This window comes from Vibrio sp. OPT24 (genome assembly GCF_015163545.1).
GTDB classification, from domain to species: Bacteria; Pseudomonadota; Gammaproteobacteria; order Enterobacterales; family Vibrionaceae; genus Vibrio; species Vibrio cyclitrophicus.
The window spans coordinates 1235200-1292870 of the sequence record NZ_JADDYI010000053.1 but is presented as its reverse complement, the minus strand read 5'-3'; the positions used below and the strand labels follow the sequence as shown (position 1 = coordinate 1292870).

Below are 57671 nucleotides of genomic sequence, written 5' to 3'. Positions count from 1 at the left end.
GTCCAACATGATGCTGGCTTCCGGTATTTGTAAGAACAACGATCTTGAAGCAGCAGGCGTAAAAGTCGGGTTGGGTGTTGATGGTTCCGCCTCAAACGACGGTTCAAATATGATTGCCGAAGTGCGCATGGCAATGTATCTACAACGCCTGCAATATGGTTCTGCCAATGTTTCACACCTCGATGCACTGCGCTGGGCAACGTCAGGCTCAGCACGCGCAATGGGCAGAACCGACATTGGTACGCTAGAGGTTGGCAAACAAGCCGACCTCGCAATGTTCAAACTCGATGATATTCGTTTCTCTGGTAGCCACGATCCACTCGCTGCATTACTACTTTGTGGTGCTCAACAAGCGGATAAAGTGATGGTGGCCGGAAAATGGCGAGTTAACGATGGTGCCGTTATTGGCGTAGACATGGAGCAACTGATGCACCGCCACCATTCTGCCGCAATGAAGCTAGGTAAACTGGCGATGAATAACAACTAACTAAGATACTTGCCCATCAAAGACTGTAGGCCAAAGCGAACGGCTTTGGTGGGTAAACTTATAAGCATTAGAAAACACCCGCAAGCATCCCAAAAAATCTGCAAACATGATTGCCTCTCAATCTGTATCAATCTATTTCTTTAAATAGTTCTACCTTTATTAAATCGGAAATACAAACAATAACTAATTAAATACAATCTAATTGAATATAATCTAATTTAATTACACCTAATATAAGATCACCTAATAAAACATTCGCTAATAAAAATTCCCGTCATTATAAAAACACCCGTACATTGTTTGGCACAGATCAAATTTAAAACGCTCGTTCTATTTATATATTCATTAAATTAATCAACAGATTTAGTAATAATAAGAATAATGGCGATAATTATATTTTTATCATTTAACACCTTTATGAATAGAATGAAAACCTCTCGAGGCCTTTCCATAACTAGCCTGACAAAAGAACCAAAACTAATGATTCAAATATCATTAAATTCAATAGATCAACAAACGACCAATATAAATCCAAATGTGTGACCTAAATAGAACTTTTCATTATAAATCTGCTATAGATTGACCAAATCTTATAAAAACAAAAAACACATTAAAGAGGTTAGTTTTAAAGAACAAAAAATAATCACAAAAATAACAATATTAAAATATTCAATAACCCTTCATAAATATTTAAAAAATGCCATCAAGTGGTAGGGGGATTATTGTCTTTGCAAAAAGCTAATAACAAATCTAACAGGGCTAAACGATGAAAAAAATCACAAAAACACTTGTATTATCTTCGATATCAATTGGGCTACTTTCCTCTTTTGCACTCACTTCTCAAGCCGCTCCAGTTCAAATCAACCAAGCGTCAGCTGAACAAAACATACCTCAAGTTACCTACGACACGATCATTGGTGAGAATGGCGTCTTTATCGATTTAGAAACTGACAACTTTATTCTTAAGCAACAAGAGTGGTATCAGATTCAAGCCTATGTAGAAGGTGCTTTGGCCCTACCCGTGACAGAAGCCAGTATGAAGTCGACTTTAAGTATTCCTAACGACATTCCTTTCTCTAATTTCCAAGCACTGGTTCAGCAATACTCAAATATTCACGATACCGCCTTTTATTGGAAAAAAGATCTTTATCCAAGCATCGTTGGTCTTTCATTAAGCTTGGCCAATTACGTCCAAATTAAAGACTACATGCTTAACCCACTTAGTGATGCTTTGAATGAAATGCTGGCCAAAGCATTCTCGCCGCTCCCAGAAGATATCGAAGCGGTAGAACGCAATAGAAAGGTGGCGATCGCTTACCTGAAAAGCCTGCAGAGTTTTTCCATGAGATACCAACAAGAAGTGTCTGACGTTGGCGGTAACCTATTGGAATTTTCAGCTACATTAGATACACAAAAATTGCAGTTAGATGTGTTGGAAGGCACTCACAACGGTTACCTAAGCGACGATGGCAGCGCGCTTCAGCAGCGAGTGAATGACATCAATGCGCGTATTACTCAACTCAACAAAGATTACACTCACTACGTTACGGTCGCCTCTACCGCGGTGACTTATGCATGGTTCCCTCTGGTTGCAGGTCCAATCATGGGCGTATATGGCGATAAAGCAGAAAAAGCACGCAAACTTCGTAACGAATTACAAAACGAAGTAAAAGAGCTTCAAGACCAGTTAACTTACACACAGAAAATATATAACTCTTATCATCGCTCTTCAGAGAGTATCGATATGATTTCTCAACAAATAGAAAATGCGATTCCACATATTAATAAGCTGAAACTAAATTGGCAGAAAATGAATGCCGACTTTACTTCACTGCTCGTTGCTTTAGAACAAGCCCAGAATAATGCCGACATCATGAAAGACGACGCAATGCTAGGCGCAATAGGCGCTCTTGCCAATACAACGGTTGCAGAAAGTAACTGGAGTAATATTAGTGAGAAAGCAAAAGCGTTCGCAAACAATGCATATATCCAAGAAATGGAATAGTCCATAGACCTCTCGATCATATAAAAACACAAAAATATAACGCAATAGCCAAAAATATATCCCTAACAGAAAGCCACACCTTATCAAAATTAAGGTGCTGGCTTCTGCTACCCAAAATTTGGCAAATACTAATTTCGACAGGACATCAATATGAGACTTCTACCTATTATTATTTCTCTTTCATTCTCTCCACAGGCTTTTTCTAGCGATTGGCTTGAACTGAACAATTTACCCAATTCAACCGAATACCCAACTTGGGTTCAATCGGCCTATTCCGATGTCGGCGTTCTATCTCGTTCCACATCCGATTTACACATCAACCTCAGTGATTGGATAGCAGAACAAAACCTTTACGTCACTCAACCCTCAAAAATCGTCGTTTTTGCAGATACCATTGAAATTCCAGAGAATTTCAACTTGCTTGTAAACAACCAAAACATCCTTATTTTTGCGCGGAAAATCGTTGGCCAAGGCACGCCGACGTTTGTGCTCGGACAGCAAGGCTCTGCAGCCTCAATTTCTGTGATTGCCGGCGAAATAGAAACACCGATTAATGTACTCGCTTTCCAAAGCGATGGCAGCATTACACGAGATGCCCTAACAGGAAATACAGGAGGTGGTGAATCCGTTGTCTTAGCAGGAGAGCACTACCGAAGAACGACCATTGACTCGAACATTACTGGGCAAATGAAACTGGCTACTGAACCTTTTACAGACATTGTTAATCGCTCGTTTGATATGGCAGCCAGCTTATACGATACCAACCCAAAGCTTAGCCTCGACCTCATCAACTGGATTGAACAGAGCTTGCGTTACTCAGGTTCAGTGGTGGAAGACGATCCGATTCTTTCCGACCTTTACCTACAAACGGTCGCGTTCAAGCAATTCATTAGCTTCAGCACCAAAGAGAGCAATTACGTTCCTTATCTCGACAAGGTGTTATATCAAGATAAATACGAAGCCTATTTGAACGCTATGATCGCGTATCAAACTCAATGGGACATTATTCAAGATAGAAACACGGTCATTGAAGACAAGATTGAAGCCGCCAAGTTAGCACTCGCTAACATCGAAGACGTTCTACGCGCTCAGAGTTCGATCATCACACAAACCCAATCCAACATAGACAAGATAGGCGATAGCCTGACCGAGGTCGATAGCCAATATAAAGCACAAGAACTAGTCACTCTCAGTTCAAAAACCACTTATTTAGTTGGTGTCGAGAATTGGAAAACCCAACAACAACTCAATGCGGCTCTCGCAATATTCAAAGCAATAGCCGAAATTGGAAGTGCCGTGAGTGGGGTATTCACAGGCAACCTTTCTGGTGTGAATGACCTAACCGAGCAATTGGCTAAAACACCTGAAGCATTAGAAAAAGCGAAAAACCTCGTCACCAATATCAAGTCCGTCACAGGCATTATTGATAGCGTGACCAAAACGATTTCTGGCATTTCTCAGTTAACCGCGGACATTAAATCAACCATCAAGCTCCAGAAGGTATCTGAAGCGATGGATGGCTTTAACTTCAACATCCCAACCATCAATGAAAGCAATCTGGCGTGGGATCTGATGATCACCGAGATCCGCAGCAACTTAAGATATGCCGATAGCTTAGGTATCAAAGGATCAAGACAATACCTACTCGAACTCGAAAAGCAGGTTCTGCTCGGTAAGGCAATTAACATCACGCAGCTTAACTTTGCTCACGAGCAAGCGAAGTTGGTAGACCTCTTACTCACCAATAATGTGACTATCAATCAACAACAAAGATTGAACGATGCGATCGAGGGTTATCAAGTAGACACTGACAGCTTCGATTCGATTGAACGTGAACTATCACGAGTGTTGATGCACTTTAAGCGTCCGATGTTCGTTGCTTTGTCTAACTATGTTCAGGCATACGAATATTGGGCATTGAAGCCAAGCGAAGTTACGCCTTCTCTGAATAAAAGCTACTTGGACTACCAGTTTAATTTGGCTACTGTCGAAAGTGAGTATGTAAATGCTCTGTCTTCTTTCCAACCAGCACCACAAGATTTCACCATCGACAACTACACCATTTCTAGCCCCGAGCAACTAGAGAGCTTTGCAACAACCGGACAACTAAACTTCACCATTCCACTAGAACAAGTCCAATTGTGTTCGTTTGACCGCGTTAGGCTTTCCACGGTACGAGTGTTCTTAGAGGGTGAAAACTTACCTTATGGCAAGCAACTCAACCTGCGAGTTTCCAGTTCGGGTAACTATTTAGACCGATATGAGAACAAGGACTATCAGTTCAGTTCTAACCCTGTTTCACGCGCGTTCTATTACCGCCTAGATGATCCAACCACCAACGATGTTAGCATCATCACCGATGGTGCCGTGGCGAATAAATTCGAATACGCCTACTTCCAACCCACTCCGTTTTCATCATGGAATGTCACGCTCAACAACTTTGATAAAACCGAGCAAACGAACAACCAGTACTTAAAAGATGTCGAACAGATTCGCGTCGAATTCTTAGGCAGCGGTATCCCGAATGGCAATAGCTGCTCTAATTAGCTAAGTGCTACTTTAGCTAACCGAAGCGTTGCGTTAATCCAAGAGACCGAGGTTAAGGGGATCAACCACCAACAAAAAGGCCGACGTGGTGTCGGCCTTGTTCATTCAGTTCGATTTTTAGAAACCGATTTACACCTTAATCCATCAAGCTCTTAGACTTAATCGCCTTCTTAGAAAGCTCTTTGGCAAAGGCTTTGATATCAGTTTCAAACTCATCGACGCTTTGACGAATGTCATCCAGTTGAACGGTCTGCATCACTCGATTTTCCATTACGATTTGGCCGTTAACAATAGTGGTGTCGATGTTGCTTGGGTTCGCTTGGTAAACCAAAGTCGCATATGGGTCGTAATTCGGCATCATGTTCGCCGATTGTGTCTCTACAATCACGATGTCTGCTTTCTTACCCGCTTCAAGAGAACCGATTTGGTCTTCCATGTGTAGGGCTTTCGCACCACCTAATGTCGCCATCTCAATCACTTGCTCAGGAATCATGATGGTGCGATCTGAATGCTTTAAGCGCTGCATATTAGCTGCGTAGCTTAGGGTGCGCATGATATCGACTTGGTTTGAACTCATTGGACCGTCTGTTCCTAAGCCAATGCGCATGTCGGCACGATACATCTCCCAAGCAGGCGCAATGCCTGTCGCCCCTTTGGCGTTCGCCATTGGGTTGTATGAGATACCCGCGTCAGCTTGCTTGAGTAGCTTTTGATCGTTCTCTGACAGGTGGATACCGTGAGCAATCACGACACGCTCATCAAGCACACCGATTTCATCCATGTATTCAACTGGCGATGTCGCTTTGGTTTCGTCTTTGATGCGCTTTTCTTCATTCGGGAATTCAGCAACGTGAATCAACACGGGTACATCGTATTGAGCCGACAGTTTATTGATTTCTTGCAGCTTATCTTTGCTCACGGTGTACACCGCGTGTGGTGCATAAGCAGGTGTGATTAACTCATCGTTTTTGTACTGCTCAATAAAGCCTTTGGCATACTCGATGCCGCCGTAAGGTTCTTTGGCATCAACCACTGGGAATTTAATCACGGTTTCACCCAGCACGGCGCGCAGGCCGACTTCTTTGGTCGCCTTAGCCATTTCGTCCATGTGGTAATACATGTCAGTGTAAGTCGTGACACCACTTTGCGCCAACTCGATAGAACCAAGTTTGGTTGCGTTGTAAATCAATTCACGGCTTAGCTTTTCTGCCTCTAGTGGGAAGAAGTAAGCAAACAGACGATTCGAGATGCCCTCTTCCCCCAAGCCACGAAACGCTATCATAGGCAAATGGTTGTGAGCATTGACCATGCCCGGCATAACGATTCCATCTTGAGCGTCAATCACCTTTTCAGCGCGGTATTGAGTAATCAAATCCTCGTTACCAACAGCGATGATCTGGTCATCTTTCACCACAACCACACCGTCTTCAATCACATCCATTTCTGAATTGATTGTTAGAACCTGTCCATTGGTGATGATCAGATCGGCGTTGTATGTTTGCGTCGCGACCGTCGAACCACAACCTGCCAGTAGAACTGTGCTGATGGTGCATGCCAAGCTTTTAAGCGTCATTGCTAAACCTTAATGTTGTGCGTGTAATAAATATAGAAGTCTAATATTAGCTTCTAGCTTTAATAAAAATGAGGTAATTGAATTTTTGCCGATACTATAACGCTAACTTTAAATAAAATGGCATACCTAATCGAGCCAAATTCAAGATAAATAAGTTATTGCACAACAGGTCACAAAAGTAGCTTTGCACATATGCTCACTCACATGCACAAACAAAAAAGGCCTGCAATCGCAGACCTAAATAAACGTTCAAACAACGTTAGCCTTTCACCCCACACCCTTTAATCACTAGCTGGGTGATGAATTCAGCGGCATCTTCATAGTCTTTATCATCGAGCTGCTCTTTCTGCATCACGCTACAAATCTGCCAGCCAAAATCGGCGTAGGTTTGGGTGGCTGCCCAGATGGTGAACATCAGGTGGTGTGCAGGAACGTCATCCATTAAGTCTTGTGCTGACCACGTTGAGAACTTATCGAGGATCATCTGGGATTGCTTATACAGTTCGTCACCAATCTCTTTCGGCAATACTTTAGCGCCAGACATCACTTCGTTTGCAAATACCTTAGAGGCGTGTGGATGGTCACGAGAGATGATCAACTTAGTTTGAATATATTGAGATAGGGCTTCAACAGGGTCGCTGAGCTCTTCAATCGGACGTGACGCTTCCAGTAAGGGCTGAGTGACGGTTTCTAGAACGGCATTGTAGAGCTTATCTTTGGAGCTGAAATAATAGAATACATTAGGTTTAGGGATGTCGGCCGCTTTCGCGATATCAGCCATTTTTGTTGCGGCATATCCATGAGTAGCGAATTGTTCACACGCGACTTCGATGATTAAATCTTGATTCTTTTGTCTGATCCTAGACATATTGCCCCCCTTACAGCTCATCAATAAAACCATAGTAATCAACGTGCTTTATTAGTCCAGAAGATAATTCCAGAACTCAAGGTCACCGCATCGATAACAATAAAATGGCCGCTCTATTTGTTAAGAAGCGACCATTCCATGCCGTGTTTTTGAACTGTTCAAGTTATAGAATCAATATTGCGCGGAAGTCATTCACATTGGTCAACGTCGGTCCCGTGGTAAGAAGCACATCGACTTGCTTGAAGAAATCGTAGCTGTTGTTGGCATCGAGATAGTCTTGCGCTTTAAGCGACAAGCTCGAACCTTGCTGCCATGTTTGTGGGGTAATCCACGCGCCCGCATTGTCCTCCACGCCATCAATCCCATCAGTATCAGCGGCCAAAGCGAAGATATTGTCTTGGCCCTTGAGCTCGTTATATAGACTCAACAAGAACTCACAATTACGCCCACCGCGACCATTTCCCTTAACTGTTACCGTGGTTTCGCCGCCGGAAAGTATCACGCAAGGCGTCGCAAATGGGTGCTTGTGATTGGCCACTTGCTTAGCCAATGCAGCGTGAACTTTCGCAACATCTCGCGCTTCTCCCTCTATACAATCACTCAACAGATAAGCCGGAATGCCTAAGCCTTCAGCTTCTGCTGCAGCGGATTCCAATGCCGACATCGGGGTGGCGATAATATGGTGCTCTGCATTTTTCCAACATACGTCATCTGGCTTTACGGTTTCTGACTCTGGATTATTTAACCATTCAAATGCCGAGCGTGGTGTTTCTATTTGATAACGTTCTAAAATTGCCATCGCATCAAAACGCGTGGTGGTGTCGGGTACGGTTGGGCCAGAGGCAATCACACTGATGTCATCACCCGGCACATCAGAAATCGCCAATGACACAACTCTTGCTGGATAAGCAGCTTTGGCTAAGCGACCGCCTTTTATCGAAGATAGATGTTTGCGAACACAGTTCATCTCATCAATGGCTGCGCCCGACTTGAGCAGCGCCTTATTGATTTGTTGCTTCTCAGCCAAGCTAATGTCGCCACCGGGCAGGCTTAGCAAAGCAGAACCGCCGCCAGACAGTAGACAAATAACGGTGTCGTCAGCACTCAGGCCACTCACTAATTCCAGCATACGTTGGCTCACTTCTAAGCCCATCGCATCCGGGACGGGGTGCGCCGCTTCGATCACCTCAATGTGTTCGCAAGGTGCGGTGTGTTCGTAGCGGGTCACGACGAGACCTTCAAGGTCACGCAGTGCGAGATCTTGCTGTTGCTTTGCTTGCCAAACCGCTTCAAGCTCAGCGGCCATCGACGCGGCTGCTTTTCCTGCGCCAATTACCACAGTTCGCCCAGCTTGGTTAGCTGAGCGGTAAAAAATATCTTGAGGAAGAAAAGGTTCGATGTGATTTTTAGGTAGCGCCTGATTAACAGCACTTGAGAAAAGGGTTTGTAGAAACTGCTTAGCATCAATGTCCATCAGCCACTCCTTAGTTGACGGAGAAAAAAAGAACCCCGATACAAGGCCAAAGGGTGCCTGCTAAGATCAAGTTGGAAAGGAACAACTTCAACCTCTGCCTCGTATCAGGAACGCGTATAAAAGGAGACGAAACTACGCGATTTATAAACAAACTGGTGGGCTACAAATCAATAGCAGCCCGAATTAATTAATGGATAATCGGTTGATTGACTAACCACTAAACGGACAAACCGTTAATTAGATTAACGAATCGAGTGGTCAGAACGTTTCTCAATCGCTTGGATAAGCGCAGAGTGGTCCCAACCTTCGCCGCCCATTGCGGCACACTCGCCAAATAGCTCTTGTGCGTTTGCCGTGTTCGGTAGTGCAACACCCAACTCTTGTGCACCCGTTAGCGCCAGATTCAAGTCTTTCTGGTGAAGTGAGATTCTAAATCCTGGATCAAAGGTACCTTCAACCATGCGCTCACCGTGTACTTCCAATATCTTAGAGTTAGCAAAGCCACCTAATAGAGCCTGACGCACGCGTGCTGGATCAGCACCAGCTTTCGAAGCAAATACGAGCGCCTCAGACACGGCTTCGATATTCAACGCCACGATGATTTGGTTTGCGACCTTACACGTTTGGCCTGCACCGTTATCACCCACCAGCGTAATATTCTTACCCATGATTTCAAATAGCGGACGTGCTTTGTCAAAGGCGTCTTGCTCACCACCCACCATGATAGTCAGCGCTGCATTAATAGCGCCTACTTCGCCGCCGGATACCGGAGCATCAAGGTATGACGCGCCGCCTTCGTTGATTCGAGCTGCGATTGCTTTGGTCGCGATTGGCGAGATCGAACTCATGTCGATAACCAGTTTTCCAGCTGCACCGCCCGCCGTTAGGCCTTTCTCTACGCCGTTGTCACCAAACAGAACATCTTCAACTTGAGGGGTATTCGGCACCATTAAGATAATGATATCCGCTGCTTCAGCCGCTTCTGCTGGTGAATGGCAGACCGTTGCACCCGCTGCCACAAGATCAGCAGGTGCTGCATTAAAGTGATCCGACAGAATCAAATCGTGACCTGCTTTTTGAAGGTTACTCGCCATAGGTTTACCCATGATGCCAGTTCCGATAAATGCAATTTTAGACATGTTGTTCTCCTTAACGTTTGAGGGTTACCAGACGCAATTAACGGTATTGGTGCAGCCAACCAAGGCCTTCTGTCGTTGTCGTTTTTGGTTTGTATTCGCAACCCACCCAGCCTTGATAGCCAAGCTCATCAAGATAATTGAGCACGAATGGGTAATTGATTTCGCCAGTACCCGGTTCGTGTCGGCCTGGGTTATCTGCCAGTTGCACGTGTGCGATTTGGCCAATGTTTTGTTGCATGGTCGGCGTAAGATCGCCTTCCATAATTTGCATGTGATAAATATCGTATTGGATAGAAAGGTTATCGCTCCCTACCTCTTTAATGACCGCTTTGGCTTGCTCTGTGGTGTTCAAGAAGAAGCCCGGAATATCACGGGTGTTGATCGCTTCTATCACTAGGCTGATGCCTTCTGCTGCTAGCGCGTTCGCCGCGTAATGCAGGTTGATCACAAACGCCGATTGCGCGTCTTGTTGGGTCACACCTTGCGGAACAATCCCGGCCAAGCAATTCACTTGTGTACAGCCAAGAGCCTTCGCGTAAGCAATCGCTTTAGGTACACCCGCTTGAAACTCTTCAACTCTTGCTGGGTCTACCGCGATACCGCGGTCGCCAGCGTCCCAATCACCCGCAGGCAAGTTAAATAGCACTTGCTCTAGGTTATTAGCGTCGAGCTTTTGTTTAATCTCATCCGCATCAAAGGCATATGGGAAAAGGTATTCGACACCTTGAAAGCCCGCTTCTGCGGCAGCTTCAAAGCGGTCCATAAAATCAACTTCCGTGAATAACATTGACAAGTTTGCTGCAAATTTTGCCATGACTCTGTCCTTATTCTTTATCTGGTAAAACTATGACGGTTTAGTGAAGCAACGGTTATTTGGTGGAGCTACGGTTGCTTAGCAAGCCTCGCTCTATTGGAGACTTTCCATAGAGCTAAACCTCAGCTCTACGGATACACATGACTTAATGATTACTTGTACGCTAGCGCTGTTGGGGCATCGCCACGGCTTTCGGCAAGCGGTTCAAATTCATTGATGGCGTTGATCTCCACGCCCATCGCAATGTTGGTCACTCGCTCAAGAATCAACTCAACAACAACCGGTACCTTATGCTTGTTCATCAGCTCTTTAGCTTGCTCAAACGCCGCCGCAATTTGGTCTGGCTCACTAACTCGAATCGCCTTACAGCCTAAACCTTCAACAACGGCTACATGGTCAACACCGTAGCCTTCAAGTTCTGGCGCATTCTGGTTATCGAACGCCAGTTGTACACAATAATCGATATCAAATTGACGCTGTGCTTGGCGAATCAAACCTAGATACGAGTTGTTCACCAACACATGAATGTATGGCAGGTTGAATTGAGCACCTACCGCCAGTTCTTCGATCATAAATTGGAAATCGTAATCACCAGAGATGGCAACGATATCGCGATTTGGATCAGCTGCTCTTACACCCAATGCGGCTGGTGTTGTCCAACCTAGTGGGCCAGCTTGACCACAGTTGATCCAGTTACGCGGCTTATAAACATGCAGGAACTGAGCGGCAGCGATTTGCGACAAACCAATCGTGCTCACATAACAAGTTTCACGACCAAATACCTTGTTCATCTCTTCATAAACACGCATCGGTTTCATTGGCGCTTCATCGAAATTGGTTTTACGCAGCATGGTCGATTTGCGTTCCTGACACTCACTTGCCCAAGCATTTCGGTTTGGCAGCTTGCCAGCATCACGCCACTCTTGCGCCACTTCAACCATTAGCTCTAGCGCTGCTTTCGCATCAGAGACAATGCCTAAATCTGGGCAGAACACGCGGCCTATTTGGGTTGGTTCAATGTCTACATGTACGAACTTTCGGCCTTCGGTATAAACATCCACAGAACCGGTATGACGGTTAGCCCAGCGGTTACCAACACCAAACACAAAATCAGAGTTCAGCATGGTTTCGTTACCGTAACGGTGAGAAGTTTGTAGCCCCACCATACCCGCCATTAACTCATGATCATCCGGGATCGATCCCCAACCCATTAAGGTTGGAATAACAGGAACACCAGTGATCTCGGCAAACTGTTGCAACAATTCAGACGCGCCAGCGTTAATCACGCCACCACCCGATACGATCAGCGGTTTTTCCGATTGAGACATCATGGTTAATGCTTTCTCAACCTGCGCGCGTGTCGCTTGTGGCTTATAAGGCTCTAACGGTTCATAGGTATCGATATCAAACTCAATCTCAGCCAGCTGAACATCAATCGGTAGATCAATCAGGATTGGACCCGGACGACCCGAACGCATTAAATGAAAGGCTTTTTGGAATGCGCGTGGCACTTGTGCAGGTTCCAGCACCGTGGTTGCCCATTTAGTGACTGGTTTAGCGATAGATTCAATATCAACCGCTTGGAAGTCTTCTTTATGAAGGCGAGCACGCGGAGCCTGACCTGTGATACATAGGATTGGGATTGAATCTGCAGACGCCGAATAAAGCCCCGTGATCATGTCCGTTCCCGCAGGGCCAGAGGTACCAATACACACACCGATATTGTCTTGATTGGTACGCGTGTACCCTTCGGCCATATGCGATGCACCTTCTACATGTCGAGCTAAGACGTGGTCGATTCCTCCGAGCTTTTTCATAGCCGCATACATAGGGTTTATTGCTGCGCCGGGAACACCAAATGCGATGTCTACACCTTCACGTTTAAGCACTTCTACCGCTGCTTCAATCGCTTTCATAATTGCCATTCGAACCTCCAGTTCAGATTGTATACAATTAAACTAACTTTTGTGTACTATGAATCATACTCAGCATTTATCAAGCCCAAAATGAAACATTTTCATTACATCAGCCCATCGCATTTAGTCCGCACTTACCCTGAAAAGCTTACAATTCATTGCTTTACATAAAATATCTTTACGTAAAAATAAATTACAAAAAGATTAAATGATAAATAAATGTTAAATACCGTTTGATTGTTTACAATTTCTACCATATAAATATCCTTAAAAAGAGAATTTTGTATACAAAATGACATCGTATTGTGTAAAGGAGACAGGCAATGATGAATGACGTGAAAGAGAGAGAAGATGTGCTGTGTATGCAGGTACTTGGGAAGATGGACAACTCCGAGTACAAAGAGATCTTGTCTAAAGATGCATTAAAGTTCTTAGAAGCCCTTGTTAATAAGTTTGGAGATCGCCGTCATACCCTGCTAAATGACCGCGACATAAAACAAGCTCAATATGACAACGGTGAGCTACCTAATTTCAGAAAGGACACCATTTCCATTCGTCAGAATAAAGAGTGGAAAGTGGCGACACCGCCGCCAGAGTTACTGGATCGTCGCGTAGAGATCACCGGACCTATCGAAAGAAAGATGGTGATCAACGCGCTAAATTCAGGCGCAAAAGTCTTCATGTGTTGCTTTGAAGACGCCTCTTCCCCGACTTGGGCCAACATGGTCGAAGGGCAAATTAACCTAAGAGACGCCAACCTTGGCACCATTAGTTACTTCGATGAGAAGAAGCAGAAGCGTTACCAATTAAACGACGATCCTGCATTGCTGATCGCACGCCCACGAGGGATCCACCTTCCTGAGCAATCCATCCAATTCAACAATCAGCCTATCGGCGGTTGCTTGATGGACTTCGCCTTGTACTTTTTCCATAACTATCAGTCACGAGCACAACAAGGCTTAGGCGTTTACTACTACATTCCCAAACTTGAGAGCATGGAAGAAGCACAGTGGTGGGACGATATTTTCAGCTTCACCGAAAACTATTTCCACGTACCCAAAGGCACCATTCGTGCGACGGTTTTGATTGAGACGCTTCCAGCCGTATTCCAAATGGAAGAGATCTTGTACGCAATGCGTGATCATATCGTAGCGATGAACTGTGGCCGTTGGGATTACATCTTCAGCTACATCAAAACGCTGAAAAACCATAAAGATCGTATCCTGCCAGACCGTCACGGAATCGGTATGGATCAAGAATTCCTAAATGCCTATAGCCAGCTGTTAGTGCGTACTTGTCATGCTCGCGGTGCACTGGCGATGGGTGGTATGTCGGCCTTTATTCCAGCAAAAGATCCGCAAGAGATGTCGCGTGTAACTGCCAAGGTTATCGAAGATAAGCAAAGAGAATCTCAGAACGGACACGATGGCACATGGGTCGCGCACCCTGCACTGGTTGATTTGGCAATGTCGATCTTTGATAAGCACTTAGATGGCAAAGTAAACCAAATGGATTTCCAAAGCCCAGAGCATGTGATCAATGCCGACTCGTTGCTAAAACCTTGTGAAGGCAGCCGCGACGAAGCAGGAGTACGTAAAAATATACGCATTGCGCTGTATTACATTGAGGCTTGGATCCAAGGCTACGGTTGTGTGCCTATCTACGGGCTAATGGAAGATGCCGCCACCGCAGAGATCTCAAGAGCCAACATCTGGCAATGGATCCACCACGGGGTAACACTCGATGATGGCCAAACCTTTACCAAATCACTATTCCACTCTTGGCTTTACCAGGAGTTAGACACAATAAAACATGAAGTCGGTGACTCGCGCTACGCAGCAGGTCGATTTGAAGAGACAGCTGATCTTTTCTATCAACTTTCTACAGCCGAAGAGTTCGCTGCCTTCCTAACTTTACCCAGCTATGGGCTATTACAAGAGTCCAGTTAGGACTCTTGTACCGAGCTGAACCAGTCAATGATATTCACAAACAAGAGTAATGATTGGTTGGCTGAGCTTGGTACGTATGCCCCTTGAAAAACTAGGAGATAACATGGGAAGTTTGACTCTACAACAAGCGTTAACCATCATCGATGGCACCTTAAAAGCAGGAAACAAGATCCACACAGAACCTTTGACGGTCGCCGTCTTAGACAGCGGTGGCAAGCTGATTTCTCTGCAACGTCAAGACGGCTCTAGCATGATGCGACCAGACATCGCGATCGCTAAAGCGTGGGGGGCACTCGCACTGGGTTGTTCCTCTAGAAAACTCGCCCAAGATGCTGACAACCGACCAGCATTCATCTCCGCCGTAAACGTGCTGGCACACGGAAACATGGTGCCAGTACCAGGGGGGCTACTGATTCGAGACAAGGATAAAACGGTATTGGGTGCTATCGGCGTGAGCGGTGACATTTCAGACATTGATGAAAGCTGCGCCATTAATGGTATTGGCTGCGCAGAACTGTTCAGTGATGAGATGCTGCAAGCTTAACTCGCTAACTCTCTGTACTTGAAATTCTTAGACAGGAACAAAAAAACCGAAGCGATTAGGCTTCGGTTTTTTGATTCATAAGTTGCGCCAACAACACTAACGAATAACGAATAACGTGTGATTAGACAAAGAGCACTAACGAACAAGAACCATTAAGCGCGTCCATTTGGTATCTTGCTTTAGCTTGTTAGACAGCCAGTAATCAACACTAAACGATCCCGCGCCAAGTACCGCTAACGCCAGATACCCACCAGCAACAGAGACATTTTTGTAGAAGTGAATCATTTGACCCGACGAACTTGGGTCGAAGTGAAACATAACACCAGAGACTAAAGAAAAAAATGCAATCGAGAACGCTGTAAAGCGAGTCATAAATCCAGCTAAAATTGCAAGCCCGCCACCGAGTTCAAGCAAGATAACCAAAGGCAACAAGTGAGCACTAACTCCTTGAGATGCCATATATCCCGCGGTTCCTTCATAGCTAAATAGCTTTCCCCAACCCGCTTGAATAAACAAGTAAGCCAATAAAATACGAGCGAAAAAAGTTAGTGTGTCGTTCAATCTAGTGTTCATAGTTCTAAGCCTTGATAAGTTTCATTGCCGATAGGTTATTCGACTTAGCATTAAGATGATAACGAGAAAAATAGAACAACTTGTTTGAAATTTTAGTAGACATGCTCACATGCAAATTACTGACTAAATCCGAAGATTGAACAACCTCAATGCGGTTACCATTGCCTTAAATTCATTAAAACACTTGCTTTAAAAAAGCTAGAGAAGTGCTGGAGAGCCTCGGCTCAACCTAAGCCATCTAAACGAGTCAGAGATGTAAACCCATTTAACAAACACAAAAAAACCGAAGCTCATCACTTCGGTTTTCAAATCAGATTAAGTTAGCTCAGTTCAATAAATTCAGCAAGCCGCTCCAGCCAGTCAATTACTCGTAAGCACTCAACCATGTTTTCAGCAGCTGGTTAGTATTTTTCTTCTGGCTCGCAGACAGAGATTTCACAAGCTTCTTCTGCGTTTCAACATGCTCAGTCATCATTTGGTCAATAAGAATAAGACCATCTTTTGTTAACTGAACACTCACGCTGCGTCTGTCTTCTTTACTGTGCTCACGACTGATCAGCCCTTTCGCTTCTAGCTTATCAAGGCGATTGGTCATCGCGCCTGATGTCAGCATCATCGAGCCGATCAATTCTGACGGAGTCAGTCGGTAAGGCTTTCCAGAACGTCGCAACGTCGCCAGCACATCAAACTCACCCAGCTTCATGTCGTATTTTTTATGAAGCTCGGCAACTTGCGTCTCCATATACTTGGCAATACGCATAATCCGGCCCATCATTGCCATAGGCTCAGTTTCTAATTCGGGCTTTTCCTTTGCCCATTGCTCTACAACGCGGTCGATAGCATCCATTTGCAATCTAGCTCCGTGATTAGTCTTGTTTACTTCAAACTAGTTTAACATAAAGATACTTTACAACCACTAGTTCTCAGTATACAGTTCACACAATAGTTATCTTAACGTAAAGATATTTTAAATGAACATATTATTAGCAATGATCCCCGCGTTCTTTTGGGGAACAACCTATGCAGTGACGCAATTTACGCTACAGGAGTGGCCACCATTATTATTAGGTGCTCTGCGTGCGTTACCTGCTGGTTTGTTATTGCTAGCAGTAAAGCCGACACTGCCTAAAAACGGCGAGTGGCAGATCATTTTCACATTGGGTCTTATCAATATTGCGACCTTCTTTGGCCTGATCTTCGTGATGGCACTAACGCTGCCTTCAGCGATTTCTGGCGTGGGTATGATCTCTGTGCCTGTGTTCGCGATGCTCTTCCATTGGGTAGTGAAAAAGCAGCGCCCGCATTTGATTCAAGCCCTGTCTGGTATTGGCTTGATCACCTTAGCGTGGATACTGTTTAACCCAAGCCAAATCGCTTTGAATCCAATCGGTTTAGGTGCCATGTTCGCCGCAATCATGTGTATTGTCATCGGCAGCAGTATTACCAAATCACTGGGTAATCGCATGCACTGGTGGAAGGTATTAACGTGGCAGCTGATTCTAGGCGGTGCGATTTTGTCTGTCGCGTCTGGCGTTCATGCGTTCATCGACCCGCAACCTTATGTTAATGCTGTCACTCATTTCGATTCTCGCAATGCAATGGGTCTATTGTGGGTAATTGGGCTAAATACTGCGCTTGGTTACGGCATGTATGTATGGTTACTACAACGTATGTCTGTGGTTGATTTCACCTTCGGTGGCATCGCTAACCCAGTGGCTGGCATCGTTACGGGGATGGTGTTGATGGGTGAATCCTTTACTCCAGTACAGTATTCACTGATGACAGGCATGATCGTGATGTCACTGCTACCGCAACTTATTCTGGCAGTAAGACAGTCCAAACAAGTTAAGCCTGTTACGCAGTAGACACTGTCTCTTAAACGTATTGATCAAGAACGCGCCTCATTGTGGGCGCGCTTTTTGCTGCTACGCTAAAAACAATAATCCAGCAGCCATACTCGCCGAGTTGATCATTCCTTGAAGTAAATTAACCCCTCAAAAAGAACAATAACTTTAACTCACCCTGCCTTTGTGAAAATAAATTATTAAAAAAGATTACATTAGAGATTTAATTTCTATATTTCATTTCAATTAGAGATAAAAAGACAAAAAATTTCTCCGACGACCTACTTATACTGTGCCACGTCATTAAGGCGCCACAAGCTTATGATTTAAAATAATTATTAATGAGTAGTCACCATGAATTCGAAGTCTCTAACTATCTTGCTTTTTGTCTCTGTTTGCTTAATTTGGGGAACCACTTGGTTCGCTATGGAAGTAGCATTGCATTCTATCCCACCTATTTTTGCTACTGCGTTACGCTTTTTACTTGCAGCACCTCTGCTTGCGGTATTAGCGAAAGTCTTCAACCAACCACTGCTGTTCCCTAAAGGTAAGCGCCAATGGCTGCTTATTGTTGCGCTGATGTATTTCGCGATTCCGTTTACGTTGATGATCTATGGCGAGCAATACATCTCTTCAGGTTTAGCGTCGATCATCTTCGCCAACATGCCTGTGGTTGTGATGCTGATGTCTGGCTTATTCTTAAGTCTACGACTGGCGAAGCACCAGATATTCGGTTTGATTACTGCTGTTGTGAGCCTATGTTTAATCCTTGGCAACGAAATGCAGATGGGTGGCGATGACTACCTAATTGGCACGGTTTGCTTAGGCCTTGCTGTTGCGATTCACGCAGTTATGTATGTGCTGGTTCAAAAGCACTGCAAAGGTATTGAAGTACTGACCTACAACGCCGTACCGAGCCTGATTGCTGCTTTATTCTTATTCGCTGTTTCAGCTGTAGGTGAAAACGTGAATGTTGAATCCTTCACTGGGGATTCAATCTCAGCCGTGGTTTACTTAGGCTTTTTCGCGAGTGTTGGCGGCATTGTGGCTTACTTCAAATTAGGACAGGTTTCGACCCCTTTCCAAGCGTCTATCTGCTTTTTGATTTTCCCGGTAGTAGCGCTGCTAATATCTTGTTACGTCAACGGTGAAGTTCTGTCTGAACAATCATTGTTTATGATGATCCCCCTGCTTTGCGGCATTTTACTCACCAAGGCACCAAAGGGAATTTTCAAGCTGCGTACCGAATTAAAAACCGTAAGAAACTGATCCGCGTGAAACCTATTTTGCGGATTAGATATACATATCCCACATAAACAAAAAGCTCCAATATCACTATTGGAGCTTTTTGCTTATTTCATAATATCGAGACCAACATTAGCGCCAGCTAAACATTCGCACTTCGTTGCCCTCTTCAGGTTTCTTCGGAATGTTTAAAGATAGCGCTAGAGAAACCACGGCCATCACTGCACCAATATAGAAAACCGTTGCAGGAGAAGACAACCAAATCACACCAAACACCACTGGAATAACGACCGCTGCAATATGATTGATGGTGAAAGAGACACCAGCGGTTGATGCCATGTCAGCCGGATCTGCAATTTTCTGAAAGTAAGTTTTGATCGCTAGTGCCAATGCAAAGAACAAATGATCGACCACGTAAAGTGCTGCCGCCCACTCTGCGTTTTGCACTAAGCCATAACCGACAAATACACCAATCAAACCGACATACTCGAAAATCAGCGCCTTACGCTCACCCACCACACCAATAAATCGACCAATACGTTTTGCGAACAAGAAGTTAAATAGGTAGTTGATTAAGAACAATAGCGTTATGTCAGCTGCCGAGTAACCGAATTTCTCTACCATCAGAAAGCCTGCAAACACGGTGAAGATTTGTCTTCTTGCACCACTCATAAACGTTAGTGCGTAGTAGAGCCAGTAACGCTTTCTCAATACCAGTTTCTTATTTTGTTGGGTCTTAGTCTGAAATTCAGGGAAACCAAAGGTCATCACCAAAACTAAAACAAAACCAATTCCGCCAGTGATGCCATACACCCAAGCAAAGTCGAGTTTGAGTTGCTCTAACATCACCCAAATAGAGCCATAAGTGATTAAAGATGCCAACGCGCCAACGGAGATCATCTTACCTAACATCTCTGGTGCTTCTTCTTTACTCAACCATTGTAGTGACAAAGACTGCTTCAGCGTTTCAAAATAGTGGAAGCCCGTCGACATCAAAATCGTAGTCAGCAACAGACCAGTGAGTGAAGGGAACAGACCCGTAATCGCGGTGCCTACAGTGAGCATCGCTAGCGATATCAACATAAAGCGTTGTTCACGTATGAAGGCCAGCACAAACACTACGGTAAACGCTAAGAAACCAGGTATTTCACGAACACTTTGCAATAAACCAATATCCGCACCATCAAAGTTCGCTTTTTCAATCACGAAGTTATTAAGCAGTGCCATCCAGCTCGAAAACGCGATAGGAACAACAATCGAAATCAGTAATAAAAAGTTTTGCGGCGTTTTCCAGCTCGCAGTTCTATCGAACATTGACGGACTCCTGTTCGTCTAATTGAGTAAGCACTCGTAAGGTCAACTGCTCAGTATACGGGTTAATCTTCCAATGCTCTGGGCTCCAGCCTTTTACGAAACGTTGGAAGTCGGCCCATGCGACATAGAACATTGGTCGCCAAGCGGATTCGACTTCATAGAACGAAAGCTGTGGCTGATAGTACGCCAATGCCTCTTTCAAGTGTCGGAAGTAAATATCCAGTACCTGTGACTCAAGTTCAGCGCAGTCTTGCGGCCTCACCGCACTACTCATGAACAAAGCGACATCTTTCATCGCACAACCGTGACCCACATATTGGAAATCGACGGCAGCTGCGTTTTGGATTTCTGAATCAAAACAGAAATTGGCAAGCTTGGCGTCTCCATGTACCAAGGTTGGATACGGACACTTTTTGAGTAAATGGTCGATGTGCTTGGCTTGGTTCTTCAAGGGTAAATCAGTCAAAGTGTTTAACTCATCAGGACGTGTGTCTAAATGCCAATATGTGCCGACTTGCCACAATGAGGCTGATTGTTCTTGATCTACATTGATGTGCTTTGCGTGAAAGTTAGCGAGCCATTTTAGGCAAGCATCGCGTTGTTTATGTTCTTCTAGTGTATAACCAGAAGCTCGTTCAGACTGAGTATCTTCGGTCTCCACAACATCAAAAGCAGCAAACACATCAAACTGAGAAGTTAACGGAAAGCCTATATCCGCTAAGTCTTGCATCACAATTAGCCACTCATTCTCTTCTAGTTCACAGTGCAACCCTGTAGGTATAGGGCAACGTTCGTCCCACTGTTGGGTGAACGATTGATACCATTTCGTCTCAACTTGGTAAGAGTGCACCTTTCGCTGATGAGATAATTTGGTGTTCCACCCCTTGGGGTGTTCGGCTTTGTCTGGCAATACGACATGCTTAACGATGACGCTGTTCATCGAAGCACTGTTATTTTTAACAAAGACCAAGCGAACTAACTCGCCGTAACCGCCCCACAAGCGTTGAATAACTTGTATATCAACGACTTCATTGCATCCGAGCGAGTTGGCAATTTTCTGATAAAGTACGGGAACCGATTGGCTCGAATCGGCTTCAGTTTGGCTAAGTTGTTTTGATGACTTTGGTTTTGGCACAATTGATTGAGACATAAGTACCATTTATGCCTCAGACGCTAAAAGATGCGACCATTGTTTCTGCCTATGCATGTAGTGAACAACATAACTGCACACTGGAACGATCTTAAAACCTGCCTGTTCTATTTCAGGTAAAATAGATTCCATCATCACCTTACCAAAGCCCTTGCCTTGCAGTTCATCAGGGATACGAGTCGAGGTGATATGAAGCACATCCCCTTGTTTGTGGTACTTAACGACTGCAAATTGGTTTGGTTCGAGTTCAACTGTGATCTGGTTCTCATCTTGAACCCATTTTATTGCCTTCATTCTCAACTCCTACAAATAATTGATACGACAAACAATTAAAGTTTGAAGTATGAGTTCCATGTAATAGACTAACGCAAGTGCATATAAATAAAACTAAGTACTTACAAACAAAGTAAATAATTTCAATTCTCTGGGTTAATATAAAATCCATCCAAAGAAAAGACACTCTATAAATCGATGTAAGTACACCTACTAAATCTAGCACGTAATTACCCCTTGTTAGCAAGTCATCAATATCTAACAGACGCATGTTGGCGCATGGAGAACATATAATGAACGCACCACTGAAGAAGCCTTTGGAGCATAATCAGGCACTTCAAGACCCTCGTAACCGCACCGTTTCTACGATAAACAGCACCGATGCACTGGCCATGATTGAGCACGGCAGTGAACTGACATTAAATGTCTCGACTCCGGTTGGCACTAAGTTTCTCGCCACCACCAAATTTATCGGAACGCACAGTGATAACTGTATTGTGGTTGAGGTTCCCGAGGTATCCAACGAAGACCTGAATTTTTTCTTTCAAGAAGGTTTTTGGATGACGGCTCGTGCTTACTCTTTGCGAGGTGAAGGCGCGCTTATCCACTTTAGAAGCCAAATCCACCATAAGGTTGGTGAACCCTTCCCTATTCTTGTACTCTCAACGCCAAGTACGATGCAAGTGACTCAACTGCGTAAAGAAACACGCTACGAAGTGAACTTAGCTTCAAGAATTATTTTCAACGACCAACGAGCAAATTGTGAGATAAGAGACTTATCAAAAAGTGGTTGTCGCTTTGTTACCTCACCAACCTCTCGTGCGATTCAAATTGCCGACCGAGTGTCTATCGAGATTACACCTGAAAACTACAATGGCCCACTGATTCCACCATTGAGGGGTGTCATCTGTAATCTGCAAAAATCGACGCACTACGCTCGATACGGTGTGGAATTTGATGATATTGGTCGAGCTAACGCTAAACACTTGTTGGCAAAATTGAAGTTCGATGGCACCAAGCTCTGCTTACGAAACGCGTAACCTAGTTTGATACCAAGACCATATCGTTATTTAAGACAGCAGGCCGAATAAATCCGATCACTAGCGTTCTAATTCGCACCAAACAAAAAGCCATCGACCCTAGAGTCGATGGCTTTTGCGTTTTGGCTGTTATTTTTTTGTTTGTCTGTTTATCTAGTCATAAACTAACTAAGTATTCAGCTATTTACGCAATGCGTTCAGTTTAGCTTGAGCGATACCAAAGATAGTATCAATTGGATAACTCCCCTCATCACTTGCCTCACCTGCGGCTTTGCCTGTAAACAACTCAATCGCTTCTGTTACATGATCAATCGCCCAGATATTAAACTCGCCCTTTTCAACTGCTTTTACGATGTCGCTACGCAGCATCAGGTTATGAACATTCGAGCGTGGGATGATCACCCCTTGTTCGTTTGAGCGCCCTTTGATTTCACACACATCAAAGAAGCCTTCTATCTTCTCGTTCACACCACCAATTGGCTGAGACTCACCAAACTGGTTCATAGAGCCCGTAATTGCGATATCTTGACGGTTTGGCTGCTTAGAAAACGCTGAAACCACCGCACAGAACTCAGCCATACTCGCACTGTCACCATCGACACCACCATATGATTGCTCGAAGGTGATATTAGTGGTGAGTGGGACTTTCGCTGTCTTACCAAATACAGAAGAAAGGTAGGCCGACAAGATCATCACGCCTTTCGAGTGAATGCTGCCGCCGAGATCTACATTTCTTTCAATATCAATCACCTCACCGTCACCATAGGCCGTCGTTGCCGTGATTCGGTTAGGGGCGCCAAACATATGATCGGTTGTGCTCAGTACAGAAAGTGCATTCACTTGCCCAACTGCTTGACCATCAACATGAATAAGTGTTGTACCGTTAGTGAAAGTTTCCATTACGCTGTCTTGCAATCGGCCAACACGCATCTGCTGGTTAGACAATGCTTGGTCAACGTGTGAAGCCCGAATCAGGTTCGATTTCGCACCTCTAGCAACGTAGTTCGACTCTCGAAGTAGGTTCGCAATATGCGCCGAATGCAACGATAACTTACCTTGATCGCCAGCCTGGCGGGAGCTGTGCTCAATGATGCGAGCAATTGCTTTGCGGTCACAATGAAGCATGTTGTTGTCGTGCACGATGCTCGAAATAAAGCGCGCGTAATGCATTTCAGAATCCGCAGTACGCTTCATCTCATCTTCAAAATCAGCCGTCACACGGAACAATTCACCGAACTCCGCATCGTAGTGCTGCAGCAGTTGGTAAGTACGATAATCACCAAACAGGATGATCTTAACGTCCAGCGGGATAGGTTCAGGATCTAGCGATACCGCTCCCGTTAACGTCACCTCTTTTTCTAACGAAGTGAAGCTCAATTGACGTGAGCGTAGCGCTCGCTTCAAACCTTCCCAAACGTACGGCTGCTCAAGTACCTTCACCGCATCCATTAGCAGTACGCCGCCATTCGCTCGGTGTAAGCTACCTGCGCGAATCAATGAAAAGTCAGTAAATACAGTACCCTTAAACGTCGCCGTTTCTACATAACCAAACAGAGAGTGATAGTTAGGATTTTCTTCAACAACAATCGGTAGAGATTGCTCTTTCTGGCTAACAATGACGTTAACCTTGTAGCGACGCGGCATTTTCTTATCCAACGAAGCCGTCGCAACCTCAGCTTGCTCCGTGCTCTCTTCTAAGAAAATGTCAGCGTTGTCGACGATGTCTTTACGCAGTGCTGTGAGGTATTTTTTGATATCAGGATATTGACTGTAATCCTTCTTCAACTGCTTGATGAAGTGAGTGATCACATCTCTTGCGGTATCATCATTGAGCTTTTGGATTTTCTCTGTATACGTCTCTTCAAGCTCCGTCAATTCACGAGAAATGGTTCTTAACCCAACCTCTAAAATATCGATGGTTTTATCAAATTCGTCTTGTTCTTCCGGTGAAAGTAGATCGAAGCTCTCCTCAGTATGAAGCTCATCACCATTCATTGCGACAAACTGATAATCACCCTGTGTTGTAATCGTCAGGTTGATCCCTTTGTCTTTTGCCTCTTGGCTAATGGCTTCTAATGCCGCTTGTTGTTTAGCAGCCAATTGATTTTTGAGCCTATCGGCGCGGCTAAAGTACATCTCATTATCGAATGCAAGAGGCATTGCTTTGAGCAGTTTACGCATCAACTTCTCAATATCTTGCTTTAAGCTGCTGCCCACGCCACTCGGTAACTTAAGTACCTTCGGTGTACGAATATCTTCAAAGTTAGCGATATAACACCAATCAAAAAGCTCCTGCACTTCTTGAGGATGTCGGTTTAGATAGCGCAAGATCATGGTACGTTTACCAAGACCATTTCGCCCTATCGCATAAATGTTGTAACCCTTTTCCTTGATTGACATCGCGAACTCAACGGCCTTTTGAGCGCGTTCTTGCCCGACGATCTCGTCAATTGGAGCCAGTTCTTTGGTCGACTTACATGGTAGTTTGTCTAGATCTGCTACCTGATACAGCTGTTCTGTATTGAGTCTTTGCATCGCCATCGCCGCCTCCTTAGTCCTTCATTACTTGGGTGTAGATAAAATCAGTGTAGATGTAATTTCCTCTAAATTTAGTGACTTACGCTGCATCGCTGTTCAACCGAACAAATAACACACAATTTGAGTCATTTTTACGAACCAGGGGTTATTTTATTCATCAACTTAACATGCAAATGATTTTAATTTGCAATTGATAATAAATATCATTAACATTTTAAAATACTATAAATTGAGGATGTGGATATGGAAATTGAACGATGCTGGATGCACTACCTAAAAGCTGAACAGTTAATGGAACAAGGTCACTGGCCAGAAGCACAGCGCCTGTATGGTGATGTTCTTATTTCTCTTCCTCATCACATCCAAGATGCTGCGTATCAAAGCGACATTAAACCTTGCCAGTTTGCTTGTTTACTTGCAGGGCTTAGAGACGCAAGTGTTGCTCAATCAGAGATTCTCAATCGTCTAGGTCAACAGCAGCAAGCCTTCGATACATTGAATCAGTCGTACGCACTGATGCAATTTATCTCGCTTGAAAGCACTGAGCTGATTCAACGTACCTTTGGATTATTAGAAAAACAGAGTGAAGATTTACTCAATCACCTGATCGCTTTTTGTAGTGCTCAGCGCAGTTCGCATTGGATGCTGGAACTAGAACAAATTCAACGTGCTCATCATCATTTTGGGCAACTTAAAACAACGTCAGAAGTTCAATCTTCACCTAATGTCTTAAATTGATAAGGATATATCATGTCGGACCGGGCCATTCTCAAAGTTAATAACCTTTCCGTTAGTTTCACAACCAATGATGGAATCATTGATGCGGTTAAAAAGGTTAACTTTACTCTTAATTCCAGTGAAACCTTGGCCATTGTAGGTGAATCAGGTTCTGGTAAATCTGTGTCTTCCAACGCGCTTATGCGCTTGCTTCCTGATAACGCGATTATTGACGCTCAATCTGCAATAGAATTTGAGGGCCAGTCGATACTTGAAAAGACCGAGCGTGAAATGCAGTCAATTCGCGGCGACAGAATTGGCATGATATTCCAAGAGCCAATGACATCACTGAATCCATACCTGCGAGTGGGAACGCAAGTGGCTGAAGCCATTATGTGTCATCGTAAGGTATCAAAGTCAGAGGCAAAACAACGAGTGCTCGAGCTGTTTGAGCTTGTTCACTTACCTATGCCAGAGCAGGCTTACAGCAAATACCCGCATGAATTTTCGGGCGGTCAGTTACAGCGCATCATGATCGCGATGGCACTGATTAATGAACCTGACATTCTGATTGCTGATGAACCAACCACAGCATTAGATGTAACAGTTCAGGCGGAAGTGCTCTCTTTAATCAAAGAGATTCAAAGCAAGATGGGCATGGCGATTTTGTTCATCACCCATGACCTTGGTGTAGTGAAACACTTTGCTGATCGCGTACTCGTGATGTGTAAAGGTGAACTCGTCGAAGAAGGGATCACTCAAGCCTTGTTCGAAAACCCTAAACACGATTACACACGTATGCTGATTAACTCGATTCCGAAAGGCGCTAAGATTCCTGTCCATGAATCAGCCCAAGAATTGTTAAACGCTGAAGACATACGGGTCCAATTCTTGGTTAAATCGCACTTTATCAAAAGTAAGAGTCAGTACTTCGAAGCTGTAAAAGGCATCTCATTGACCCTTAAACAAGGTGAAACGTTAGGCATTGTGGGTGAATCTGGCTCAGGCAAGTCAACACTGGGACGAGCGTTAATCGGTTTACTACCAAGTACCGGACGCATTGTTTATAAAGGCCAAGATGTCAGTTTATTAACCGACAGAGAACGTCATAAGCTCAAGAAAGATGTACAGATGGTGTTCCAAGACCCTTATGGTTCTTTGTCACCACGCATGACAGTTGGAGAAATTATCACCGAAGGCTTAACGGTGCATCAACCTCAACTCTCTAAGAAAGAACGATTGGAACGAGCACGCAAAGCGCTGATTGAAGTGCGTCTAGAACCCAATTCAATTAACCGTTATCCGCATGAGTTCTCTGGCGGACAAAGACAACGTATCGCGATTGCTCGTGCACTTATTCTTGAACCCTCTTTCATTTTACTTGATGAGCCGACTTCAGCACTCGATCGCTCGGTACAACTCACAGTAATCGACCTGTTGAAAGACATTCAAGCAAAGCACAACATCGGCTTCCTTTTCATCAGCCATGATCTCTCGATAGTGAAAGCACTGTCGGATCGTGTTTTGGTGATGCAGAAAGGGGAAGTGATGGAAGAAGGCTCTGCGGAAGATATTTTCAACAACCCGAAAAATAACTACACCAAAAAACTCATCGCTGCGTCATTCGATTTAGAAAATAAATCTAAAAAAAATGCAGCGTAAAGGGAACTAATCAACATTAACAGCGTCTTATAACTACATTCTGAAAAAGCATCTAATGGATTGCAATCTAGAATGGATATAGCAAAACTGGTTTGGCCGCCAAAAGAAAAATGTCGCATGGATGCGACATTTTTCGTTTCTGAAGGGAAATAATTCATCTCGAAGTGTCATTCCCTGGCATCAAATCACTTCATGGCATACTAACGATACAAAGACTTGGTCGACTCTCTCACAATCAAATCAATCGGTGGCAATCGAGCCTCATGCCTCTCACCAGATAATAGATTCAAAATCGACTGAGCACACACCTCTCCAATCTCTTCAATCGGCTGTCTCAAGGTGGTTAGCGCTGGTGTGAAATACTTGGAGGTTGGTAAGTCATCAAACCCAATCACTGATACATCTTCTGGCACTTTATAACCATGATCATGCAGCGCCTTAATCGCGCCATAAGCCGTTTGATCATTTGCTGCAAACAGAGCTGAAAAATGAATCTTAGACTCGATCAGTTCGACGGTTTTCTCATACCCAGACTCACTACTAAAATCACCCTGCTTAACCAATTTGGGCATCACTTTTATGCCAGCCTCTTGAAGTGCTTTTTTATAGCCTTCAAAGCGATTTCCAGAATCAGGCTGACTAGAAAGCCCTTTGATATGAGCGATATTTACATGCCCTTGCTGGAGAAGATGCAAAGTGGCCATATAACCTCCCAGCACATTATCAATGTTAATCGTACGAATATTATCATCAACAATGTCATACCCCACCGCCACGACCGGGATGTCTTGAGCGTATTTAGCAATATCTTCTTTAGTCACACTGCCGGTCACGATGATCATGCCATCAACATTACTTTTCGCCAGATACTCCAGCGCATGTAATTCCAGTTTTTTCTGCCAATGTCCTGTCGCAATCACCAAAGAGTAACCTTGAGCAATCAGAGTTTTCTCCATGTCATTGAGAATGCGACTGGTGTAGGGGCTATCAGGGTGTTGAACTAATACACCAATCGTCAGTGAGCGACGGTTGATGTTCTCTTGCATTTGAAAGTTAGGTTTATAACCCGTGTCTTTGATCGCTTGTTCTATGTTCTGACTCTTATCATCCGACACATAAGTCGTTCGATTAAGAAAACGAGAAACCGTACTGGGAGATACCCCTGCCAGTCTCGCTACATCGTATACGGTGGTTTTTTTTGTTTTTGTACGCATCTCGATACCCTAATCAGGTGACACATGGGAAGCCTATAGCTCCCCACCCGTTTCAACCTGCATACCACTGCTTTGGTTGAAAGTCGTGTCGTGAAGTTAATACAAGTAGGCGAATATCATCCCCGGTCTAAAGTAGCGACCTGCGGTGTATTTCAACCCCGTGCTCAATAACCATTTATGAAGAACGATAGCATGTTCAACCGAGATTTCTCCTTGCAGCATACTAACAAACTTATCAGTGTCTTTAGTCAGGCTCGGATTAACTCGACCGTCAGATAGGACACAGTTTTGAAATTTAAGTGCCACAAGCCAACTATTCGCATCATTTTGTGACAATTCAAATGATTCTGTCAGATCTTTCTCATCAATAGATACTGAACAATTGAACCCTTCTGGTGCAGCAAAAGGAATCTTTGAATAGTCATAAAGCGCGGTATACACGGTATCCATCAAGGTTTCCGCTTGCTGCGATTTACCCGCCAAATTCAACGCAGTCGCTACGCTAAACTGAACGCCAATCCACACATCTTGCGCCTGAAAAGCTTCATGTGGGGAACCATCGGCCAGCGTCATATTTGCTACACCCAGCTTAGGGCTGTTGATCTCAAAGTTGTGCTTATAAACATAGTCTAGTGCTCGTTGTATTCTGTCTTCTGGGAAAATGCCCTCTAAACCGATGAGCTTTAAGTAGCTGTCGGCTAATAGTGCATCACCAAAACTGTTGTCAGAATCTGGCACTAAATTTAAATACTCTTGTGTAAAGGCTTGAGGAGCTGTTTCGCTCAGTAAGCGTTTCTTAGAGACTCTTTGACATACCTTACTAACATCAATTGAAGTATCTGTTTGGTTAAGATAATCATTCAGAATGTTCTTATCGGCAATCGCATCGCCAGTCAGCGCAAGCCCCAAGGTTTCCAATACTTGGTAGCCTTGTCCCGTTAAATGCTTAGCTTGAACCGGAGTGACGAAGAAATGGTAGTAACCTTCTTTATCATCCCATAAGCTTTGCTCGACAGTGGCCAAGGCCTTCTTAGAACGAGCTAAGTAGTCAGCAGCCAATTCATTCTCATCCATCAATAGAGCAAGCTCATTCGCCGCTTGAAGTCCTGCTACCCAAAGGCTCGCGCAGTAAATAGAAATACCGTGAGATGCTAAGTTGTCAAAGGTGTCGTCTGTGCCACGAGTAAGCGGTAAGTCATCACCTTCAGCAACAAGATTCGATAAGAATTCGATGCTTTCAGTCACGGCTTGCCAGCACTCTTTAACCACAGACAGATCTTGAGTATTTTGATAATGACGATACACCATCAGAATGTATTTCGGCGCTAAGTCCTTCCACTCTTTCACATTATGCCAGCTGTAGGCGTCAGGCTGGATATCGAATGGGCTGCCCAAGTCGTGGATTACTGCGCCTCGAATGGCACGTACGCCTTGGTACTTTTCATCAATCAATTCAGCATTCGGTGTCGCTTCGTATTCCCAGTAGCGGCGCTGAGTGAAATCTTCGGCTAAAATAGCTTTCGAGAACTCTTTCATCACACAACCATCAAGCTCAGGCAATAAGTAAAGCAGCGAGAATGAGCCGTAGAAATACACGTCCAGAGAGTTAAAGAATGGGTAGTCGACACACTCTTTCACTAAGAACTTGTCCTCTTTATCCCATACTGTCGATTCCGCTAAGAAGGACAATGAATTCATCGCCATCGTGGCATAGCGCAGTGCAGAATCAGGCTGTGATATCTTGCTTTGAGCTTGCTCTAGGAAAGCCGTTTGTTGCTTCACGATCTGTTGCTCAATCGCTTCTAGCTCTGGCAATACATCCTCTAACATTAGCAAAGCTGGCTTAGCTTGCGGGTAGAATTGCGTATAAGCTTTTTCTGAATGCCAACCATTAAGCATAACTTTGCTGTGTGCCATTACTTGCGCAAAACGCAGGTCAACAAACTCTCCCGCTTCTAGCTCAACCTGCACCACAACCAAAGCGCTCAGTGCTTCACGCCCTGTGTAAATTCCTGTTTGGAACTCAGTGTTTGTACGGCCTGTTTTCAGTGCAAATTCGGTTTGTTTTGTCGTTTTAGATGTATAAAACGTCGGTTTCACAGACACCGATACCTTGCCAGATTCAGTCAGGCGATTATCAGCTTGAACACCGAATACCACTTCACCTTCAATATCACTTTGATAAGGTGACTGGCTAGACAACTGAACACCTGTAAAGCTGTGACTTTCACCCTTTAAGTTAACCGTTTGATGCTGCTGAGCAATTGGGTTTTGAGACAAGGTACAAGCAGAATCCTGAATGCCATCGCGACCTTTTTGGTAGGTTGAGCCAATTAAGTTTTGTAGAGGCTGAGCAAGCGTAATCACGCGTGTTTGCGATGAATTATTGGTTAATTCGAAGTGATTCCAGTGCATCGGTAAAGAACAAAGACGTTTGTTCTCTTTAACGATCGGAGAGACAACCTTACGCTTTATATTAATATCATCGAAGCTACTGTATTTATATTCAGCCAATGGATACAAAGCTTGATATTCTATATCTCTACCATTAACACTACCGGTTTCATTATTACCCCCTGCAGTAAGTGATAATGATTTAGCTGTATAGTTTATTAATAAACCATTAAAGAAATCTAACGCTACATATATCTGACAAACAATAGAAGTTGAATCTAATTCAATCAATAACTTCGTTTTATTCGATAGCTCAACATTCCACTTTATAAAATTATCTTTATTTTCTTGGTAAAAATTACCGTTTTTTAATGCTGCTTGAATGAAGGTAATCGCATTTGGTATATCTTTACTGTCAATTTTCTTTCCATCGAACAAAGCAGGATAAAAATTGAGATGAACGCTCAACTCTTTTTCGTTCAACACTTGAAGTGTATCAATGGTTGGCACATTCATCACAGAAGCATAAAAATCATTAAAATTAATATCTTGCTCTGAACAATCAACAAATATACCAGGAATAAAACTGAAATTTGGAGTGTTACCGTTAGGCGTCAGTGTAAATGTATTGCCAATACCACCCACAGCCATTCCGGTATTTTCTGGCGTGGTCGAAATCGGCGTGTACCAAGGTTGAATAAATTCTACAGCATCCCCTTTTTTACACAGGTGTTCTGAATTTCCTGAATATCTTGTATATGGAATTTTATTCTTCATGTTAAAACCACCATTGAATATTTTATTTTTCTTGTTAATATCTTTTAAAAAATGGAGACATCAACATGTTTAAAATTATAAATGAAAAGTTTGGAAATATTGACTCTGTCACATTAATAAATCACAAACATGGAATAGAACTTCAAATAATTAACGGATTTGGTGCTGTTATTAATAAATATATCGTAAATAACAGTCCATTCTCTTTTATTTGTGGCTATCAGAATTATGATGAACTGATCAACCAATATCCGTTCTTTTCCCGTAGTGCTAAATTATTCCCTTTTCCAAACCGTTTAAACTTAGGACGTTACAGTTTCGATAACCAAAACCATCAACTCCCGGCTAACTTTCCTTGGTCTGATCACGCCGTACATGGCCTGCTTTACAACCAACCTTTTTCAATCACAAACAGCGTAACCAACGAAGAATCAGCCAGTGTGACGTTGCAATATCAAACGTCGTCTTTGCACCCAGGATTCCCGTTTTCTTTCAAACTTGAAGTCACCTTCACTGTCGACATCAAGGGTAGACTCACGTCTTCAACAACTGTTTCTAACCTTGGTGATTCTACATTCCCGTTCGGTGATGCTTGGCACCCTTATTTCTCGCTCGGTACTGAGTTAGAACAGTGTGAACTCACTATGTCACCTTGTACTGAGGTCATACACGAGAACGACCTGCCAAATGGTGAAAAGCGTGCTTTTGACCGTTCATCTCTGAATAACGCCCTAACTAATCAAAGCCTGAACCACTGCTTTGAATTTGAAGCGGCTGCAACCAACCAACTTACTTTGACACTCTCAGATTCGTCTGCCGCTATTCGTTACCAACAAAATGCGAGCTACCCATTCGTTCAGTTGTACACGCCGACTAGCGAGCAAAGTATTGCAATAGAACCAATGACTTGCCCAGCTGATTCCTTCAATAACCTGATTGGCCTATTGACGCTTAGCCCGAATCAATCTCAAACCTTTACTTGGCAATGCCAAGCTAGCTATCAACCACAGTGATGCAACAAAAATAAAGCGACACTAAAGAGAAACCAAAAACCAATAAAGGGCGCATAAAGCGCCCTTCTCTTTGTTAGCCTAAAATCACCTCGATGGTGTGCTCACCAGATGTAAACACTGGCGCCTTGTTACCTGAAATCAGGTCACCATTGACCTTCATTTCAACCACACCCTTACACACGTTATTCGGGTTAGAGACATGAATATGGTATGTCGCGCCACGGAACTGACGACGCACTTTGAATTCAGGCCACTCAGACGGAATACAAGGGTCCACCAGCAAACCATCTACTTCAGGACGGACACCCAGAATCCATTGCGTACCAGCAACGTAGGTCCAAGATGAAGTACCAGAAAGCCAAGCATTACGGCCTAGACCGAACTGTTTATGTTCGTCACCCAAGATGTTTTGAGGATAGCAGTAAGGCTCAGATTCAAAGGTGTCAATGTCGTCGTTCTTAGAAGCTGGGTTGATTTGACGATAGTACTCATACGCACGTTCGCCGTTGCCCATTTTCGCTTCTGCGATCATTACCCAAGGGTTTGAATGTAAGAAAATACCACCATTCTCTTTAGCGCCGGGTGGATACGTTGATACGCCACCTAGCTGTGGATCAAAACCGTTGTAACCAGGAGTTGAAAGCTTGATACCATTGGCCGTGTTCAGCTTGCTGTAAACAGAATCTAGCGCTTGCGTTGCACGCTCTTGAGTCGCGAAACCAGAAATCACAGGCCAGCTTTGACCGTTGGTGTAAATCTGCCCTTGCTCATTTTTATGAGAGCCGATTGGCAAACCTTGCTCATCAAAGTAACGAACAAACCATTCACCATCCCAGCCGCACTCATTGACTGTACTCTGCATCTGTTGGTACTGATCTTTAAACTTAACTGTCAATTGTGCTTCACCACGCAACTCACACAAATCCAACATGTCGAGCAGTGCTTTGCCGTACATGTTCGCCACCATCATCGATTCAGCACCCGTTGGCAGGTTCACCGTGTCATTCCAGTCAGCAAAACCCAATAGCGGTAGACCGTGCTCGCCGGTATTGGTGTAGGTAAATTCAATCGCGCGGCACAGGTGGTTCCAAACCGTTCCCGTTTCAACTGGGTTGCCCGCTTTATCTTTTTGATAGAACGGGATCTCTTTATTCAAGAAGTCTGCATTACCCGTTTCTTTCACATATTGAGTGACCGCGTAGATGATCCACAGGTGATCATCGCCGTAGTAATCAGGACGGTCTTCCTCTTCACGAGAGTCACCCGCGTTCGCTTCCATCGTTGATGGGAAGAACTGATGCATCGCAGAACCGTTAGTATTCTGAACAGACAAGAGACGCTCAATGAACTCACGCGCCTCTTCTGGCATGTGAGTAATCACACCCAAAGTATCTTGAGAAGAGTCACGGAAACCGATACCACGAGCGCCATAGCCAAGCTGATACAGAGACAGGTAACGAGACCAGTTCTTGGTTGTGTGGCACTGACGTGGGTTATGTACGTTAAGCATTGAGTTCATTGCTGGGTCTGGCGTTTCAACCTGAACCGCTTGTAGGTAACCATCCCAATGTTCAGCCAGTTCAGCGAAAGCAGAATCGACCACTTGATGGTCACGATATTTAGCCAATAGAGGCAGTGCAGCTTCTAGGCTCTGTTCTTGCGCGATTTGTACAATCGTACGTTCTGTCTGCTCTGGTGATAACCAACCCAAGCGCAGATTTAGTGCGCCAATGTTATCGCCACGCAAGCACTCAGTATTACCCAGTTCATCATTGTTTAGCGCTTCTGGCGCTGCCCATGTACCGTATCCCAAATTGCCTAAAAACGACTGGCGATCACCGTCAAAAGAAGTCGCAGGGCGATCCGCTGTCATAAGGTTAACCGCGTAATCACGCTTCATGAAAGCGTATTGCTCAAGCACGGTATGACCCGACTCTTGCTGATGCGCTTTAAGCGTCATAGTTTGTGGAACCCAGTCTGCGTTTAATAGTTGCTTAAGTGCATCAAAGTGAGTGAACTCATACACGGGTACCACATCAACGTGCAGCGCTTTGTCTGAAATGTTGGTGACTTTGATGTCTTGCAACAGTACTTGGTCAGACTTTGGCACAAAGAAGGTCGCTTCACAGCGCACACCGAATGCTTCCGCAATAATGGTGGTGTAAGACAAACCCGTATGGTTTTCAAACTTATCCAATGGCTTCAGAGTTGGTGTGTAAAAAGGAGAAAACACTTCTACATTCCCTGCTTCATCACGCACCTTAAGGTATAAGGTCGAGCCTTTGAAATCTGAGTTTGGCAGTTGAGCAATGTACTTGGTGATGCGGTTGAGTGCCGGATCGCCTTTACACAACAACACGCCGCCGTTGCTATCTACAATGCCACCGAAATCTAATGTGCCCACATAGTTACACCATTTGATCGGTGTACACGGTGTGGTTGCTACGTATTCTTTGTTTTTATCGTCAAAATATCCGAATTTCATCATCACTATCCCCAGCCCCTCCCAAATCAGGAAGGGCCAAACAATTTGTCGTAAGTTGGTTGATATCAGCTCGATGGCTGACTGAACCATTTGAATCTGTTGTCTCGAACTCGCTTTATTTAACGAACTAGCTCGCTAGCGAGTTTTCGCTTAGCGCGTCAAACAGGTGGAATGCATCCAAGTCCAAGTAAAGTGTCAGTTCTTTCACGTCTACTTCAGCCGCTTGAGTTTCAACCATTAACGGTTGACCGCCGATTTCTGTTTTCAGAAGAATGCTTGCGCCCAGTAATTCCTTGTCTTTTATTTTCACAGGGAATGGCAGTACGCGATCGTGGTCCACTTGCTCAGCACGTAGGTGAATGTCTGTTGGACGAACACCAAAATGCAGCGCTAGGTTTTTCGACGCCAAAGATTTGAATCGCTCAGGCAGTGGAATTTTTACATCGCCAAGTTCTACGAAGTACTCACCTTCTGTTTCAGTCAATTTCGCTTCCAGCATATTCATTGATGGGTTACCAATGAATTGCGCGACAAACTTGTTAGCAGGGCGTTGGAACACCTCAGTTGGCGTACCGACTTGTGCCACATAACCATCTTTTAAAATCACAATGCGATCGGCCAGCGTCATTGCTTCGATCTGATCATGGGTTACGTAGATCGTTGTGGTTTTTAGTTCACGATGTAGGTGTTTGATCTCTTCACGCATCACGCCACGCAGTTTTGCATCAAGGTTAGATAACGGCTCATCAAACAAGAAAACCTTAGGCGTACGAACCATCGCACGGCCCATCGCAACACGCTGACGTTGACCACCAGAAAGCTCTTTCGGCTTACGGCTCAGTAACGGATCAAGTTCAAGCATTTTTGCTGCTTTCAGTACTTCTACGTCGATTTCTGCTTTCGGCATGCCTTTCAGTTTTAGTGCAAAGGCGATGTTCTCATAAACCGTCATGTGTGGGTAAAGCGCGTAGCTTTGGAATACCATCGCTAAGTCACGATCTTTCGCGTCGACTTTATTCATCAGCTTACCGCCAACGACGATGTCGCCAGAGCTGATGCTCTCTAGGCCAGCAAGCATACGTAGCGTAGTCGATTTACCACAGCCAGATGGGCCAAGGAAAACAACGAATTCACCGTCTTCAACCGTAAAGTCAAACTCTTTTACAACTTCAACGTCGCCAAATGATTTTTTGATGTTCTTAAATTCAACTTTAGCCATTACTTGTTCTCCTCAGCGCGCTCTAGAAGCATATTTTGGTATGCGATAGCACTCTGTTTTAATGTTCTTTTTTGGGTTTGGTAATCAACGTGGATAATGCCGAAACGTTGGCAGTAGCCGAACGCCCATTCAAAGTTGTCCATTAGGCTCCAGGCGAAGTAACCATCGACTCGCACGCCCGCTTCTACTGCGTTATGCACCGCTTCGATATGACCTTGGAAATAACGAACTCGTTGCTCATCCATCACTTGTCCGTTAACACATTCGTCGTTACCTGCTGCGCCGTTCTCTGTGATGTAGATAGGCGGCATATTTTCGTAACGATCATCCAGTCTTATCAATAAATCGGTTAAACCTTGCGGGTTGATTTCCCAACCAATATAGGTGTGCTCAGCATCGGTTTGTTTTACAGACTCAATATCACCGTTTTCATTGAAACGAGCGACGTTGCGTGTGTAGTAGTTGATACCGATGTAATCCACTGGTGCACTGATGATGTCGAGATCGCCTTCTAAAATCATCGGCATGTTCATCGCTTGGCGTTCAACCACTAACTGTGGGTATTCACCTTTCAATACTGGGTCAATAAACCAGTGAAAGTTTTCCGCTTCACAATAATCCGCAGCACCTTGGTCTTGCGGCATTAATGGGTAAGCTGGTGTCGCATTGAATACCACACCATGCTTAGCGTGAGGTGCATTCTTTCTAAGAATCGGCATTGCCAGACCATGTGCCAACATTAGATGGTGAGACGCTAAGTAGCCCTCTTTTTCACCCTTGATACCTGGCGCGTGTTCGCCCCAGCGGTAACCAAGGAATGCAGAGACAAACGGTTCGTTCAGCGTAGTGTAAACGTCAATTTTGTTACCAAAATAGTCACTTACGGCTTCTGCGTATTCTGCGAATTTGTAAGACGTTTCTCGGTTTAGCCAGCCACCCTTATCTTCAAGGTATTGCGGAAGATCCCAGTGATACAGCGTCACATACACCTTCATTCCACGAGCATGGCACTCATCAATAATTTGCTCGTAAAACTCTAGACCTTGCTGATTCACTACACCGTCTTGCGGCAGGATGCGCGGCCATGCAATAGAGAGACGGTAAGCATCAACGCCTAAGCCTTGTATCATCTCGATGTCTTGTTTCCACAAATGGTAGTGATCACACGCCACGTCACCATTGTCTCCGTTATCAACCTTACCCGGCTTTTTGCAGAACGTGTCCCAGATAGACGGTGTGCGACCGCCCTCTGCTACGCCGCCTTCAATTTGGTATGAAGATGTCGCGACACCGAATACAAATTCCTTACTGCGTAACTTTGAATCACTTGGAAGTTGAAATTTATTCATTGTTATAACCCTTAAACCTAACCTTTAACTGCGCCGGACGTTAACCCACTGATCATCTGTTTTGATGCGAACAAGTAAGTAATCACGAGCGGTAAAATAGAAATTGTGGTGCCTAGCATTACCGCGCCCCATGGCGTATTCGGAATACCTTGAACACTTCGAAGTGCTTGCGTAATAACATAGTTATCTGGGTTGTTGAGCACCACGAGAGGCTGCATAAACATGTTCCAGAAGAAAACGAACTGAACGATAGCCAATGTTGCGAGTGCAGGCTTCATCAACGGGAGCACCACACTCCAGTACGTTCTAAATTCACCAGCACCATCTAACTTCGCCGCTTCTAACAACTCTTTAGGAATCGATGCAATCACGTGCTGACGCATCAGAAAGATACCAAATGGTGTGGTAGTGAACGGTAGCCACACCGCCATGTGGTTATCTAGCAACCCTAGAAATTTCACGATCATGAAGTATGGAATCAAGCTAAGCACCGGCGGAATCGCCATCGAGCCAACCAACATGCCAAACAGCACGTTTTTTCCGCGGAACTTAAACACTGCAAACGCGTAACCACCCATGCTACAGAACAGCAGCGAGATAGTTGTGCCTAGGAAGGCCACGTAAATAGAGTTAAACATCGCCTTCCAGAACGGCATGATTTCCAGCAGTTTTGCGTAGTTAACCGCTAAGCTATCGCCAATGGCAAAACTGATGCCCGAGCCAAAAATTTCTGAACGGTCACGTGTTGAAAGCAAGGCTGACCACACGAACGGGAATACCGTAATAATCGCTGACACAACCAGTAATATGCCGAGCATAACCATCAAGATCTTAGTCATGATGTACATGCTGCGTTCGCTTGGCATTAGGCCACTTAGTGGTGAGGTATTTGTCTTAATTGATGTCGACATATTAATGTTCCCCTAAGCCTTTCTTACCGAAGAATATAAATTGAACCAAGGTACACGTTGCGATGAGAGCGAATAGCAGCCAAGAGATTGCTGACGCTGTACCCATTTCTAACCATTCCCAACCCACTTTGTAGAGGTACATCGAAATGGTTAAACCAGATTGACCTGTACCACCCGTACCACGTGTTAAAACGAACGGTTCTTCAAACATCTGCAAGTTGCCGATGATGGTCATTGTGATAGCGAAGAAGATAAACGGACGAATCATAGGCAGTGAGATATTCCAGAAGCGGCGGAAAGCATTAGCGCCATCCATACGAGCTGCTTCTAAAATGTCTTTCGGAATCGTCATCAAACCTGTGGTGTACAGAACAATGTTAAAACCTGTGTATTTCCAAAACACCATGATTGCGATTGACGGTTTCACCATAGTGGCATCGTCTAGCCAGCGGATTGGTTGGAAATCGTTAACCCAAGCGAATGCCCAGCCAAACAGTGTGCTATCGGCGAGAGCCATTAGCGTTTGGTTGATTATTCCTGAGTTAGGAGAGTACATGTTGAAGAAAATCAGTGACGCTGCGACCGTTGATGTAATGAACGGAAGAAAGTACGCCGATGTTAGCCAGTGACGCATACGGTCACCCATTGAAACCAGCATGTAAGCCACTGGAATTGCAACCAAGTGTTGAGCCACACCTGACGTAACCGCTAGCCACAATGTGTTCTTCAACGAACGCCATAACCATGGGTCAGTCAATGCAATGTGATAGTTCTCAAAACCAACGAACTCCATCGCATCCATGCCTCTTACCGGGTTCCACTCGTGGAACGACAGATAAACAGAGAACAACAGCGGGAAGATCCCAAATACAGAAAAAATGATCAGAAACGGCAGAAGAAATCCATACGGTGAAAGCGCTTTCAAATTTAGGCGAGAAAAAAAGCTTTGCTCCGAAGGTTCTATCGTTGTGCTCGCTGTATGATTCATAGTAACGACCTCTTAGAAAAGGAAGCGCGTTATCCACGCTTCCTCACTTACTTAAAAAAAGAACAAATTAAAGATTACGGGTACGACGTTTGATTAGACGCTCAGCCTCTTTAAGCGCTGTTTCGATGTCTTTACCTTCATCAAGTACTTCCATCAATGCGTTCTCTAAAATAATAGAACGTGCAACGTGATCGCCTTGCGCTGGAGATACTGGCTTAATATTCTGTGCGACTTCAGCAAAGATAAGACGAGCTTTTTGTCCGCCTAGGAACTCCACTTCTTCTTGGAACAATTCATCGTCATATGTCGTTACGTTCGCCGGGAAAGCAGCAATCGTTTCGAAGTGCTTAAGCTGAACTTCGCGCTCAGTCGTCATGTATTTAATAAGAGCCCACGCTTCATCAGGATTCTCTGATTGCGTTGGAATAGAAAGGAATGAACCACCCCAGCTGCCGTAGATGCCATCAGGTAGGTTTTCTACTGCCCACTTACCTTTAGTTTCAGGAGCAATCCAGTTATTTAGGTGACCAAGAAGCCAAGCGCCAGAAAGTTGAGTTGCAAACGTGCCGTTGCGGAAGCCTTCGTACCATTCGTTAGACCAAGCCAGAATACGACCGTCTAAGCCTTTGTCGCGAATCTCTTTCGCTACTTCAAAAGCGTGAACGAAACGTTCTGATGTCACAACTGGGTTGCCATCTTTATCGAAGTAAAGACCTTCACCTTCAGGAACGGTCGTGAAGATAATCGCTTGTGCTACATCAGCCGCTGAAGCAATCAGTTGTACATTTTGCTCTTTCAGCTTTTCACCAGCAGCAATGTATGAATCCCAATCTTTGATTGCTTCTTCTACATCAATACCCGCTTTTTCAAATACGTCAGTGCGGTAGTACATCACACCAGGGCCAAGGTCGACCGGAATGCCGTACATGTTGCCATCAGCGCCTTTGCCTTGTGCCCATGCGTAAGGTGCGAATCGTTCTTCGTACTTATCTGCACCGTAGTTTTCAGACAGGTTAACTAGGCCGCCAGAGCCAACGAATGGACCGATTTTTTCTACATCCACTACGATCACGTCACCCGCTCCAGAGCCGGTTGCTAAGTTTGTGGTTAACTTAGTGTGGTGGTCACCATGGTTATTCATTAGGTAATCGACTTTGATACCCGTTTCCTTTTCGAAATCAGGCAGCAATACCTTTAGGCTGCTATCAAAATCAGGGAAACCGTCAAAACGAATTTCTTTGTCAGCGGCATTCACAGCTGTTGTACCTAATCCTAAAGCAACCGCGCATGAAAGCGCTAAGGTCTTAAATTTCATGTTCTATCCTTAATGTTTTTATAGGGTAACTGGTAAATCCAATACCGAGTTTCTAGTGACCAACGTCGGCAGCAATTTAAAGTTCACGTCATGTTTTATTTTTTTTAGCTTTTGTAGAGTGAGCTGCACTGCTTCAATGCTCATCTCTTCAATGGGGAAGTTAATGGTGGTCAAACTAGGGGTCAGATAACGCGCGAAGATGGTGTTATCAAAGCCCACCAGTGAGACGTCCTTCGGAACAGACAATCCCTCCTGATGTAAGACTTCGAATGCGCCAAATGCCATGTGATCGTTTGAAGCAAATACGGCCGTGAACCGACACTTGCGGTTGATCAACTTCTTCATAGCGCTGATACCAGTCTCTTCGGTAAACCCCGCCTCTGAGACCAAAGCTTCATCGTATGGCACACCCGCTTCTTCCAAAGCCTTTCGATAACCTTGCAAACGCCCCCTAGCATCTGCTTTATCTAAAGGCCCGGTAATACACGCGATATCTGTATGTCCCTTTTGCAAAAGATATTGAGTAGCGAGTAGCCCCCCGACTTCGTTATCAATGTCTATGCAACTCATCGCCATTTCTGGGATGAAGCGGTTAATCAAAACCACAGGGGTCCCCTGTTCTTCCAATTCAATTAAATAGTCATCACTCAGCAGTTGAGTATGAAGAATCAAAGCATCAACTCGACGCCCCAATAAAAACTCTACAGACTCGCGCTGCCCTTGCTCAGTGTTAGAACCCGCCGTGACGACAGCGTGGTAACCAAAGCGGCGTAAGTTCTCTTCTATACAATGCAAAATGCCTGAATAGAACGAACCGCCAAGTTCTGGAACAACAACACCAACACTACCTGTACGACTTGAAGCCAAGGCTTGAGCGATGGAGTTCGGACGATACCCCAACTCTTTGATCGCTTTTTCAACCTTTAGCTTCTTGTCATGACTCACTCTACTGGTGCCATTGATAACCCTAGACACTGTCGCCTGAGACACACCTGCATGTTCTGATACGTGTTTAATTGTCGCCACTCGAACCTCGATACTTCATTAGCTTGTAACCGCTTACAAAACGATTATTAAGAAAATACGTTTTAGTTGAAGTGAGTGTCATCACACTAAACCCGGCGCTAAAAAGGCCAGTTATGGAAATCATGAAAGCGCTTACAGATTCCCTTCATACCATGAAACTGTTTCATGAGATTATGGCTAAAGCAATAAGAACGCTGTTCTATTATTAATGCGTAAACTCAAAAAATCCGTCTAGGTCCCCCTTTTTTTGAAAGCACTATTTGGTGCAGCCCCCACAGCAGACGGTAATATACGGAACAAAATTGACCTTATTGTTTCAAGGGCAATACGAAATTGTATGAGAACATTTCACTCCTTCTGTAATTCACGTACCCAGAGACAAAAAGCCCAGCATAAGGCTGGGCGCGAAATCTCCGATAAACTCGATGTTGTGACTAATCCTTGTGACTTGGATGCTCCGCTAACTTAAATTCCTGCGTTAACGAGAATTGCTCTTGAGACATCACTTCAAGCTGTTGGCCATGTGAGAAAAGTACCTGAGATCGCTCGGAGTTCTCTTCTGCCAACATATGTATCTGACTGATATTTTGCGTGACTTGAGAAGCCACAACCTGATGTTCTGTGGTCGCGGTAGCGATCTGATGGCTTCTTTGTTCGACTTCATTGAGAAGACCAAACACCTTAGAGATTGAGTGGTTGACCTCCCCAGTTTGTGCTACGCATTGAACCATACCCACCACACATTGATTGATTTGTTCAACGGCTAGCTTAGAACTGGTTTGCAGTTGTTCAATTTTATGGTGAATCTCTTGAGTCGATGCGTTGGTTTTCGCAGCCAATACTCGAACTTCATCGGCAACCACAGAAAAGCCTCTTCCTTGCTCTCCTGCTCGTGCCGCTTCAATGGCCGCGTTAAGTGCCAATAGATTCGTTTGCTCTGATATCCCCGATATCACATCGAGAATCGAACCAATGCTAGCACTCTCTTTTTCCAGCTGAGCAATAGTCACTGTCGATTCAGCCAGTTGACTTTCTAAACCACTCATCATCTCAACGCTTTTATCCATGGTCTTTTGACCATCACTTGAACTGGACACCGCTTCGGTCACTAGGGTTAAAGTTTGATTGGCCGCTTGGGTTATTTCCGTTACAGAACACTCAATTTGCTCCATCGCAGTTGCCACCATCACAGTTTGATTGGTCTGGTCTTGCATCGCTTCACGCAGTGAACGACTAGTGCTTTGGTTCTCCAAGGAAGCTTGCTGTAAATGCATCGACGAATTACGCATGTTCTCAATCATTTGAGCTAGATGGCTAATCACCAAATTAACTTTGTCACTGACTGAACCAAATTCATTGCTTGATCGATACTCAACCCTAGAGCTCAGATCCTTATTGGCGACTTGGTCTAAAGCACTTTGCACAAGTTTACTTGGCTTACGGATCCCTTTGGCAATGTTCAACCCGATCAACATAGCAACGAAAACCGATGATGCCGAGATGATGAATTGCATCAAAAGCGCCTGATTAGACGAATCTATCGACTCTTGATATAAACGTGTCGCGGTGTTTTCCGCGTACATAGAAAGCTCATCGAAATGAGCTAACTGAACGTCAATTAGCTGTTCTATATCCACTCTTTGTTGCGCGATAACCTCATGTCTTTTTACAGTCTCCATGTGGGTTGCAACTGAGCCTTGCTCAGAAAAGGCATGCAAAGCGAGTAACAACAAAGACTGTTTGCTACGTCGCATCAAAACTGGATTTAATGCCTCTAGGTCAGTGACCGCTTCTTCAAATCGTTCTTTACGACTGTGCAGACGGCGTTCGATACTACGAACCTCAGATGAGGTTTGCAGCGAAAAGGCCTCATTTGCTTCTGCGGCAATCAAACTCAATTGCACCAACAAGGCTTCGACTGCTTTTTGCGTGTTCTCCGAATCCGCACTCGCTAATTGATTCACTAAGCTGTTATTAAGCTGCCCCACGACAGACTGGAATTGCTCTTGTTTCATCGAGCCAAGGTCTTTGCCATCCAAATACGATACATAGAGATTCAAAACTTGTTCGATCTTCTCGAACGTAGACTCTCCCGTTTCATTAATTTTATTGAGCATGGATTCAATTGGTGAACCGGCTGCGTCCTTGCCTTCAAACCAATTTAATTGCTGCTGATACAGATTGATATTATTCAAAATGGTTTGCTTTAATGGCTCGAGTTCATCAATGTAATTGGCGGATAAATAGGGAATCGTGCTGCGATTAATGTCCAAGAATCCAATAGTAAGTGCCGACGATTGAAGCATTAGTGGAGTGGCTTGCTGTGTGATATTTTCAATTCGAGTTGTGATGTTCTTATTGCTACTGATACTTAGCCACGCAGAGGCTAACATAATTGCGATCAGTACAAAAAAACCCAGATAAACTCGAGACACAATGGAAGAAAGTCTCATAGTTATTCCTTGAGCTAGTGGCGAAAAAAAGGGCACAAAAATGTGCCCAAGAATGGAGTTAATTGAAACGTGCCCTAATCAATCTGCCTTTAGGGCTAAAATGGACAGTATTACTTACTCTTTAAAAGCATAGGTATTTCAACGTATGCTCTTAATAAGCATGGATATTTGAAAGCATCGCTCTTTGAAAATATGCCTAATTCAAAGAGCTGCTGTTTCTAGCTTGTGATTACCACCAAGCTTCAAACATTGCACCGAATGCAAGTGTATCTGCAGTAACCGTTTCAGTTGTGCCTTTAGTCTCCACATCACCCACTGTTGTGTAGAAACGTAGCATTGGACGACTCCAAGGTAGACCACCAAGTGATACGTTTTGAGATAGCGTGACTTTCCAACCGTTTTTCTCAGAACCATCATCACGATCTTCCATCGCGTAGCCCGCTTCTAACCATGTAGAATGCGTGTCATCCCATTGATACTGTGGACGAACTATACCAGCGTATTCGCTCTGCTCTGTTGCATCGTCACCAGAGATATCTTTGTACGATATAAGGTAATCAATAATGAATTGATCGCTCGTTGCGTAGTTACCTTCTAAACTTACATAGATAACTTGCTTATCGCCCGCTAACTCAAATACTGAGTTATCAGCACCGTCAGCGTATTTAGCAACTAACTTGTTGGAATCACCTAAGCCAAGAGTTGCACCGATTTGCCATGCATTTTCATCGCTTACTTTATTCCCGATAGTATCGGCTTCTTCAGACGCGAAACCATAGTTAGCATACAAATCTAGGTTGCCAATACCAGCATTGATGCCGTGAAGTTTCGACGTAATACCATAACGGCCTGAATCATTACCTAGAGCACCGTCTTCGCTATCAACCGCACCAACAAAACCCATGTCTAGCTTAATGCCACCAAGGTTTAAGTTGTTAAAGCCCGCACCTTGACCATCGTGAGACATCCAGAAGTAATCGTTCAAACCTTGTTGTGGACGCTGATGGAAATCACGACCAGCCCATGCGTATAGCTCAGGTTGGCTCTCAACGAAATTAGTGACACCAGCGTACATTTTCTTCAAGTTTACGCCGCCAGAAGAACCCCACTGATCGTTGTTCCAATCATCAAGCATGAGCACTACGTCCCACTTCGCACCGCTATCTGCTTGGAAAATTTTTCCTAATTGAAACTCACCGCCGTTGGCTTCGTTACCTAAACGACCAAGAGAGCGGCCTGAGCTACCAACTTCAACATAGCGATTGTCTCCATCCGAGTAATGTGCGCCGTAACGAGCGTAACCAGAGAATACAATCCCTTCTGGCACTTTCGTGTCTGGAGTCAAAACTGCTGGCTGTTGATCGTTCACATAATCAATTTCTACAACCTTAGATTCTAACTCTTGAATTCGTTTTTCTAATGCTTCGATATCAGTATCAGCAGCAAAAGAAGAGAGTGAAGCAAGCGATGCCGCCACTGCGACTGTTATTGGCAAAAGCTTAAATTTTTGCATTTTATTTCCCTATTATTTTTTTGAGTTTTCATCGAACAGGGAAATATTAAGCAATGAAAGCGTTGAAAAGTTAGTTGCTGTTCACACTGATAAATCAGCCCAAATGCCATGAAACTTTTAGAGTTATCACCAGATATAGTTATCTATTTACAATCAGGTAGATAGACGTAGAAATTCGCAATAATACAGCTTGAAATCGCTTTCATTTCATCAGTAATGGTGGCCACTATCACGAAAAAGGGTGTGGTAAAGAGACAAGAACAGGGTGCAATTTTGATTGATTTTCATATATATGAAAGCCCTCAAAATCTAAGGTAGATTTTGAGGGCTTTTGGTCTGAGTCAAATACCTAATTATCTAAGATCAAGTATTCGCTAAAGTGAATCTATGGACTCTATCCCCATATTGAACAGAGTAAATGCATAAATATCAGTAGTGAGATCGATCGCTTTACTCAACGGCATTCCGGCACCATGGCCTGCATTGACATCAATACGAATCATGACGGGCGCACTGCCTTTATGCTTATCTTGCAATTCAGCAATAAACTTATAAGAGTGCGCTGGTACTACGCGGTCGTCGTGATCTGCGGTCGTCACCAGAGTCGCTGGATAGTCTGTGCCATGTACTACATTGTGAACGGGTGAGTAACCAAGCAAGTATTCAAACATCTCTTTGTTTTGCGCTGATGTACCGTAGTCGTACGCCCAGCCTTCACCAGACGTGAAGGTGTGGTAACGCAGCATATCTAGCACCCCAACAGCAGGCAGAGCCACTTGGAAAAGCTCAGGCCTTTGTGTCATACAAGCACCCACCAGCAAACCACCGTTAGAACCGCCGCGAATCGCCAGCTTGTCGCGGCTGGTGTACTTTTCTGCGATTAAGAACTCGGCTGCGGCAATGAAGTCGTCAAACACATTCTGCTTTTGCTGCTGAGTGCCAGCTTTGTGCCACGCCTTGCCGTATTCGCCACCACCACGTAAGTTCGGCACTGCATACACACCTCCCAATTCCAACCAACTGCCCACCGTACCCGAGAAAGAAGGCGTTAGGCTCACGTTAAAGCCGCCATAGGCGTACAACATAGTTGGATTATTACCATCTAACACTAATCCCTTTTTATAAGAGATAAGCATAGGTACCTGAGTGCCATCCTTCGAGGTATAGAAGACTTGTTTAGACTCAAACTTGTCCGATTCAAACGGAGACTCAGAGCTTTGGTAGATTTCAGAGCTGCCTGATTCAACATCAAAAGAGAAAATCGTTGGCGGCGTTACATAGTTGGTAAAGGTGTAATAAAGCTGAGTTTGCTCTTTTTTTCCACCTAAGCCGCTGGTCGTTCCGAGACCTGGTAAGTGGATTTCACGAACGATGTTTCCTTGGTAATCCAACTGCTCAATCTTAGACACCACATCCACCATGTAATGTGCAAATAAGTAACCGCCACCTGCGCTGATATCTAATGGTTGTGGTTTTTCGGAAATGATATCAAGCCACTGTTTACTGCGATTATCAAAGCTCACCACCTTGCCGTTCGGCGCATCGAGATTGGTATACAGAATAAAGACTTCATCTCGATTATCTATGAGGTAAGTGTCGCTATCAACATGATCAATCAGCGTGTTCAGTGATTGTTCCTGTGAGTTTAAATCGATATAGAACAGGCGATTTCCCGACGTCGACTCTTGCCCTAGAATGATCAAATAGCGGTCGTCTTCGGTGGTGTAACCCGAAACATAGCGATGTTGCTCAGTACTATTTTCACCAAAAATCACTTTGTCGCTGGCTTGCTCGGTACCCAATTCATGAAAATACAGCTTATGTTGATCAGTACGAGCTGAAAGCTGACTACCGTCTGGTTTATCGTAGCTAGAGTAATAAAAGCCACGATTACCCAACCAAGAAATACCGGTAAATTTAGCGTCTGTGATTTCGGCTTCAAGCTGCTTTTTAGTCTCAGTATCAATCACAAAGATCTTACGCCAGTCACTACCACCCTCTGAAATGCTGTATGCCACTAGGCTGTAATCTTTAGAAAACGACACCGAACCCAGAGATGTAGTGCCATCTTCCGAGAAAGTGTTCGGATCTAGGAATACTTCCATCGGCTGACCTTCTTTCTGACGATAGAGAATACTGTGATTCTGCAAGCCATCGTTCTTATAGAAGTAGGTGTAATCTCCTCGTACAAACGGCTGCGAGCTCTTTTTATAGTCTTGCGCTTTCGCCAGCCTTTCTCGCAATTCAGCGCGATACGGAATTTGAGCAAGGTAATCGAACGTGATTTCATTTTGACTCTCCACCCATTGGGCGGTTTCATCACTTCTGTCGTCTTCTAACCAACGATACGGGTCTTCGATTATCTGGCTAAAATAGTCATCGCTGACGATCTGTTTGTTGGTGATTGGATATTGATACTCTTTTAAATAGCTCATCGTGATCCTTATTAAAAATAATGTGAAATCGTCAGGTAACGTGTTCTGATGTGTTCAATCAATAACTTAATCTTGTTCGGTGGCTGGCGCGTAAAGGGGTACACCGCATAGATACCGAGCTTCTTGCCAACTAAATCTGGAAAGATATCCACCAACTGCCCATTTCTAATATCGTGATACACCAGACAACGCGGCACGTACGCAACACCATGACCGCCCAACGCGGCTTTACGCAGTGCTGTCGCGTTATCGGTAGAAAAAGAGCCTGAAACACGCACTATGTATTTGTCGTTATCAGTAAAGCCATCTTTACTATGTAGAAATTGCCACTCACTAGCGCCCGTTGTTTGATAAGCGTATTGCAGGCAGTTGTGATCCACCAAATCTTTGGGCTGCATCGGCTTACCGTTTTTGGCGATATAAGATGGAGAAGCACACACCACCCATTGCGAATCAAGGATATGACGAGCAATTAAACTGGAATCTTCCAAATAACCGGTTCGAATGACCAAGTCGAGACCATCCTCAACCAAATCGACAAAGCGATTGTTTAGAGACATATCGACCGTTAAACCTGGGTGCATATTACAAAACTCGGCAACAGCGTCTGCAAGAATCAAATCCCCCGAGATAGTAGGCACTGACATTTTGATATGACCACTGACATTTTCACCAAAGCCTGAAACTGCGTCCATAGCCTCTTGAGCCGCCTGCTTCACATTTTTGGCGCTATGTAGCATTGCCTTACCTGCCTCGGTAAGCGTCAATTTACGCGTGGTTCGATACAATAATTGCACGCCAATCTCTTCTTCCAAACGTGCAATTCTTTTACTAACTACCGAATTTGTAAGGTTATTTTGCTCTGCAACCTTACTAAAACTGCCCAATTCTACGACCTGTGAAAACAGGATCAAATCGTCTGCTCGCATCTGATTATGCCAATTTTGGAATTAATTATTTTCATTATTTCCCTATATCAATAAAAAATAAAGGGGTAAATTCACGCCAAATTAACAAAACAATTACAAAAACAGCTTTTGCAATCACATCGATTACAAATAAAGCGACTCTAATTACAACAACTGAATCCTCGAGATTCAGATTACACCTACAAAACTAATAACGTGTTATTCACTTCAAACATGAACGTTTGAAAACAAGTACGAGGAAGTACCCATGAGTGAAACCCTACTAGCTCTATTGGCCTTTTCGCCAATAGTTGTTGCAGCTATTCTGCTGGTTGGCCTTAACTGGCCAGCAAAAAAAGCGATGCCAGTGGCATTTGCATTAACCGTTGCTATCGCCCTATTTGCTTGGGATATGTCTAGCACTCGCGTCTTAGCTTCAGTATTCCAAGGCTTCGGCATAACCGTGTCGGTTCTCTGGATTGTGTTTGGCGCCATCTTCTTATTAAACACTTTGAAACACACCGGAGCTATCACCACCATCCGTAACGGCTTTACTGACATATCAGCAGACCGTCGTGTACAAGCGATCATCATCGCTTGGTGTTTTGGTTCATTCATTGAAGGTGCATCTGGCTTCGGTACACCCGCTGCAATCGCCGCTCCATTGTTGGTTGCCATCGGCTTCCCAGCATTAGCCGCGGTACTGATGGGTATGATGATTCAATCTACGCCAGTATCATTCGGCGCGGTTGGTACACCTATCATTGTTGGCGTAAACAAAGGTTTGGATACGCACAACATTGGTGAAAGCCTGATTGCAAATGGTTCAACATGGGACGCTTATCTACAGCAAATTACGTCAAGTGTAGCGATCATCCACGCCTGCGTTGGTGTGATGATTCCTGTATTGATGGCGATGATGCTGACTCGCTTCTTCGGTAAGAACAAGAGCTGGACTGAAGGTCTTGATATCCTACCGTTCGCACTGTTCGCAGGTGCCGCTTTCACCATTCCTTACGCATTAACAGGTGTTTTCCTTGGCGCTGAATTCCCATCACTAATTGGTGGTTTGGTTGGCCTTGCAATTGTTGTAACGGCAGCAAAACGTGGCTTCCTAGTACCTAAATCAAAATGGGATTTTGAAAGCGAAGATAAATGGCCAGCAGAATGGCTAGGTTCTTTGAAGATCGATTTAGACGACAACAAAGATCATAAAAAGATGAGCATGGCGATGGCATGGGCACCTTACGTGCTGCTCGCTGTCACTCTAGTTGCTAGCCGTGTGAGCCCTGAGTTCAAAGGCCTGCTTAAGAGCGTTAGCCTTTCGTTCAGCAACATCCTAGGCGAGACAGGCGTAAGCACTGCGATTCAACCTCTGTATCTACCTGGCGGTATCTTGGTATTCGTCGCACTGGTTGCTGTTCTCATGCAATCACGCAGCACAACACCACTAGCTAAAGCTTTTGGTGAGTCGAGCAAGACTCTGATTGGCGCAGGCTTTGTACTGGTGTTCACCATCCCAATGGTGCGTATCTTCATTAACTCTGGTGTTAACGGCGCTGATTTAGCAAGTATGCCAGTAACCACTGCAAACTTTGCAGCTGACCTAGTTGGCGGCGCATTCCCAGCGTTAAGCGCAACAGTTGGTGCGTTAGGTGCCTTCATTGCAGGTTCGAACACCGTTTCAAACATGATGTTCAGCCAGTTCCAATTCGAAGTAGCACAAACACTGTCTATCTCTAGTGCTGTGGTTGTTGCTCTGCAAGCCGTTGGTGCTGCAGCAGGTAACATGATTGCGATTCACAACGTGGTAGCCGCATCGGCAACCGTAGGCTTGTTAGGACGCGAAGGCGCAACACTACGTAAGACTATCATCCCAACGTTCTACTACTTAGTAATGACAGGAATCATCGGCCTAGTGGTTATCTACGGCTTCAAAATGACAGACGCACTTATGTAAACCATAAGTCGTTACAAAAGCACTTGGCGTTAATACTCAATTCCCCGACTGCAACACCGTCTAATAAGACAGTTGATGAGTTTCGGAATGGATACTAAAACACATCAACACCCTCGGGTATTAACGCCACTTTATCAAGAATAACAAGCAGCCCAAGCCAAGCTCTCACAGAAGGGCAACATCCCAAGAATTTAGGACTGAAATTATGATCATATCCGCATCGACTGATTACCGCGCCGCAGCAAAAGCAAAATTACCACCGTTTCTTTTTCACTACATTGACGGCGGTTCTTACGGAGAACATACCCTACGCCGCAACACGGCCGATCTTGCAGAGATCGCGCTCAAGCAGCGTGTACTTAATGACATGTCGGACCTAAATTTAGAAACCGAATTGTTCGGCGAAAAGCTGGCGATGCCGATTGCATTAGCTCCGGTTGGCCTAACGGGTATGTACGCACGACGTGGCGAAGTCCAAGCAGCAAAAGCAGCCGACAACAAGGGCATCCCTTTTACGATGTCGACCGTATCGGTATGCCCAATCGAAGAAGTCGCACCTAAGATTGAACGCCCAATGTGGTTCCAGCTTTACGTGTTAAAAGATCGCGGCTTCATGAAGAACGTATTGGAACGTGCAAAAGCGGCTGGCGTGACAACACTGGTCTTTACGGTAGACATGCCTGTACCCGGCGCTCGCTACCGTGACATGCACTCAGGAATGAGTGGCCCAAATGCAGCAATACGCCGCGTATTTCAATCTATGCGTCATCCTAGCTGGGCCGTTGATGTTGGCCTGTTAGGTAAACCGCACGACCTTGGCAATATCTCTACTTACCGAGGTTCTCCAACTAAACTGGAAGACTACATCGGTTGGTTGGGTGACAACTTCGACCCATCTATTTCATGGAAAGACCTAGAGTGGATCCGTGACTTCTGGGACGGCCCGATGGTCATCAAAGGCATTCTTGATGAAGAAGATGCAAAAGACGCCGTGAGATTTGGCGCAGACGGTATCGTAGTTTCAAACCACGGTGGTCGTCAGCTTGATGGCGTTCTATCAAGTGCTAAAGCATTACCTGCAATTGCAGATGCAGTAAAAGGCGACACTAAGATTTTGGTCGATTCTGGTATTCGTACTGGCTTAGATGTAGTTCGTATGATGGCGATGGGCGCAGACTGCACCCTACTTGGCCGTTCTTTCGTCTACGCATTAGCAGCACAAGGACAAGCAGGCGTTGAGAACCTACTCGACCTGTACGACAAAGAGATGCGTGTTGCGATGACTCTAACTGGCGCTAAGACAATCAAAGACTTAACCCGTGAATCATTGGTAGGGCTAGATTAAGCCGCCACGATTCTGATTTAGATTCAAACTAATGCTTTGGTCTACTTCGACTGAAGTTCAATCGGTGTCACAGCAATTCCACTGCCGTTGTGACACCGTTTAAAAACAAATCAGTGCCAAATAAGAAGCACAAGGAAGCAAAGATGGAGACAAACACATCCCATGAGCGAGTAATAGACGCACAAGCTTATCAGCAGCTTGAGGCGATACTGGCTCAAAAAATAGAAACGGAACGCATTGTCACTCAAGAGGCAAAGCGCTTGGCTTACGGCACCGATGCGAGTTTTTATCGCTTGGTGCCGAAAATGGTTCTAAGGCTCAAAAACTTAGAAGAAGTCATATTCACCATTCAAAGCTGTCGCGAGCTGGGCATTCATTTTACCTTTCGCGCCGCGGGCACTAGCCTTTCAGGGCAAGCCGTTTCAGACTCGGTACTCATCACTCTAACCGACGACTGGCGAGGCCACGAGATTGTCGATAACGGCAATCAGATCATTCTTCAGCCCGGTGTGATTGGCGCAGATGCCAACAAATACCTTGCCCCTTTCCAACGTAAAATCGGCCCAGATCCAGCTTCAATCAATACTTGTAAAATCGGTGGTATAGCGGCGAATAACGCCAGTGGCATGTGTTGTGGTACTGCGCAAAACTCTTATCGCACCGTCGAGAGCATGAAAATCGTATTGAGTGATGGTTCCCTACTTGATACAGCAGATAACGCCAGCGTCGAGGCGTTCAAGCAATCACACAAAGCGCTATTTGAAGGCATTGTTGATTTACACAGACAGACTAGCTCGAATCAAGAACTGGCAGACAGAATCCGCCACAAGTACCGCCTCAAAAATACCACTGGCTACGCGCTTAATGCATTGGTCGATTACCACGACCCAATTGAGATCATCAAACACCTGATGATTGGCTCAGAAGGCACGCTAGGCTTCATCGCAGAGATCACCTACAACACGGTTATCGAACACCCAAACAAAGCTTCGGCCCTCTTGGTGTTTGCCGACATCGAACAAGCAAGTAAAGCCGTTACTACGCTATCAAAAACACCCGTTGCTGCCGTTGAATTGATGGATGGCAGAGCACTGCGTTCAGTGGCTGATAAACCGGGTATGCCTGCATTTATGCCAAGCTTGGATCTAGAAGCTGCGGCTATTTTGGTTGAATCACACGCCAGCTCCCAGCAGGACTTAGATTTACAATGTAAATCAATTTTGGACGCATTAACTGAATACACGATTGTTGAATCGATGCCTTTCACTTCCGATCCAAAGACAGTCGCGACTCTGTGGGGCATTCGAAAAGGCATGTTCCCAGCAGTTGGCGCCGTGCGTGAAGTCGGTACGACCGTTATCATTGAAGACGTGGCTTTCCCTGTCGAAAACCTCGCTAATGGTATTCGAGAGCTGCAAGAGTTGTTCGACAAATACGACTACAGCGAAGCGATCATTTTTGGTCACGCCCTCGAAGGCAACCTGCACTTTGTGTTTACCCAAGGCTTCGATAGCCAAGAAGAGATCGACCGTTACGGCGGATTCATGGATGACGTTGCCGAGCTAGTCGCTGTGAAATACCAAGGCTCTTTGAAAGCGGAACACGGTACGGGCCGTAACATGGCACCTTATGTAGAATTGGAATGGGGCAAAGATGGCTATGCCTTAATGCAACAGATCAAAGCACTGTTCGATCCAGAAAGGCTACTCAACCCCGGCGTTATCATCAACGACAATCCAAATTCCCACATCACAGACCTAAAGCCGATGCCTGCAGCTGATGACCTTGTCGACCGCTGTATCGAATGTGGATTCTGTGAGCCTGTGTGTCCGTCTCGTACGCTGACTCTATCACCTCGCCAACGTATTGTTTTATATCGCGAGCTACAACGCCGTCGTGCGGCAGGAGAAGAGATAGAAGCAAGCGAGCTAGAGAAGACGTTTGAATACCAAGGTATTGATACCTGCGCCGCAACAGGCCTGTGTGCCGAGCGTTGCCCTGTAGGCATCAACACTGGCGATTTAGTGAAGAAGCTTCGTATCGCTAAATATGAAAAGTTCACTCCAATTGCTAAGTGGACAGCAGATCACTTCTCGACCACCACCAAGCTGACCAAGGCTGGCCTCAAAACCAACCAAGTGGCGAGCAAAGTACTAGGCGCAAATACCGTCGGCAAGCTAACCAACGGCCTACGCTCAATGACTAAAGGCGCGACACCCGTTTGGATGCCTGAGATGCCGCAATCCAATAGCCACTCGCTAGTCTCATCACCAGTGACGGCAGAATCCTCAAGCAATCATAAGAAGGTGGTCTACCTCCCTTCATGTGCGAGTCGCACCATGGGACAGCAGAGTGATGCGGGCGACCAACGCCCTCTTACTGAAGTGACCATGTCTTTGCTTAACAAAGCCGGATTTGAGGTTATTCTTCCGAAGAAGCTCGATGACCAATGTTGTGGTATGCCTTATGACAGCAAAGGCATGACCGACTTAGCTCAATCGAAGGCTCAGCAGTTGGAAGAAGTGCTATGGCAAGCCAGTCGTCAAGGTGAATACCCAGTACTAATGGACACCAGCCCGTGTGCCAAACGCAGTATTGAGCAATTCACCAAGCCACTAGAGGTGCTAGAGCCGACAGGGTTTGTGAACAAATATTTGCTTGAACATCTAACATTTGAGCCACTTAAAGAGACAGTGATGCTGCATGTCACTTGTAGCTCTCGCCGAATGGGTTTAGAAGGTGCAATGTTAAACCTTGCTAAAGCCTGTACCGAAGAAGTGATTGTTCCAGAGCATATTCAATGTTGTGGTTGGGCGGGTGATAAAGGCTTTACCACACCAGAGCTGAATGAGGCGGCAGTACATCCACTCAAAGAACAAGTGCCGAGCAACTGCACTCGCGGATTCAGCAACAGCCGAACCTGTGAGATTGGTTTATCACATCACAGTGGCATTCCGTATCAATCAATCTTGTACTTGGTTGACGAAGTGGCGCAATAGCTTCGCGCTTACTCCGAGCGATGCGCTCTAGCTTAAAACAAAAAATGGCAGCCCAATCAGGCTGCCATTTCTTTATTCGTTTGATAAAACGTTATTTAGCTAGTTGTTACGAGCTGACAGTTAGAGAGATAAGCTCATCAACTCCTCTGGTGAGTAGTGTTCTGCTTCTGCACCTTTGGCGATTAAGTCGATCACTTTGAATTCGATCATGTCACCAAACTCTTTAGTTAAGTAGTCACGAAACGCTTTCTCGTTCGGCCATTTACCTCTTACGATATAGCCATCTTCTTTGTCAAAGTCTTCCGTTTCAAAGAAGGAAAAATCGGTCATACCAATATTGTGGCAATACAAAACGAGATACATGTTGAATCCTTTACACTTAACTAGGGTCTGTTTAACTTTCGAGCAGCGCTAAAAGCGCTTCCAAAAAGCAGGCCTAAGATTACAACATAAATACTAAATCGAATACCCAATCCAATCACCCGTCGAAAACTTAAGCAACCGACTCTTTTCGTTAATCATCAAACATCATATTAATGGCCACACCTAATAAAATCAGCCCAACAATTGGGCCCATTACTGCTAATGGTGCGCGCTCAATGTATGGCAGGTTCTCTGCAATCATCAAACCCCACTCAGGTTCAGGTGGTTTGGCCCCTAACCCGATGAAGCTCAGCGAGGTCAGGCTCAGTGTTATCACCGGCAGCCTCAACATCGCGTGTCTTAGCAACGGTGGCAATACGTAAGGCAACAGATAAAAACGGAAGATTCTCAGCTTGCTCGTGCCCCACAGCGGCGCGAGATGAGTATAAGGCTGAGCCTTTGCTTCCACTATCAAGCTTGAGCAATGAGCCGCCAATGGCGCCCAAGATACCAATACTATCGCGATTAATGCGCTGTTCGGATTCATACCCGTTAAGCCCGCAACTAGCAACCCTGCAATGATGTAAGGGATACCCTTAGTTATCTCGATAAGACCTTGGCTAAAGCGGGTATTGAAACCCATGATAATGCCTGTCACCAAACTCAAAAACGTCGCCAACATACCGGCTTGGAAGGTCGAAACCATACCTGAACCGATTCTCGCTAACAGATCTCGACCAATGCCATCCGCACCCAATGGAGCTTGCCAACTTGGATCCGCTAAGCGAGCAAATTGACTGGTATATGGGTCACGAAATGCTGCCCAAACTACGATAGTAATTAGGAACGAGAAGATCGCAAAAGCAGTAACACGTTTAGCTCGGCTCTGCGTAAAACGAAACGAAGAGTGACTACTGATGAGCTTACCGCTTTTCAGGCTGTGACTAAGAATCAACTGCTGAACAAACAAGCTCATGCTGCTCACGGCAATCGAAAACAGCAGCAATACTAATAAGCCGCCTTGCAGCATAGGTAGATCTTGCGCCTTAGCAGCACCAAGAATCATGCGTCCGATACCCGGAATCGAGAAGATAAGCTCAACCGCGACCGCACCACCCGTTAAGCCAATAACGATCATTGCAATTTGTGGGATCAGGCTGCTTAGCGCTCTTTTCATCGCAAAGCGAATAATTTGGTTGGAGTGAACGTTGGCACTGAGCCAAGTGATCACCCAAGGTTCATTTAAAACGCGTTGTAAACTGTCTCTGAGTAGGCGACTAAACAAGCCACTGGCAGGTAGGGCGAGCGCTAAACTTGGTAGCCAAATATCTT

General features: G+C 44.8%; 41 protein-coding genes (2 of these 41 only partly in view). 14 read left to right on the top strand and 27 right to left on the bottom strand.

All coding sequences use genetic code 11. The features are described 5' to 3' along the window. The 3 genes from IQO02_RS19350 to IQO02_RS19340 form a co-directional block, all read left to right on the top strand. Positions 1-487 carry the 3' portion of an 8-oxoguanine deaminase gene (locus IQO02_RS19350; protein ID WP_010432708.1) on the top strand. It extends 878 nt beyond the left edge of the window, so the window shows 487 of its 1365 coding nt (coding positions 879-1365); its start codon lies off the left edge, out of view; its stop codon occupies positions 485-487. 766 nt (positions 488-1253) lie between these two features. Beyond that, positions 1254-2492 carry an alpha-xenorhabdolysin family binary toxin subunit A gene (locus IQO02_RS19345; protein ID WP_016785510.1) on the top strand — a complete coding sequence of 413 codons (1239 nt, stop codon included), beginning with the start codon at positions 1254-1256 and terminating at the stop codon, positions 2490-2492. A gap of 150 nt (positions 2493-2642) precedes the next feature. Beyond that, positions 2643-5039, top strand: a complete 2397-nt coding sequence (locus tag IQO02_RS19340) for a hypothetical protein (protein ID WP_016793174.1) — start codon at positions 2643-2645, stop codon at positions 5037-5039. A gap of 136 nt (positions 5040-5175) precedes the next feature. Here IQO02_RS19340 and IQO02_RS19335 read toward each other — a convergent pair whose 3' ends face one another. The 6 genes from IQO02_RS19335 to gcl all read right to left on the bottom strand — a co-directional run bounded on the left by IQO02_RS19335 (position 5176) and on the right by gcl (position 12832). Then, positions 5176-6612, bottom strand: a complete 1437-nt coding sequence (locus IQO02_RS19335; protein ID WP_016793173.1) for an amidohydrolase — start codon at positions 6610-6612, stop codon at positions 5176-5178. Between the two features lie 259 nt (positions 6613-6871). Then, positions 6872-7480: a TetR/AcrR family transcriptional regulator gene (locus IQO02_RS19330; RefSeq protein WP_010432697.1), complete on the bottom strand. Its 609-nt coding sequence runs from the start codon at positions 7478-7480 to the stop codon at positions 6872-6874. 163 nt (positions 7481-7643) lie between these two features. Continuing rightward, positions 7644-8954 (bottom strand): glycerate kinase type-2 family protein, encoded by a 1311-nt coding sequence (locus IQO02_RS19325; RefSeq protein WP_016793172.1) that lies wholly within the window; start codon positions 8952-8954, stop codon positions 7644-7646. A 242-nt stretch (positions 8955-9196) separates the two neighbouring features. Continuing rightward, positions 9197-10093 carry a 2-hydroxy-3-oxopropionate reductase gene (locus IQO02_RS19320; RefSeq protein WP_016793171.1) on the bottom strand — a complete coding sequence of 299 codons (897 nt, stop codon included), beginning with the start codon at positions 10091-10093 and terminating at the stop codon, positions 9197-9199. Positions 10094-10130: 37 nt separating this feature from the next. Then, entirely contained in the window at positions 10131-10907 is a 777-nt protein-coding gene (gene hyi / locus IQO02_RS19315; protein ID WP_010432688.1) for a hydroxypyruvate isomerase, read from the bottom strand. A 152-nt stretch (positions 10908-11059) separates the two neighbouring features. After that, entirely contained in the window at positions 11060-12832 is a 1773-nt protein-coding gene (gene gcl, locus IQO02_RS19310) for a glyoxylate carboligase (protein ID WP_016793170.1), read from the bottom strand. A gap of 314 nt (positions 12833-13146) precedes the next feature. On the opposite strand from gcl, the gene aceB reads away from it, so the two are divergent. Both aceB and IQO02_RS19300 read left to right on the top strand, forming a co-directional pair. Then, positions 13147-14772 (top strand): malate synthase A, encoded by a 1626-nt coding sequence (gene aceB, locus IQO02_RS19305; protein WP_016793169.1) that lies wholly within the window; start codon positions 13147-13149, stop codon positions 14770-14772. 103 nt (positions 14773-14875) lie between these two features. Continuing rightward, the gene (locus IQO02_RS19300; protein WP_008220964.1) at positions 14876-15316 is read left to right on the top strand and encodes a GlcG/HbpS family heme-binding protein; all 441 of its coding nucleotides are present in this window, start codon (positions 14876-14878) and stop codon (positions 15314-15316) included. A gap of 135 nt (positions 15317-15451) precedes the next feature. Here the strand turns inward: IQO02_RS19300 and IQO02_RS19295 are convergent, their stop codons facing one another. After that, positions 15452-15889, bottom strand: coding sequence for a DoxX family protein (locus tag IQO02_RS19295; protein WP_010432679.1), 438 nt, complete (start codon positions 15887-15889; stop codon positions 15452-15454). A gap of 364 nt (positions 15890-16253) precedes the next feature. Beyond that, a complete protein-coding gene (locus IQO02_RS19290; protein WP_010432677.1) occupies positions 16254-16736 on the bottom strand; it encodes a MarR family winged helix-turn-helix transcriptional regulator in 483 nt (160 codons plus the stop codon). Positions 16737-16860: 124 nt separating this feature from the next. On the opposite strand from IQO02_RS19290, the gene IQO02_RS19285 reads away from it, so the two are divergent. Continuing rightward, on the top strand, positions 16861-17754 hold the full coding sequence (locus tag IQO02_RS19285) for a DMT family transporter (protein ID WP_016790082.1): 894 nt from the start codon (positions 16861-16863) through the stop codon (positions 17752-17754). A gap of 333 nt (positions 17755-18087) precedes the next feature. Further along, positions 18088-19002, top strand: coding sequence for a DMT family transporter (locus IQO02_RS19280; RefSeq protein WP_016766946.1), 915 nt, complete (start codon positions 18088-18090; stop codon positions 19000-19002). Between the two features lie 108 nt (positions 19003-19110). On the opposite strand, the gene IQO02_RS19275 is transcribed toward IQO02_RS19280, so the two are convergent. Genes IQO02_RS19275 through IQO02_RS19265 form a run of 3 tightly spaced genes read right to left on the bottom strand, consistent with a single transcriptional unit; the run spans position 19111 to position 21736 of the window. Then, the gene (locus IQO02_RS19275; protein ID WP_010432674.1) at positions 19111-20292 is read right to left on the bottom strand and encodes an MFS transporter; all 1182 of its coding nucleotides are present in this window, start codon (positions 20290-20292) and stop codon (positions 19111-19113) included. Next, positions 20282-21451, bottom strand: coding sequence for a phosphotransferase (locus IQO02_RS19270; RefSeq protein WP_016797775.1), 1170 nt, complete (start codon positions 21449-21451; stop codon positions 20282-20284). The genes IQO02_RS19275 and IQO02_RS19270 overlap by 11 nt, the downstream gene beginning before the upstream one ends. Further along, entirely contained in the window at positions 21452-21736 is a 285-nt protein-coding gene (locus IQO02_RS19265) for a GNAT family N-acetyltransferase (RefSeq protein WP_016766944.1), read from the bottom strand. Between the two features lie 272 nt (positions 21737-22008). Between IQO02_RS19265 and IQO02_RS19260 the strand changes: the two genes are divergently transcribed. After that, a complete protein-coding gene (locus tag IQO02_RS19260; protein WP_010432668.1) occupies positions 22009-22755 on the top strand; it encodes a flagellar brake protein in 747 nt (248 codons plus the stop codon). Between the two features lie 180 nt (positions 22756-22935). Here the strand turns inward: IQO02_RS19260 and IQO02_RS19255 are convergent, their stop codons facing one another. Next, positions 22936-25296, bottom strand: coding sequence for a Lon protease family protein (locus tag IQO02_RS19255; RefSeq protein WP_010432664.1), 2361 nt, complete (start codon positions 25294-25296; stop codon positions 22936-22938). A 240-nt stretch (positions 25297-25536) separates the two neighbouring features. On the opposite strand from IQO02_RS19255, the gene IQO02_RS19250 reads away from it, so the two are divergent. Together IQO02_RS19250 and IQO02_RS19245 are read left to right on the top strand one after the other, a co-directional pair. Further along, entirely contained in the window at positions 25537-26031 is a 495-nt protein-coding gene (locus tag IQO02_RS19250; protein ID WP_016766943.1) for a hypothetical protein, read from the top strand. 12 nt (positions 26032-26043) lie between these two features. Further along, positions 26044-27672: an ABC transporter ATP-binding protein gene (locus tag IQO02_RS19245; protein WP_016785499.1), complete on the top strand. Its 1629-nt coding sequence runs from the start codon at positions 26044-26046 to the stop codon at positions 27670-27672. Between the two features lie 200 nt (positions 27673-27872). On the opposite strand, the gene IQO02_RS19240 is transcribed toward IQO02_RS19245, so the two are convergent. Continuing rightward, entirely contained in the window at positions 27873-28886 is a 1014-nt protein-coding gene (locus tag IQO02_RS19240) for a LacI family DNA-binding transcriptional regulator (RefSeq protein WP_010432657.1), read from the bottom strand. 96 nt (positions 28887-28982) lie between these two features. After that, a complete protein-coding gene (locus tag IQO02_RS19235) occupies positions 28983-32057 on the bottom strand; it encodes a GH116 family glycosyl hydrolase (RefSeq protein ID WP_065612550.1) in 3075 nt (1024 codons plus the stop codon). A 65-nt stretch (positions 32058-32122) separates the two neighbouring features. Between IQO02_RS19235 and IQO02_RS19230 the strand changes: the two genes are divergently transcribed. Then, the gene (locus IQO02_RS19230) at positions 32123-33070 is read left to right on the top strand and encodes an aldose 1-epimerase (protein ID WP_065612551.1); all 948 of its coding nucleotides are present in this window, start codon (positions 32123-32125) and stop codon (positions 33068-33070) included. A 73-nt stretch (positions 33071-33143) separates the two neighbouring features. Here the strand turns inward: IQO02_RS19230 and IQO02_RS19225 are convergent, their stop codons facing one another. The 11 genes from IQO02_RS19225 to IQO02_RS19175 all read right to left on the bottom strand — a co-directional run bounded on the left by IQO02_RS19225 (position 33144) and on the right by IQO02_RS19175 (position 49693). Beyond that, a complete protein-coding gene (locus tag IQO02_RS19225; RefSeq protein WP_065612552.1) occupies positions 33144-35558 on the bottom strand; it encodes a GH36-type glycosyl hydrolase domain-containing protein in 2415 nt (804 codons plus the stop codon). Positions 35559-35682: 124 nt separating this feature from the next. Then, entirely contained in the window at positions 35683-36774 is a 1092-nt protein-coding gene (locus IQO02_RS19220) for an ABC transporter ATP-binding protein (protein ID WP_010432646.1), read from the bottom strand. After that, complete coding sequence (locus tag IQO02_RS19215; protein ID WP_065612553.1) at positions 36774-38123, bottom strand: GH1 family beta-glucosidase; 1350 nt, start codon at positions 38121-38123, stop codon at positions 36774-36776. Before IQO02_RS19215 ends, IQO02_RS19220 begins: the two co-directional genes overlap by 1 nt. Positions 38124-38140: 17 nt before the next feature. Next, on the bottom strand, positions 38141-38989 hold the full coding sequence (locus tag IQO02_RS19210; RefSeq protein ID WP_016766938.1) for a carbohydrate ABC transporter permease: 849 nt from the start codon (positions 38987-38989) through the stop codon (positions 38141-38143). A 46-nt stretch (positions 38990-39035) separates the two neighbouring features. After that, on the bottom strand, positions 39036-40022 hold the full coding sequence (locus IQO02_RS19205; RefSeq protein WP_010432637.1) for a carbohydrate ABC transporter permease: 987 nt from the start codon (positions 40020-40022) through the stop codon (positions 39036-39038). 67 nt (positions 40023-40089) lie between these two features. Then, positions 40090-41337: an ABC transporter substrate-binding protein gene (locus IQO02_RS19200; protein WP_010432635.1), complete on the bottom strand. Its 1248-nt coding sequence runs from the start codon at positions 41335-41337 to the stop codon at positions 40090-40092. 18 nt (positions 41338-41355) lie between these two features. After that, entirely contained in the window at positions 41356-42363 is a 1008-nt protein-coding gene (locus IQO02_RS19195) for a LacI family DNA-binding transcriptional regulator (protein WP_010432632.1), read from the bottom strand. 434 nt (positions 42364-42797) lie between these two features. Continuing rightward, on the bottom strand, positions 42798-44816 hold the full coding sequence (locus tag IQO02_RS19190) for a methyl-accepting chemotaxis protein (RefSeq protein ID WP_016799917.1): 2019 nt from the start codon (positions 44814-44816) through the stop codon (positions 42798-42800). Between the two features lie 229 nt (positions 44817-45045). Beyond that, a complete protein-coding gene (locus IQO02_RS19185) occupies positions 45046-46329 on the bottom strand; it encodes a carbohydrate porin (protein ID WP_010432626.1) in 1284 nt (427 codons plus the stop codon). 374 nt (positions 46330-46703) lie between these two features. Then, on the bottom strand, positions 46704-48764 hold the full coding sequence (locus tag IQO02_RS19180; protein ID WP_016792730.1) for a prolyl oligopeptidase family serine peptidase: 2061 nt from the start codon (positions 48762-48764) through the stop codon (positions 46704-46706). A gap of 11 nt (positions 48765-48775) precedes the next feature. Beyond that, positions 48776-49693 carry a LysR family transcriptional regulator gene (locus IQO02_RS19175; RefSeq protein WP_016766934.1) on the bottom strand — a complete coding sequence of 306 codons (918 nt, stop codon included), beginning with the start codon at positions 49691-49693 and terminating at the stop codon, positions 48776-48778. 247 nt (positions 49694-49940) lie between these two features. Here IQO02_RS19175 and IQO02_RS19170 point away from each other — a divergent pair, with 247 nt between their 5' ends. The 3 genes from IQO02_RS19170 (at position 49941) to IQO02_RS19160 (ending at position 55976) form a co-directional block, all read left to right on the top strand. After that, complete coding sequence (locus IQO02_RS19170) at positions 49941-51632, top strand: L-lactate permease (protein WP_010432612.1); 1692 nt, start codon at positions 49941-49943, stop codon at positions 51630-51632. A 205-nt stretch (positions 51633-51837) separates the two neighbouring features. Further along, positions 51838-52977 (top strand): FMN-dependent L-lactate dehydrogenase LldD, encoded by a 1140-nt coding sequence (lldD, locus tag IQO02_RS19165; RefSeq protein WP_010432610.1) that lies wholly within the window; start codon positions 51838-51840, stop codon positions 52975-52977. A gap of 143 nt (positions 52978-53120) precedes the next feature. Beyond that, the gene (locus IQO02_RS19160) at positions 53121-55976 is read left to right on the top strand and encodes an FAD-binding and (Fe-S)-binding domain-containing protein (protein WP_102282608.1); all 2856 of its coding nucleotides are present in this window, start codon (positions 53121-53123) and stop codon (positions 55974-55976) included. Between the two features lie 120 nt (positions 55977-56096). On the opposite strand, the gene IQO02_RS19155 is transcribed toward IQO02_RS19160, so the two are convergent. Both IQO02_RS19155 and IQO02_RS19150 read right to left on the bottom strand, forming a co-directional pair. Beyond that, positions 56097-56339 carry a hypothetical protein gene (locus tag IQO02_RS19155; RefSeq protein ID WP_010432606.1) on the bottom strand — a complete coding sequence of 81 codons (243 nt, stop codon included), beginning with the start codon at positions 56337-56339 and terminating at the stop codon, positions 56097-56099. Between the two features lie 151 nt (positions 56340-56490). Next, positions 56491-57671: the 3' portion of an ABC transporter permease subunit gene (locus tag IQO02_RS19150; protein ID WP_102282609.1), read on the bottom strand. Its footprint extends 556 nt past the window's final position; 1181 of the gene's 1737 nt are visible here — the last part of the coding sequence; the start codon falls outside the window, past its right edge — the gene reads right to left on this strand; its stop codon occupies positions 56491-56493.

What these genes read in the sequence shown, in the direction of transcription:
- IQO02_RS19280 (WP_016766946.1), top strand. Translation starts at nt 18,088, where the DNA reads ATGAATTCGAAGTCTCTAACTATCTTGCTTTTTGTCTCTGTTTGCTTA.
- IQO02_RS19215 (WP_065612553.1), bottom strand. Translation starts at nt 38,123, where the DNA reads ATGAATAAATTTCAACTTCCAAGTGATTCAAAGTTACGCAGTAAGGAA.
- IQO02_RS19300 (WP_008220964.1), top strand. Translation starts at nt 14,876, where the DNA reads ATGGGAAGTTTGACTCTACAACAAGCGTTAACCATCATCGATGGCACC.
- IQO02_RS19260 (WP_010432668.1), top strand. Translation starts at nt 22,009, where the DNA reads ATGAACGCACCACTGAAGAAGCCTTTGGAGCATAATCAGGCACTTCAA.
- IQO02_RS19185 (WP_010432626.1), bottom strand. Translation starts at nt 46,329, where the DNA reads ATGCAAAAATTTAAGCTTTTGCCAATAACAGTCGCAGTGGCGGCATCG.
- IQO02_RS19325 (WP_016793172.1), bottom strand. Translation starts at nt 8,954, where the DNA reads ATGGACATTGATGCTAAGCAGTTTCTACAAACCCTTTTCTCAAGTGCT.
- IQO02_RS19210 (WP_016766938.1), bottom strand. Translation starts at nt 38,989, where the DNA reads ATGCCAAGCGAACGCAGCATGTACATCATGACTAAGATCTTGATGGTT.
- IQO02_RS19155 (WP_010432606.1), bottom strand. Translation starts at nt 56,339, where the DNA reads ATGTATCTCGTTTTGTATTGCCACAATATTGGTATGACCGATTTTTCC.
- IQO02_RS19295 (WP_010432679.1), bottom strand. Translation starts at nt 15,889, where the DNA reads ATGAACACTAGATTGAACGACACACTAACTTTTTTCGCTCGTATTTTA.
- IQO02_RS19345 (WP_016785510.1), top strand. Translation starts at nt 1,254, where the DNA reads ATGAAAAAAATCACAAAAACACTTGTATTATCTTCGATATCAATTGGG.
- gcl (WP_016793170.1), bottom strand. Translation starts at nt 12,832, where the DNA reads ATGGCAATTATGAAAGCGATTGAAGCAGCGGTAGAAGTGCTTAAACGT.
- aceB (WP_016793169.1), top strand. Translation starts at nt 13,147, where the DNA reads ATGATGAATGACGTGAAAGAGAGAGAAGATGTGCTGTGTATGCAGGTA.
- IQO02_RS19225 (WP_065612552.1), bottom strand. Translation starts at nt 35,558, where the DNA reads ATGATGAAATTCGGATATTTTGACGATAAAAACAAAGAATACGTAGCA.
- IQO02_RS19240 (WP_010432657.1), bottom strand. Translation starts at nt 28,886, where the DNA reads ATGCGTACAAAAACAAAAAAAACCACCGTATACGATGTAGCGAGACTG.
- IQO02_RS19335 (WP_016793173.1), bottom strand. Translation starts at nt 6,612, where the DNA reads ATGACGCTTAAAAGCTTGGCATGCACCATCAGCACAGTTCTACTGGCA.
- IQO02_RS19205 (WP_010432637.1), bottom strand. Translation starts at nt 40,022, where the DNA reads ATGAATCATACAGCGAGCACAACGATAGAACCTTCGGAGCAAAGCTTT.
- IQO02_RS19220 (WP_010432646.1), bottom strand. Translation starts at nt 36,774, where the DNA reads ATGGCTAAAGTTGAATTTAAGAACATCAAAAAATCATTTGGCGACGTT.
- IQO02_RS19330 (WP_010432697.1), bottom strand. Translation starts at nt 7,480, where the DNA reads ATGTCTAGGATCAGACAAAAGAATCAAGATTTAATCATCGAAGTCGCG.
- IQO02_RS19175 (WP_016766934.1), bottom strand. Translation starts at nt 49,693, where the DNA reads ATGCGAGCAGACGATTTGATCCTGTTTTCACAGGTCGTAGAATTGGGC.
- IQO02_RS19190 (WP_016799917.1), bottom strand. Translation starts at nt 44,816, where the DNA reads ATGAGACTTTCTTCCATTGTGTCTCGAGTTTATCTGGGTTTTTTTGTA.
- hyi (WP_010432688.1), bottom strand. Translation starts at nt 10,907, where the DNA reads ATGGCAAAATTTGCAGCAAACTTGTCAATGTTATTCACGGAAGTTGAT.
- IQO02_RS19290 (WP_010432677.1), bottom strand. Translation starts at nt 16,736, where the DNA reads ATGGATGCTATCGACCGCGTTGTAGAGCAATGGGCAAAGGAAAAGCCC.
- IQO02_RS19285 (WP_016790082.1), top strand. Translation starts at nt 16,861, where the DNA reads ATGAACATATTATTAGCAATGATCCCCGCGTTCTTTTGGGGAACAACC.
- IQO02_RS19180 (WP_016792730.1), bottom strand. Translation starts at nt 48,764, where the DNA reads ATGAGCTATTTAAAAGAGTATCAATATCCAATCACCAACAAACAGATC.
- IQO02_RS19235 (WP_065612550.1), bottom strand. Translation starts at nt 32,057, where the DNA reads ATGAAGAATAAAATTCCATATACAAGATATTCAGGAAATTCAGAACAC.
- IQO02_RS19200 (WP_010432635.1), bottom strand. Translation starts at nt 41,337, where the DNA reads ATGAAATTTAAGACCTTAGCGCTTTCATGCGCGGTTGCTTTAGGATTA.
- IQO02_RS19340 (WP_016793174.1), top strand. Translation starts at nt 2,643, where the DNA reads ATGAGACTTCTACCTATTATTATTTCTCTTTCATTCTCTCCACAGGCT.
- IQO02_RS19250 (WP_016766943.1), top strand. Translation starts at nt 25,537, where the DNA reads ATGGAAATTGAACGATGCTGGATGCACTACCTAAAAGCTGAACAGTTA.
- IQO02_RS19270 (WP_016797775.1), bottom strand. Translation starts at nt 21,451, where the DNA reads ATGGTACTTATGTCTCAATCAATTGTGCCAAAACCAAAGTCATCAAAA.
- IQO02_RS19170 (WP_010432612.1), top strand. Translation starts at nt 49,941, where the DNA reads ATGAGTGAAACCCTACTAGCTCTATTGGCCTTTTCGCCAATAGTTGTT.
- IQO02_RS19265 (WP_016766944.1), bottom strand. Translation starts at nt 21,736, where the DNA reads ATGAAGGCAATAAAATGGGTTCAAGATGAGAACCAGATCACAGTTGAA.
- IQO02_RS19230 (WP_065612551.1), top strand. Translation starts at nt 32,123, where the DNA reads ATGTTTAAAATTATAAATGAAAAGTTTGGAAATATTGACTCTGTCACA.
- IQO02_RS19320 (WP_016793171.1), bottom strand. Translation starts at nt 10,093, where the DNA reads ATGTCTAAAATTGCATTTATCGGAACTGGCATCATGGGTAAACCTATG.
- IQO02_RS19245 (WP_016785499.1), top strand. Translation starts at nt 26,044, where the DNA reads ATGTCGGACCGGGCCATTCTCAAAGTTAATAACCTTTCCGTTAGTTTC.
- IQO02_RS19160 (WP_102282608.1), top strand. Translation starts at nt 53,121, where the DNA reads ATGGAGACAAACACATCCCATGAGCGAGTAATAGACGCACAAGCTTAT.
- lldD (WP_010432610.1), top strand. Translation starts at nt 51,838, where the DNA reads ATGATCATATCCGCATCGACTGATTACCGCGCCGCAGCAAAAGCAAAA.
- IQO02_RS19275 (WP_010432674.1), bottom strand. Translation starts at nt 20,292, where the DNA reads ATGTTCGATAGAACTGCGAGCTGGAAAACGCCGCAAAACTTTTTATTA.
- IQO02_RS19255 (WP_010432664.1), bottom strand. Translation starts at nt 25,296, where the DNA reads ATGGCGATGCAAAGACTCAATACAGAACAGCTGTATCAGGTAGCAGAT.